Below are 57,671 nucleotides of genomic sequence, written 5' to 3' on the forward strand. Positions count from 1 at the left end.
TCTAATCTCTAATCTCTAATCTCTAATCTCTAATCTCTAATCTCTAATCTCTAATCTCTAATCTCTAATCTCTAATCCCTAATCCCTAAAAAAAAATGCACGAACACCTACTTTTGATACTCGGACTCTTACTCGTCGTCATGCTGTTGGTTATGCTGGCGCAGCGCATCAAAATTGCCTATCCCATATTTCTGGTATTGGCGGGATTGGGAATCAGTTTTATTCCAGGAGTTCCTGTTTTAAAATTAGATCCGGAGATTATCTTCCTGATATTTTTACCACCACTTTTATATGAAGCGGCATGGTACACTTCCTGGAATGACTTCTGGAAATGGAAACGGACCATTTCGTTAATGGCTTTCGGACTGGTATTTTTGACCTCCATTGTTGTGGCTTTTGCTGCCCAGTCTATCATTCCGGGATTCACACTGGCTTTAGGGTTTTTGTTGGGTGGAATTGTTTCACCGCCGGATGCCGTTGCAGCGACCACGGTTTTAAAAGGATTAAAAGTTCCGAAAAGAACCATTGCTATGCTGGAAGGAGAAAGTTTAATCAATGATGCATCATCACTGATTGTTTTCAGATTTGCTTTAGCGGCCGTGATGACAGGCATTTTTTCCATGCAGGAAGCTACAGGACAGTTTTTTCTTGTTGCGGGAATGGGAGTTTTGGTAGGCATTGTGGGAGCTCATATTTTCTACGCCATCCATCGGTTTTTACCAACCACTCCGGCGATCGATGCAGCATTGACGGTGATGACGCCTTATATTTTGTTTTTAGGGGCAGAACATTTTCACTTTTCCGGAGTGATGGCAGTAGTGAGCGGCGGATTATTTATGTCTTTCCGTGCCCATGAAATTTTTAAAACGGGAACCACTAGAATCAATATGAAAGGAGTCTGGAATACCATGATTTTCGTGATGAATGCTTTGGTGTTCGTATTAATCGGATTGGAGCTTCCGGATATTATCAATGGTTTGGGTGAAACTTCTTTGATGGAAGGAATAAAATATGGATTAATCATAAGTTTAATCGTGATTGTTGTCCGTTTGCTGTGGATTTATCCTGTGGCCCACATTCCAAGATGGGTTAGTAAAAAAGTACGTCAGGATCCAAGCCCGGGCTGGAAAAACCCTTTGATTATCGGTTGGGCAGGGATGCGCGGCGTAGTTTCTTTGGCTACAGCGCTGTCAATTCCGGTGATGATGAATGATCAGGCTGAGTTTCCGTTAAGAAACTTAATTATTTTCATCACATTCGTGGTCATTTTTGTGACATTGGTTTTTCAGGGTTTAACGCTTCCTTTGATTATTAAATTAACCAAAATTGGAGAAATTGATCCTATTTTACCTTCTCATGAACAGCAGACTGGAATTCAGATCAGACTGGATCATTTGGCTGTCGACAGATTGAATGAGAAATATGAAAAAAGCTTAACCGGCAACAGTTTGGTTGGAAATTTAAAAGAAAATCTGCAAAACGATATCAAGCTTCACGAGAGCCACTTAAGTTCTCTGGAAATGTGCACCAACAGACAGAATGACCTTAAAGAATACCATGAAATCATGCTGGATATTTTTGCCATACAACGGAAAGAATTATTCAGGCTGAAAAGAGAAAAACTGTTCAGTGATGATGAGATCCGGAAAGCAGAATCTCAATTGGATTTAAATGAATTGAAAATAACAGGAAATACACATCTGTAATTTTAAAACTTAGCACTCTTCACTTTTAATACGGGATACAATGAAAACACTACAATTTTTAGTCATTGGCAAAAATCAGGAAATTCTTGAAACACTGAAAAGAATCATCGAAAATAATGAAGGCTGGAACGCTGAGATTCAAAGCGATGAAACTGTTTCCTACGATTATATCAAAGAAAATCAGCTCGATATTGTGCTTTTGAGTTCAGGTTTGGAAGAACAGTTCGAAAAAGACATTAAAATATTTTGCGAAAATTTAGATAAAGAAGTCAAAGTGATCGATCATTACGGTGGCGGAAGCGGACTTTTAAAGAATGAAGTTTACAGTCTTTTCCCTAATTTGCAGGAATAAACTTAATCCATGTTTGAAAATATCATCCGGAACGTTAGCCGATTTATAGATCTTACGGAAGAAGAACAGAAAACTTTTACAGATTTATTAAACTGTCAGACATTTCCTAAAAAGACCGTTTTATTAAAGGAAGGAGAGATTTGCCAGTTTGAAGGATATATCCATAAAGGTTGTGTAAGGCTGTACTGTCTGGATGACAGCGGTACTGAGGTTACCCTTTTATTTGCCATTGAAGACTGGTGGATCAGTGATATTGCTTCATTCCAGGAACAGAAACCTTCAAAAGTATACATTGAAGCACTGGAAGATTCAGAAATCTATGTGCTAACTCCAGCTACTAAAGAAAAATTGCTGCAGGAAATTCCAAAATTTGAAAGGGTTTTCAGAATGCTGGTGCAAAGAAATCTCTCTACACTTCAGAACCGTCTGGTGGATACCATTTCCAAAACAGCCTCAGACCGCTATTTGGAATTTATTAAAGTATATCCTTCCATTCCACAAAGAGTGGCTCAGTATTATATCGCGTCCTATCTCGGAGTTTCAAAGGAATTTGTGAGCACTATCAGAAAGCGTCTTGCTTCCAAAGAAAAATAGATTTCTTTTTCCTTCACTTTCTGTGGATTTGTTGTTTGAAATCATTTTTTTTGTAAATATTTCTTGGACGCAAAGTAAAATTTTAACTATTGATATTAAGCCGTCCAAAGACGGAATCAATTAACATTGACTCAATTAAACGTAAGTTTATCCATGCAGCTTCATCATCGACGCGGTCAGGCTCCTTTGCTTCCCTCAAAATATCCAAAAGAATAAAAATATGCGCAATCATCTGTGTCAATTCGTGAAATCAGTGGTTAGAAATATAATCTCCCGCAGATTATGCTGATTACACAGATTTCTTTTCATATTGCAGTCGTGTTATTTGTGAATTTATTCGTGAAATTTGTGTTTAAAAGCGTTTCATCTTTGAAATCTATACGTGGAAAAATAAATAAGTAATCTTCTCACCAACAGGAAAATAATTTATATAATTAAAATAAATTTTACATGCACACATCAATTTAACGATAAAATCATTAATACATATTCCCAAAAATTTGTTTTGAAAACTACAATAAAACTGACATTGGAAAATGGAGTGTTAAGAAAATAAATTCTGTGAACGTTAAGAAAATTCTACTGTCTGAAGCGCGGGACAAAATCTGATTCTCAATATAGATTACTACCGAGCAAGTTTTAGAATTTTTAGAGAATAGGATTTATTTTTAGCGGAAGTTTCCCAGTCTTGAACTTTTGGCCCTTTTGTTTCAAGACAAAAGGGCTTTATTATTTTAATTAAAAAGCAATTTATTAAACTAGTTAAATGCACAGCTATTTCCTTCTCCCTAAATTTGTTCTATCAAAATCAAACAAATAACGACAAGATATGGACAGAAAAGATTTTTTAAAGAAAGGTTTATTGGGAACCGGGATGTTTGTAGCATCTGCTTCTCTTGCAAATACCATGAAAAATGAGATCGACGAGATCGAGCCCTTAGAACCCATCGGATACAATCACTTACCCAATCCTGAGTCGAAAATTAAAGATAACTCCGTCATTCATAAGGCGGATTCAAGAGGAAAGGCAGATCATGGTTGGCTGCTGAGCCAGCATACATTCAGTTTTGCCAATTATCACAATCCTGAAAGAATGCATTTTGGAGTGCTGAGAGTTTTAAATGATGACAGAGTAGAAGCGGGGAGAGGTTTTGGAACACATCCTCATGATAATATGGAAATCATCAGTATTCCATTGGAAGGCGATCTTGAGCACAAAGACAATATGGGAAATACCACTGTGATCAAAAGTGGAGATATCCAGGTGATGAGTGCAGGAACAGGGGTAATGCACAGCGAGTTTAATAAGAACAGCGATAAGCTTGTCAAATTCCTGCAGATCTGGGTATATCCGAATAGGAGAAATGTAACGCCAAGATACGACCAGATCACCTTAGATAAAACAAAAAGCCACAATGCGTTCCAGCAAATCCTTTCTCCTAATGCTGATGACGAAGGCGTATGGATTCATCAGGATGCCTGGTTTCATTTGGGACGTTTTGAAAAAGGTTTGGAAACCAACTATAAGATCAGAAAAAGCGGAAATGGTATTTATGTTTTTATCCTTAAAGGAAGCGCTGAAGTTGAAGGTCAGAGATTGGAAGAACGGGATGGATTCGGAGTCTGGGATATTAAAAACCTGAATATGAAATCTACAGCAGAAAACACGGAAATCCTTTTAATGGAAGTTCCGATGGCCATGTAATCACGAACAGAAAAGATTTGAAACCATGAAAAATTTTATTCTATCATTCGCAGCAGGTTTATTATCCTTAACCCTGACTGCTCAAAATACAGCCCCTGTCGGAACCTCAAAAAACTGGGGATCTGTAGATGGAATCTCAATGATCGGGTTGGTTCAGGGACCGTCTTCCGCAGACACTCAATTACAGGTCGCCTGTGTTTTTGAATACACGGAAAATGATATCCACAGTGCTCAGGCTTTACCCGCCAATCTGAATGGTTTGGTCCATTTGGATGATGCGTTAAAAGGTGAGTTTACAAAAATCCGACAATCAGGACAGTTTCAAGGACACTCGTTGGAAAGTCTTCTCATCACGCCGCCGGCAGGATCCATGTCTGCAAAAAAGCTATTGCTAATCGGTTTAGGTGACCGCAATAATTTCACTCCCGAACTCATGATTTCCGTAGGTGAAGTAGCCGCCCGTGAAGCAATGAGATTAGGTGTAACCAATTTTGCGTTTGCCAGTGATCTGAAAGATGCTGGAATAGACTCTCCAACCGCTTTGATAGCTGGAAATGTAGTGAAAGGGATTGTGTTGGCCAACCGTTCCGAAACCTATTTAAAAGAGCATCAACTTTCCCATACAAAGAAATTGAAAAAAGTATACCTTCTGGCAGGCCCATCCTTTTTTGAAGTGGCAGGCAGCGGAATTCAAGCTGCAATTGCCGAGGTGAATAGAAAATAATGAACTCGTTTTCATTAATATTGTGATGGCTCTCCTTTTTTAAGGAGAGTTTTTTTTAGTTACCATTACTAGCACAAGCGGGATGCTCGCGCTAGCGTTGTGTTTACATGTATAACGTGGGTATCCTTCTGCTGGCGTCTCAATTGCCGGCGCGAGCGTCCCGCTCGTGCCCACAACTAAAGTCTATCCGCAAAATATCTACTACCATTCATTTAACCTTAATCCTAAACATTTATATTAACACAATCAAACCTATTCCGTGGAAGTAAACGTCCATGCTTACACCTGTAATTTTCAAACATCAACTCCCAACTAAATTAGCTTAATCCAAAAAAAATCCCGACTTTTGTCCCCCTTCAATAATTCCAAAATTCATGAAACTTTGTATTGCCGAAAAGCCCAGTGTTGCCAGAGATATCGCCAAAGTATTAGGTGCTACCACGCCTAAACAGGGCTATATGGAGGGCAATGGATACTGTGTGACATGGACGTTCGGGCACCTTTGTACTTTAAAAGAACCTCATGATTACGGTCCTCAGTACAAATCATGGAATCTGTTTTTACTGCCGATCATTCCAGCCAATTTTGGGATCAAATTAATTCCAAACAAAGGCGTTGAGAACCAGTTCAAAGTCATTGAAAGATTAGTAGAGGAATGTGATGAGGTCATTAACTGTGGTGATGCCGGACAGGAGGGAGAGCTGATCCAGCGATGGGTTTTACAGAAAGCAAAATGTAATAAACCCGTTCAGCGTTTATGGATCTCGTCTCTTACCGAAGAAGCGATCAAAGAAGGTTTTGACAATCTAAAACCGGCTGAAGATTATAAAAATCTGTATCTGGCTGGAAATGCAAGAGCGATCGGCGATTGGCTGCTGGGAATCAATGCGACAAGATTATTCACTAAAAAGTTTGGAGGAAACAAAGCAGTTCTTTCCATCGGAAGAGTACAGACGCCTACTTTAGCTATGCTGGTTCAGCGACAGAAAGAAATTGACGCCTTTAATACGGAAGAATATTGGGAACTTAAAACCAAATACCGTGACGTCATTTTCAATGCTGCGATTGATCGTTTAAAAACTTTAGACCGCGCTGAAAAAGGACTTGAGTATCTTAAGCTCAATCCTTTTGAAATTGTTTCTTTTGAGATTAAAGAAGGAAAAGAAAAAAATCTGAGACTTTTCGATTTGACGGGACTTCAGGTGGAAGCCAACAAAAAATATGGCTACTCCGCAGAAAATACCTTACATTATATCCAAAGTCTGTATGAAAAAAAGCACGTGACTTATCCGCGTGTGGATACTACCTATCTATCCGAAAGTCTGTACCCGAAAATAGAAGGAATTCTTCGGAAAATGCACTTTTATCAGGACTTGGTTTCTCCATTATTGGAAGCGCCTATTCCTAAATCAAAAGTTATTTTTGATGATGCAAAAGTGACCGATCACCATGCGATTATCCCTACAGAAGTTCCGCCTTCTCAGAATCTGAGCAGGGAAGAGAAGCTGATCTATGATCTTGTGGCAAAACGTTTTATTTCTGCTTTTTATCCCGAATGTAAAATTTCAAATACATTGGTGGAGGGAAAAGTAGGAACGATTCCTTTTAAAACAAGTGGAAGACAGGTTCTGGAACCGGGATGGAGAGCTGTGTATGCAAAAGAACCCAAAGAAGAATCTACCGATAAGGAAAAAGAGAAGGAAGAAGAACAGACCATTCCTGAATTTACCGCGGGAGAAACCGGACCGCATGATCCAATGATTCATCAGGGAAAAACGACTCCACCCAAACCATATACCGAAGCAACTTTGCTGAGAGCCATGGAAACTGCCGGAAAACAGGTAGAAGACGATGAGCTTCGCGAACTGCTTAAAAATAACGGGATCGGAAGACCTTCCACCCGTGCGAATATCATCGAGACTCTTTTCAAAAGAAAGTATATCGAGAAGAAAAGAAAAAATCTTATCGCAACCCAAACCGGAATTCAGTTAATCGATACTATTGAAGATGAACTTCTGAAAAGCCCGGAACTGACCGGAGAATGGGAACAGAAACTCCGTAAAATTGAAAGAGGCGAGTACGAAGCCAATCAGTTTAAAGAAGAACTGATCCAGATGGTTTCTGAACTTACCCGAAAAGTAGTTGACGGAAAAGGAAAAGTGATCATGCTACAGGAAGAAGAAAAAGAAGACGTCAAAGAAAAGAAAAAACGCGAGCCTGCCGTAAAAAAAGAACTTCAGTCCTGGGAAGAAACAAAATGTCCGAAATGTAAAGAACACAATCTTATTAAGGGGAAAACTGCGGTGGGTTGTTCAGATTTTAAGAACTGTGGTTTCAAAATTACGTTTGATATTTTCGGTAAGAAGCTTTCTGATAAACAGCTTTTAGACTTAGTTTTAAAAGGGAAAACTTCAAAACTGAAAGGATTCACAACTCATTCAGAAGCTTTGTCGGAAGGAGTTCTGACACTTGAAGAGGGTTTTCAGGTACAGCTTTCTTAAAATTTAACGGAATAATTTATCATACCACCCACTGAGGTCTTTCTTAATGGCATCGTGGTGTTTACATATGATCTGCGCCAGTTGCAGCTCTGATCTTTCAGATTTATAAGGATTTAAAGTGAGATAGCCGAAAAAATTTCCGTCCTGATCTAGAATTACGGGAGGATAAGAAGCATAATCGCTCCACGGTGAATACGTACTGTATGCACTTCCATAGTTTCCGGAGCCATTCCAAATAGATTTTGAACTAAGCAGATTTCCATATTCACCATACGAATTCCATATAGAATTTTTATCAAAAGTATCACAGTTTATACAGCCCAGATATTGATCCTGGTTGGAGCCTCCGTACAGATGCAGTGTCTGTGCTTGAAAAATACAGCAGAATATGAGACAGAGAAATGTGAAAGTCTTTTTCAGAGGCATACGGATGGTTGTTTACTGCAAAGCTAATATTTTTTGCAAACTACTCCGACAAAAATTCTTTAATCAGATAACACCGATTTTTTACCATAATCAATAAAAATCTTAGATTTTTTCAAACTTAAGTGCGTTTTATAACGGTAATGCAATTCACTCATAAAAACTTAAGTTTTTAAACCATTAAGATCAATGAAGATGATAAGGATAGTTAAGAAAAATCAAATGATTTTAAGCCGTATCTCTTACATAGCGCAGCTCTCCTTAATATTCTTAACAACTTAAAAAAACTTAATGGTTCAATCTCTTTATTTCCCACGGATTTCACAGATGGCACAGATTTTTATGAATATTATTCTGAATAAAAATCTTTGATTTTTTTTAACTTAAGTGTAGTCTTTGGCAGTATGAATTTAAACTTCAAATAAACTTAAGTGTTAGAAAACTTTTGCAACTTTTGTGGTTAAATAACTTACCGTATTATTTAAAATTTCAGCATCAATAAGTAAACTTGTTCCAAATTTTCTGGTATTTCTGAAAAACATTTGTGTACTTTGTATTTACATTCAGATTAAAATACATATTCATGACTCCGGAAAAAAAGAAACTCATGACGGACAGCTTTGGCCGTTCAGAAACATTAAAATTTTACAATGCCGAACTCTTGGAAGTAGACACCGATTTTGTTTCCATTAAAATTCCAAAAATGGAAATGATGACCCGGAAAGCCGGCATGTTCAATGGCGCTATGATTGCTTCTCTGGTGGATGTTTCGTCAGGATATGCTTCGGTAAGTCATTACAAAGACGATTGTTATGTCGTGACTGTTGAACTGAAGGTTAATTATCTTCGTCCCGCACTGGGAGATGCCCTGATATCGAGGTCTTACGTTGTCAAAGGGGGTGCTAAGATCATTGTGGTAAGAACTGAAATTTATGTCATTGATGAAAGTACCGGTTCGGAAAGTCATGTGGCGACTTCACTGGTCACCATGATGAGGATCAAATAAATAGAACTTGAACCATGAAATATTAGGAAAATAGAGGAATTACGGGCTTTTTTCAGACCTAAATGGAACAGGATTTGCAACGTAAACACCATAACATTAAAAAATAATAATATGAACTTAATTATCAGGCTGTTCATTACAGCAATCGTTGCCTACCTTTTAACTAAGGTGCTTCCGGGTGTACATTTCGAAGGATTTTCTTCGGCTATTATTTTTGCCATCGTCTTGGGGGTATTAAATATTTTTGTAAAACCTATTTTAGGACTTTTAGGGCTGCCGCTTACGATCATTACATTGGGATTATTTGCCCTGGTAATCAATGCTGTGATTATTTTAATTGCAGATTATTTTATAGACAGTATGGTAGTAAGTGGTTTCTGGTGGGCACTGATCTTTAGTGTACTGCTTTCCTTTGTGACTTCGCTGGCCAACTCCATGTTTTCAGATGGAGAATAAATAACAAAACATACCGCAAAATAAAAGAGGCTGTCCGTAAGGGCAGCCTCTTGTTTTAACAGTACTTTTTAATCCATTTTATGCACTGTTCGTAGGTCATTTTCTGATTGTCAGTGATCATGTAACGTGCATTGATGGGTTCGTTTTCAGCAATTTTTGCCATAATCTGTTCAAGGGTTTTGCCTGCAAAATTAACCCTTGTGTCAGTATCTTTACCATATTTTAAATGGTTCTCGTGGATGTGCCAAAGGTTAGGTGCACCTGCCTCTACTGAGGTTCCTTTAAAATTTCCTGTTTCTAGTGTACTCATGATGTAAATTTTTAAATGGTTTTAATTAATATATGGGACGGTTGTTTTTTTGATTATAAAGACAAAAACTTTGATGATTTTGTTGAAGTAAAATTCACGTTTTGAGTGATATGAAAGAAGAGGGAAAGTACCCATCTTTAGAAAATAGGTGTTTTCCTGTAAGACAAACCCTGATCTGTGAAATGGAATTTTCTTGTTAATTCTTTCGTTCATTGGTATTTTAAGTACTAACTTTGGGGATCTTTGAATTAAATAAAAGGAATTAATGAAATCGGCGTGATTCCATATTTCCGTTAAAAATGAATATCAACATATGAAGCTTAAGTACAGTCTGCTGGCTCTGGCAGCTCCACTCTTAATGAATGCACAACAGTTAATGACACCTGAAATCCTTTGGACTTTGAAAAAAGTGGGAGTACAGGCAGTTTCACCGGATCAGTCTTCACTTATCTATAAAGTGGGACAGGTAGATCTGAAAACAGAAAAAACAAAAAGTGAGAACTACTTTCTCAATGTTCTTAATAACCAGTCTTCCAAAATAGATTTCGGTAAAAAAGCCCTTATTCAATGGGATAAAAACGGAATTTATGCACAGGAAGGAGATAAAATCTATCTTTCAAAAGACAACGGAAAAACCTGGTCTGAATTTTATACCATCGGGGAAGCTGACAATATCGTGATCTCTCCGGACGGTAAGAAAATTGCCTTCAGTAAGCAGGTTCTGGTAGAAAAATTAATGGGGAAAGACAAATACAGCGATACGCCTAAAACTACTGCTCAGGTGTATACAGATCTGAACCACAGACACTGGGATTATTTCAATGAAGGAAAATACAACCACGTATTTGTAGTCAATACCACAGACAAAGCAGAATCTGCAAAGGATTTATTGGAAGGTAAAACATGGGATTCTCCTCAAAGACCTTTCGGTGGAACAGAAGACTTCATCTGGAGTCCGGATTCTACTCAGCTTTTATACGTTACAAAACCTAAAAGCGGGAAAGAATATTCTACAAGCACCAATACAGATATTTTCGCCTACGATTTTGCTTCAGGAACGACTAAGAATTTAACAGAATCCAATAAAGGATACGATGTTAACCCAAAATTCAGTCCTGACGGAAAATCCCTGATCTGGCAGAGTATGGCCAGAGACGGTTATGAAGCGGATAAAAATGATGTAAAAATCATGGATTGGAAATCCGGGAAAATTATAAACCTTACGGCTGGCTGGGACGAAAGCGTTTCCGGAGATGTATTCTGGAGCGGAGATTCCAAAGCGATCTATTTTACAGCAGCGTTCAGAGGAACAAAACAGCTTTTCTCTTTAGATCCTAAAGCGGCAAAAGTTCAGCAGATCACAAAAGGTGATTTTGACGTTAACGAAATTTTTACTGATAATAAATCTTCACTTTTAGTAGGAAGAACAGACGTCAACCATGCTACGGAATTATTCTCTGTCAATGTGAAAAACGGAGAAATGAAGCAGATAACCGAAGCCAACAAAGAAGCTTATGCTAAACTGGCACAGGGGAAATCTGAACTGAAAATGGTAAAAACAACGGATGGAAAAGAGATGGGCGTATGGTTCCACTATCCACCAAACTTTGATCCCAATAAAAAATATCCTACACTGGTATACTGCCAGGGAGGACCACAATCTGCATTAACTCAGTTTTTCAGCACAAGATGGAACTTCTCTCTGATGGCTGCCAACGGATATATCGTAGTAGCTCCAAACAGAAGAGGAATGCCGGGCTGGGGAACAAAATGGAACGAAGAAATTTCCAAAGACTGGGGCGGACAGCCGATGAGAGATTATCTGGCAGCAACAGACTTCGCGAAAACACTACCATATGTAGACGGTGAAAGAGTAGCGGCAGTAGGAGCAAGCTACGGAGGTTACAGTGTATTTATGTTAGCAGGAATTCACGAAAACAGATTCAAAACATTCATTGCACATGATGGATTATTTGATATGAAATCATGGTATCTTACCACAGAAGAACTTTGGTTTGCCAATTGGGATTTGGGCTCTCCATGGGAAAAACCACTTCCAAAAGCATACACAGAATTCAACCCAAGTAATTTTGTTGAAAAATGGAACAAGCCCATCATGATTTTCCAGGGAGGGATCGATTTCCGTGTACCTTATGAGCAGGGACAAGAAGCTTTCCAGGCAGCCAAATTAAGAGGTCTGAAATCTAAATTAGTTTATTTCCCGAACGAAAACCACTGGGTACTTCATCCTCAAAACGGATTGGTATGGCAGAGAGAATTCTTCGATTGGTTGAAAGAAACTTTGTAAACTAAAAATGGATAATGAATAATGAAAGACGATTTTTATTATTCCTGAAAATAGCAATAGAAACGGGCTTTAGCCCGTTTTTTTATGCGATGAATCGAAGGCTTTCGCCAAATTATTAATGATAAGTTTTAAGTTTTCTAAAGTGGGTTTATGAGATGCGGAAATGGGTGTTGGCGAATTTTCACATTTCACTTGCGTAGCAAAATTGATCATTGACGTTTCTCAATCTCAGCCTTTACCTCTGTCTTAATCTTAAAGTCTCTTGTCTCGTGTCTGAAATCTGAAATCTCGAATCTAAAATCTTTCCCGCTTGCCTCCAAATTTTATATATTTGAGTATGAAAAACAGAATTTCCTCGTTTCCGCCGTTAATTGATGCTCAATCTGAAATTATAATTTTAGGTTCAATTCCCGGCGTCAAATCTTTGGAGAAACAGCAGTATTACGCTCATCCACAAAATAAATTCTGGACGATTATTTTTCATTTGTTCAAGGAAGAATTTACCGATGATTATACTCAGCGTCTAAATATTTTAAAGAAACATCACATAGCAGTCTGGGACGTCATCGATTCCTGCGAAAGAAAAGGAAGCCTGGATTCTGAAATCAAAAATGAAGAAGCTAATCAGATCGCCGAACTTCTGAATGAGCATCCCAACATCAAAGCTGTTTTCTGTAATGGAGGAAAGTCGTACAAAAATCTGCTGAAACTTTTAGGCAAAAATTACAGGTTACCAATTGTTCAGCTTCCTTCTACAAGTCCTCTTCATACCGTATCTTTTGATGTTAAATTAGAAGAATGGAGGGAGATTATGGAGTTCCTGATGTAGGGTTTTTAACCACAAAAACTACAAAAGTTTTCTAACACTTTAGTTTATTCGAAGTTTAAATGCGAACTGTACAGAAGTACACTTAAGATTATAAAAATCATAGATTTTTATACGGGATAACATCCTCAAACATCTGTGAAAATTCGTGTAATCTGTGGTGAAAAAATATCAACCACAAGAGTAACAAAACATGTTGCTATTTTTTTAAAAACTTTAAGTCATTTAAGTTTAAAAAGTTAATGATCTTGAAAATAATAAATTCACATCAGTGGAAAATCAGAAATTTTCAAAAACTTAAGTGTGAGTTTCGGGGCGGGGAGCAAAGCTCCCGCCCCGAAACTTTCCCAGTCATTGCGAGCGTAGCGAAGCAATCTCAAGAAAGAATTTTATTGCTTTTCTCGCATTAAAACTCCCCTTAAATTGAGATTGCTTCGTCGTTACTTTCCTCACAATGACGGTATTGTGTCATTGGTGAAAACATTTGTGTTATTTGTGTTAAAAAAAATCTAATCAACACGCAAATACTTTCTCAAACCCTTCAGCAACTGCAATTGATTCCTTGTCCTGTCCAGATTGTGCTCAGCATACTTCGTCGAGTAATAAGTGCTTCCATTCAGATAATCAGTCAGAAAACGAATGGCCTGAATATAAATCACAGTCTGTGCCGCATAATCAAGATTTTCAAGTTCCTCAAAAGTCAGTTTTTTCTTTAATGATAACAAAAATCCATCTTTTACAGTTCTGTAAATCTGGGGGTTGAAATTATTGTCAGCATTTCCATTGTCCTCATCCAAAGTATTGGTGTAGGATCTTGCCATGTCACCAAAGTCATAGAGAATCGTAGAAATAGTTACGGTATCCAGATCGATCACAGCAAGAGGCCTTGAGGTTTGGTCAAAAAGAATATTTCTGACGTTGGGATCTCCATGAATAATTCTTTTAGGCAGAAGACCTTCCTTTTCCATCTCAATCCATTTTTCTGGAAGGAAAAGAAGATCGTTCATTATTTCAATTTCAGGCTCGGCATTGTCTAGCAGATCTGGATTTGCATGCTGTAAAGAAGCCTGATAATCTAAAATTCTTTTTTCAAAATTAATAAAATCAGGAATCGGGGCCTGAATGTAGGGGAGATATTCCGGATTGACCGTATTCAAAAAAGATCCAACAGCTTTTGCCGATTCATAGGCTGTTTTTATATCAGGGATTTTAAAGAAAGTCTTTGTATCCTCAATAAAGCTGAGCATTCTCCAGGATTCTCCGTTTTCATCTTTAATAATGAAACTTCCCGATAAAGTTTCCTTAGGTTTTACCAGCTCCAGTGGATAGTTTCCATCCTCCAGCAGTCTGTTGATCAGGATATGATTATGGGTAATAATCTCCGGAAACGGAAAAACCTGAGTATTGATCTTTTGAAGGATAAATTTTTCATCATTATCATAATCCTCCACCAGATAGGTCGTATTGATCAGCCCGTTGGTAATAGGAGTGATAGTGCAATTTTCAGTTCCGGTAAATCCGGTAACAATCTGTTTTAATTCCATAGATCCTCGGGATATCTGTTTTTTTTGATCTCTGATGTCAGGAAATCTTTTATATTGCTTTTATCATCTGCATAGGTAACACCCATCCATTGCGAAGGAGAGGCTTTTACCAACACCTTTGCCTTCTTCTCGTCAATCATTCTCTGCACGGCAGAAGGAATATAAAACTCCTGAGATGGCGACGGCTCCAATTGCAAAAATTCATTAAAATATACTTCAAGTGCATCGAAAACATTCGGATGAAAAATAAAGAAATTCATAGATACCAACGCATCGGATGTCAGTTCAATATCATTTCCATTCCCGGTATAAAAAATTGAATCTCCTTTTCTACGGATCAAAGTCTGTTCTTCTACTTTTATCAGATAATTTTCTGCATCTAAGGTACATATTCCCCGGGCAACATTTCCGTTTCCACTCAAAGTAGACCCCACGGGATAGGCAGCCATTCCAAACTGTGACCCTGAAATGTGAAGATCAATTTCTTCAGAAGCCAGCTGATATGCTTCTTTTCCATAGAAATCATCAGCATTGATCATGACAAAAGGTTCATGTACAGCATTTTTAGCACAAAGGACAGCATGACCGGTTCCCCATGGTTTCTCCCGCTCTGAGAAGTCGTAATTCTTTGGCAGAAAACTTTCTTTTTCCTGATATACCCAGTGAAGTTCAAAATTGTTTTCTTTGGAAAGGGTATTTAATCTTTCCATATAGCTTTGAGGGATCAGGCTGTTCACAATAATAACAACCTTATTGAAACCCGCTTCCAGTGCATCATAAATGGAGTATTCCAGAATCGGGGAACCGTTATCCAGAATTCCGTCTATCTGTTTCAGTCCTTTGTAGCGGCTTCCCAGACCTCCTGCTAATATGAGTAATGTTTTTTTAGAATTCATCCGTCATTCCAAATACAGGTTTACGGGTTTTCCATTGTCCGTTCGTGAAATCAGGGATATCTACAGCCTGACCGCCTTTAGCAATAGATTCTTCACTTAATGGAGTGATAGAATACCACAAGGCAAGATCATACACATCCATCGGGAACTCTATATTTCGCTTGATACATTCGATGAAGGTATTCATGACAAAGAAATCCATTCCGCCGTGGCCTGCACCCGCCGCTGTACTTTCAAATTTCTTCCAGATAGGATGGTCATAGTCTTTCATCCACTTTTCCGTATTTTCCCACCGGTGAGTGTGATTCATTGTTTTTTCAAAATAAATATGTCCCTGATTGAAATCTCCCCAGCCGAAATCCTGCCACAGACCTTCCGTTCCCTGTACCCTGAATCCAAGATCATAAGGACGTTGTAAACTTGTATCATGGGTTAAAAGAATCGTTTCACCATTGGCACAGGCAATCTGTGTGGTTACAATATCTCCCTGATTGAACTTTACTTTCGCGTTAGGATGATTTTCTCCGCCTTTAGCATGTTCCACAATATATTTATGCAGTCCCACAGATTTTGAAGAGAATGAGGAAAGCCTCGTCAGACGGTTTCCACGGTTGATATCCATCATCACAGCTACCGGGCCCAATCCATGCGTAGGATAAAGCTCACCGTTGCGTTTTACATAATGCTCCGTTCTCCAATGCGCCTCACTGAATCCTTTTTCTCCAAATTCAGCACCCGAATTATACGGGGTAACCCCATCATTGAAAAGGACACCTCTTAAATCATGCTGATAACCGCCTCTTCCATGAACCAGTTCTCCGAACATTCCTTTACGGACCATATTCAGAACAGCCATGATATCTCTGCGGTAACAGACATTCTCCATCATGAAAATAGGGACTTTGGTTTCCTCATATACTTTCACAAATTCCCAGCAGTCCTGCAGTTTTATAGCTCCCGAAACTTCCATACCTACGATCTTTTTCGCACGCATAGCTTCTGTGCCCTGAGGAAGATGCCATTCCCATGGAGTAGCGATCACCACGGCATCTATCGTTTTTAATTTTAAAAGATTCCGGTAATCATAATCCCCGTTTGAAAATTCCTGAGCGGCAGATTTATTATTGTCTTTCAGTATTTTCTGAGACGCAGCCAGCATTCTTTTATCCGGGTCTGCAAAAGCCACAATCTCCACGTCATTACGCTTTGCCAGTAGTTTTACATGTTCCTGTCCGCGGAGTCCTACACCGATAAAACCGACCCGTACTTTTTTATCTGATTTAAAATCACTGGAATAGGCAAACAGGGAATTGGGTAAAACCAATGCACCAAAGCTTGCCATGGCTGCAGTTTTAATGAAATTTCTGCGTGAAGAGGTGTTGTCCATCGAAATTTTTTCTTAAATATATTAAAAAGTTGCGAGGTGGAGGGTATGAGTGCGGGGTTTGAGAGTAGGAGAGTTTTAGAGTTTGGAGGTACGGGATGCGGGTTTCGGGTTTTGTGGGGAAATAAAAAAACGGCTGCCCCCGATAGGAAGAGCAGCCGTTTTACAATCATCTGTTTCTATGTATTATTTTTCTGTGAAATATACTTCTTCGTAAGGTTGAATAAGCACCCATCCGCTTCCTGAGAACTTCATCTGGAATTCTTCACCGCTTCCTCTTCCGATTAAACTCTTGAATGAAACATTCGTTTTAAGATCCGGGCTTAGGTTTCCTGACCAGGCTACTGTAGCATTAGGATCTGTGAACACCGGATTGTCGGGAGTGACCATCAGCGTTAATGGTTCGCCGTGTGTCGTTATGGCAATGTGCCCCGTTCCGGAAAGTTTTACCTGAAAAAGACCGCCAGCCATCATGCCTGCAACGCTTTTTAGCATGGTAATATCGCTTTTTACACTTTGCTCATGTGCCAATACATCATTTCCGTTGACACATACTGCTTCATTGTTCAGATAAAGGATACGTACTTTCTTACCGGAATCAGCCACATACAGTTTGCCGGTTCCTTCTGCTTTCATCAGCTTTGCTCCTTCACCGCTGATCGCTTTCTTTAAAAGGTTACCAATACCTCCTGCCAGCATTCCCTGTCTCTCGAAGTTGATGCCTCCTACATAGCCTACCATACTTCCTCTTTTCGTCCATACGGCCTGATTATTAAGGTTGATTTCCAAAAGATGTGGAGTTTCAAGCTCAAAATAATCTCTTTGTTGTGGATCTTCTTTAGTTTCGTTGACGAAAGCTTCCAATGAATATTTGCTCATAAGTGTAAAAATTTTTTAAATATTTCCAAAAATAATCTTTTTTTCCTTCATAAATCACCGTAGAATCACGGTTTTAAATTTGATTTTAAATAATACTTGACAAAGGGGTGTTCAATGTCGTATATTTGCACTCCGAAAATTACACTAGTAATTTTTATAATTTTTAAACCGTAATTTAAAAAAATGAAAACATCAGATTTTAATTTTGATCTTCCTGAGGAATTATTGGCAGAACACCCATCTGAACACAGAGACGAAGCTAGATTAATGGTTCTTAACAGAAAAACAGAAACCATTGAACATAAACTGTTTAAAGATGTTGTGGATTATTTCGATGAGAAAGATCTATTCATTTTCAACAATACGAAGGTTTTCCCTGCACGTCTTTACGGAAATAAAGAAAAAACAGGTGCTAAAATTGAAGTTTTCCTTTTAAGAGAACTTGATAAAGAGACCAGAGTATGGGACGTTCTTGTAGATCCTGCAAGAAAAATCAGAATCGGTAACAAATTATTCTTCACTGAAGACGAGTCTTTGGTAGCTGAAGTTATCGATAACACGACTTCAAGAGGAAGAACACTAAGATTTTTATTTGACGGTTCTTATGACGAATTCAGAACAAAACTGAAGGAATTAGGAGAAACTCCACTTCCAAAATATATCAAAAGAGCAGTAGAGCCGGAAGATGCAGAAAGATATCAGACGATCTACGCAAAAATTGAAGGAGCGGTAGCTGCACCTACAGCAGGTCTTCACTTCTCTAGACACTTAATGAAGAAATTAGAGATCAAAGGAATCGATTTTGCTGAAGTTACGCTTCACGTTGGTTTAGGAACTTTCAACCCAATTGAGGTGGAAGATCTTTCCAAGCACAAAATGGAGTCTGAAGAAGTGATCATCGATGAAAAAAATGCTGATATCATCAATAAAGCGGTAGATGCTCACAGAAGAGTTTGCGCCGTAGGTACTACAACGATGAGAGCATTGGAAACTTCTGTTTCTTCAAACAGGAAGATCTCTGCATTCAACGGTTGGACGAACAAGTTCATTTATCCGCCTCACGATTTTGGAGTAGCGAATTCAATGATCACGAACTTCCACACACCGAAATCTACATTACTGATGATGATCGCTGCATTTGCAGGTAGAGAATTTATCATGCATGCTTATGAAGAAGCCGTAAAAGAACAGTACAAATTCTATTCTTACGGTGACGCAATGTTAATCCTATAAAAAAGATAATAGGTAACAGGTTGCAGGTATTAATTATCTGCAACCTGCAACCTAAGATCTGCAACCTACCATCTATAATGAAAGATATCCGAGTTTTATCACTAGACCAGCTTAAAGACTATTTTTTGACTTTAGGGGAAAAACCGTTTCGTGCGAAGCAGGTTTATGACTGGTTATGGAGTAAAAATCTCCATTCGATTGATGAAATGACGAATCTTTCGAAATCTCTCCGCGAAAGAATTGCCGAAGAGTATACCATCAATCCCGTTTCTGTGGATCAGCTTCAGAAAAGTACGGACGGAACCATCAAAAACGGTGTGAAACTTCACGACGGACTGTTGGTAGAATCTGTCCTTATTCCTACAGAAACAAGAACTACAGCCTGCGTATCTTCACAGGTGGGATGTTCATTAAACTGCGAATTTTGTGCAACTGCAAGACTCAAAAGAATGAGAAATCTTGAAGTAGCCGAAATCGTAGACCAGGTAGCCCTGATCGACAGCCAAAGCAAAATGTATTTTAACAGACCGCTTTCCAATATCGTTTTTATGGGAATGGGAGAGCCGATGATGAATTACAAAAATGTAGTGGAAGCCATCAGAAAAATTACCCAGCCGGAAGGTTTGGGAATGTCGCCCAGAAGAATTACCGTTTCTACATCCGGACTTCCGAAGATGATCAAAATGCTGGCTGACGACGAGCTCCGTGTAAAACTGGCACTTTCACTTCACTCTGCGATCGAGTCCAAACGTAACGAGATCATGCCTTTCTCTGATAAATTCCCGTTGACGGATATTATGGAAGCCCTTCAGTACTGGTATCAGAAAACCGGTTCCGTGATTACTTTTGAATATTGTGTATGGAAAGGAATCAATGATGGTGATGAAGATATCAAAGCTTTAATCAGATACTGCAAACAGGTTCCTTCCAAAGTGAATCTGATCCAGTATAATCCTATCGGGGACGGAAAATATGACCAGTGTAATAAGCAGGCGGAAGACAATTATGTACGTCAGCTTGAAAACGCCGGGATTACAGTGATGATCAGAAAAAGCCGCGGTGGAGACATCGATGCAGCTTGTGGGCAGCTTGCGAATAAAGCAACTGATTAAAATTTCCTTAAAAAATTCAAAACTTTTCTTAAAAATTTCCTAAAACCCTACCTTTACATAAAGCAAAAAAGTTTATTATGGACTTCTTTATGAGCGAGGACGGGCTGGAAAACGTTTACGCATGGGCTATTCCGTTTCATGCTGCCGTTATTTTGGCGGAAATGATCTACAGCCATATTTCTGAAGCTAAGTTGTACAATGGAAAAGATGTTGCCACAAGCGTTTATCTTGCTCTGATGAACTTCGGTCTGGATCTGATCATGAAGGCTTTTGCCATGGGAGTGATGTTTTTCTTCTACAACCATCGGCTTTTTACCTGGGATTTCACGGTTTGGTATTGGCTCATCTGCTTTGTCATTACAGACTTTGCCTATTACGTATTACATTATGTAGATCATCATTCCAGGGCGTTCTGGGCGGTTCATATTACCCATCACAATTCGGAATATTTCAACTTAACCACAGGTTTTAGAAGTCCTGTACTTCAACCGCTATACAGATATCTTTATTTTTCTCCGCTTGCTTTTTTAGGCTTCAATCCATGGCATATTATGGTCGTTTACGCGATAGGGCAGGTGTACGGAACATGGGTGCATACTCAGACGGTAAAGACAATGGGCATTCTGGAATACATTCTCGTGACTCCTTCCCATCACAGGGTACATCACGCCTGCAATATCAAGTATCTGGACAGAAATATGGGAATGTGCCTGATTATCTGGGATAAAATATTTGGAACCTTTGAAAAAGAAGATCCGAATGTACCCGTCAAATACGGAATATATCCAAAAATGCCGGACAATAAACCAGATACCGTTCTTCTGTACGAATGGAGAAAAATCTGGAAGGATATCAAGCAGCCTGGACTGAAATTTTCGGACAGGATGAATTATATTTTCAATTCTCCGGGCTGGAGACATGATGGAACCGGAAAAACGGTAAGGCAGTATCAGAAAGATTATGTAAAAAAGCTGGCCAAAAGACAGGAGCAAAAACAAAAAATGAAATCTGCATGACCTAGGTTGATAATTCTGATTTTATTTAACCACAAAAGATGCAAAAGTTTTAACACTTAAGTTTTTATAAGGTAAATATATTACACAAATAAAGCACACTTAAGTTTTTGAAAAAATCAAAGATTTTTATATATAAACATCTGTGAAAATTTGTGCAATCTGTGGTTAAAAATATGGACAGGATGGTTCAAAAAAACAAAACACGTCCAATCTTTTTCAATTCCTTCTAAACCCTTATTTTTGCTCTATGAAAAAACTCATTCTTCTTGCTGCCGTTATTATTTTTCAATCGTCATTCTCACAAAAGACGGAGTCATTGAAAATAAGAAAATTCAGGATCGGTTATTTGGATGATAAGATTCAGGAAACTTCAGGACTGAGTATGTTGAATGGTAATTTGTATACCTTCAATGACAGTGGCAATGCTCCGGAACTTTTTGAACTGGATGAAACTTCCGGAAATATTAAAAATACTTTGACCATCAATGCTAAAAATAAAGACTGGGAAGCTTTAACCAATGATGGAAAGAACTTCTACATCGGAGATTTTGGAAATAATGGAGGAACAAGGAGAGATCTGGAAATCTATAAACTTCCTTTTGGAAATAATGAAGCAAAGAATGATTCTATCTCAAAAATATCTTTTTATTATCCGGAACAGACGGAATTCATTCCACAATACACCAATAATGACTTTGATGCCGAAGCGATGATTTATCTCAATGGAAAAATTCATCTGTTTACCAAAGAATGGAAATCAAAATCAACGTCTCATTATATCATTGATCCAACGGTAGTTGAAAAGCAAAAAGCGGAGAAAATAGAATCTTATAAAACGAATTTTGTAGTTACGGATGCCGCGTATTTTGAAAAGAAGCTGTATGTGGTAGGCTACACCAAGAGAACAGAGGTCTTTCTGAATGTGTTTACAGAAACAGAACCCGGGATCTTTTTTAAAGAAACTCCGAAACATTATTATCTGGGAAGTGCTTTGGCAGTAGGGCAGATCGAGGGAATTGCAGTTAATGAGACTGGCCTCTATATTTCAGGGGAAAAATTCAGATCGGGATTGGGAAGTGCACAGCCGGCGTTGTATTTTATTCCAAAAGAATCACTCAAAGATTAATTTTGTCTTAAAATTGCGTGAAAAAAATTATCTTTGTCATAATTAATAATTACATACCTTTTATTCACAGATTTTGGCTAACATCGTAGAAGAAATCAAACGACCGATCAATGAGGAAATGAAACTTTTCGAGCAGAAGTTTTATGAATCGATGCAGAGTAAAGTGCCTTTGTTGGATAAAGTAACCCGTTTTATTGTTACAACCAAAGGTAAGCAGATGCGTCCGATGTTCGTATTTCTCTGCGCAAAACTGATAGGGGAAGTTAATGAAAAAACGTACCGCGGAGCTTCCATGATTGAGCTGATTCATACCGCAACGCTGGTACACGACGATGTAGTAGATGAAAGTTTCAAACGTCGTAATTTCTTTTCAATTAACGCTTTGTGGAAAAATAAAATTGCTGTATTGGTAGGCGATTATCTTTTGTCAAAATCAGTATTACTTTCTACAGACCATAAAGATTACGATCTTTTGGGTGTGATCTCAAGAACGATCCGTGAAATGTCCGAAGGAGAACTTTTGCAGCTTGAAAAGGCCAGAAAACTGGATATTACGGAAGATGTTTACTACGAAATTATCCGTCAGAAAACAGCGACACTGATTGCGGCTTGCTGCGAGATAGGCGTTCTTTCCAATAATGCTGATGAAGCGCTTGCCAAAAAAATGATGAACTTCGGAACCTATACGGGAATGGCCTTCCAGATCAAGGATGACCTTTTCGACTATTTAAGTTCCAATGTCATCGGAAAACCTGTAGGAATTGATATTAAGGAGCAGAAAATGACCCTTCCTCTGATTCATACTTTAAAAGTAGCCAGTGAAAAAGAGCGTAAATATTACTTCAACACCATCAAACGTTACAATAACGATCCGAAACGCGTTAAGGAACTGATAGATTTTGTTAAAAATTCCGGAGGCATGGATTATGCAATTAAAGTGATGAAAGACTTCCAGCAGAAGGCTAAAGATATTCTCAATGAATTTCCGGACTCCGAAGCCAAAAAATCACTTCAAAGTATGCTTGATTACGTGATTGAACGAAAATTTTAAGATTAAAAACCATAAATAGAAAATCTGAATGCCTGAAGCACTCAGATTTTTTTGTATACGAATGCTTATATTTTTTGTATCGTAACATTGGTGACATTTCCACGTCCTGTAGGCCCTATTTCTTCCGACAGGATGATACTGGTAGCTCCTAAAGCCGCTGCTGTAAAACGAATTTGATATCCACCGGTAGGTACAACAATCATCGTGGTATAGCTCATCAATTCACCGAGCCTGCTACCAGCAGTTAATACAGGAGTAGTATAACCTACATAGTGACTTCCTCTTCCTAAATAATTGGCATCAGGAAACGGACGGATCCCTAAAACCAATTGTTCTCCTTCATCTATGTTGGCAAAACTAGCCTGTAACGTAACCAAATAGTTTCCAGGCTGATTAAATGTCAGAATTCCGTTAGCTGTATTGTAAGTGTACAGTGATGAAGTAGCCAGAGGGTTTGCAAATACAAGGGTCGAGAGTACATTGTTTACAATGGTTTGGTCACTTGCTAATCTGGAATGAAACAGAGTGTATGCCCCGAATCCGATAGTTTTTAATATTCCATCCTGATCTGCAACCACCACTCTGTCCACATTGGTGGTTCCTATTTTGTCATTGATTTCCCTGATGCGGATATTGCCGGAAAAAATGTCAAGCTTATCTGTTGGGTCCAAAGTTCCTAATCCCATATTACCAGAAGAAGTAAGTACAACATCATTGGATTGTTGGGTTAATGTCGGTTTACCGGATTCAACATTATCTTTGGCGCTGTCTACATGGAAACTTGTTTGGGGATTGTTGGTATGGATCCCGATCTGTGATGATAAAGTTGTGGAAATTATAAAAATAAGCACAACAGAAATAACTTTTTTCATAATAATTTTATTTTAATTCAACATTTGGTGATTTTTCAGTGTTAAATCTATAGAATAAAATTTAATTATGAGTAATTAATAATTATTTTACCTTAAACTTGTTTTAATTTGTTATTTTTAGTTAAAATTATAAATATATTTAAGTTTATGTGTTTATTTTTTGAAACAATAATAGTTTAATCCGAAGTTTTTGAAGTGTATCTTATTTAAATGTAGCTTAATGCTTAAAAAATAGGTAGCAAATAAACTAAACCTTCCAAAGCATAGAAAATCATCTTTATTAATTAATATTTTTTTTAAAAGGTCAAGTTTCCAGCTAAAATTGTTACCGGCAATCCAGCTTTTTTCATTTATTTTGGATGCAATAATTTATCCGTTTTCTGTTTCAACGATCATTGCAGTGGGATCAAAAATTTTTATAGCCATTTTAAAATCAGTCGTTTAATATTTTGTTGAAATACCTAAATCGAATTTAAATTATTTTAACAGTTACAATTATAACAGCTAGAACTATACAAAATAAAGCAGTTAAAAATAAATAATCCGCAATAGTCTCATACCTCGTTTCCCGCTTTTCATTTTTAGTACGGATCGCAAGAAAGGAAAAAAAACAGCTGCATGCAAAAAGGAGACATGCCAGGCTGGCAAATTCATCCAGATGGGTATGATTACTGATTTTAGTGATTTTAAGGGAAGTAATGATAATCAGGGAAAAACCTAAAAGGTTGCTCGATGCATTAAGGATATGAGGCGATTTTTTTTCCATCATTTACAATTTTTTACAATATAAAACACTATTTTTTTATTATCAAATTTTTAAAAAAGATTATTGAAAATTAAAATTAATTTAAAAATTGTATATTAGCGGCATACTTGAAGAATAAAAACTTTTATATCTAGCTATGCAGACAACCTATATTGAAACACAGCAAATTTCTTTCCAGGATTTTAAAAATCAGATACTTGAGGATTACAGGTTAGGAAGGATATCGCGCGAGATGTCTTATCTTGGAAGAAGAGAAGTGCTTACAGGAAAAGCTAAATTCGGAATTTTTGGGGACGGTAAAGAACTTCCTCAGCTTGCGATGGCGAAAGTTTTCAGAAATGGAGACTTCCGTTCAGGATATTACAGGGATCAGACTTTTGCATTAGCAGCAGATGCTTTAACGGTTGAAAGCTTTTTCGCGCAGCTTTATGCAGATACAAGCGTGGAAAGAGAACCGGCATCCGCAGGAAGACAGATGAACGGACACTTCGCGACAAGAAGTTTAAATGAAGACGGAAGCTGGAAAAATCTTATGGCACAGAAAAATATTTCTTCAGATATTTCTCCTACCGCTGGACAGATGCCTAGATTATTAGGATTGGCTCAGGCTTCTAAAGTGTATAAAAGTGTAACATTCGACGGTTCTGAAAAGTTCTCTAATGAAGGTAATGAAATTGCTTTCGGAACCATTGGGGATGCGTCCACAGCAGAAGGACATTTCTGGGAAACATTGAATGCTGCCTGTGCGCTTCAGGTTCCTATGATCGTTTCTATCTGGGATGACGGATATGGAATTTCAGTTCCTACCAAAAATCAGAGAGCAAAAGCTGACATTGCAGAAATGTTAAGCGGTTTCCAAAGAAAAGAAGGCGAAAACCAGGGATGTGAGATCATTCAGGTGAAAGCATGGGATTATCCTGCATTATTGGATGCTTATGCAAGAGCAGAGCAGTTTGCAAGAATGGAAAGTGTTCCTGTAGTGGTTCATGTGATTGAAGTGACACAGCCTCAGGGTCACTCTACTTCAGGATCTCACGAACGATATAAAAATGAAGAGCGTCTGTCATGGGAATCTCAGTTTGATGGATTAGTGAAATTCAGAGAATGGGTTTTAAATTATTCAATCGAAATTGAAGGAAAAGAAGAAATTATCGCTTCTGTTGAAGAATTGGATGCCATTGATGAAGAAGCTAAAAAAATAGTAAAAGCAGGGCAGAAAAATGCCTGGGAGAACTACCAGAAGACCATTACGGATTTGATTCAGTCTGTTCTTCCGCTAGTGGAAAACCTTAAAGGTCAGAATGCTGAAATTGAAAGTTATATCGGGCAGTTCAATAAATTGGTTTCTAAAGCCAAAAAAGATGTTTTCCATCTGATAAGAAAAGCTTTATTGGCAACAAGAGGAACGAATTCTGCGGAAAGAACCCAATTGATGCAGAAATACAATGAAGTTTTTGAAATAGAAAAAGACAACTATTCTTCCCACTTATATTCTCAGTCTCAGTGGAAAGCTGAAAACGTAAAAGAGATCGCTCCTGTTTTCTCAGAAAATTCTGAAGAAGTAGACGGAAGAGTAGTGGTAAGAAATAATTTCGATAAAATTTTCGAAAAATATCCTGAAACTTTAGTATTTGGTGAAGACGCCGGAAATATCGGTGACGTAAACCAGGGACTTGAAGGAATGCAGGAAAAATATGGTGAAGTACGTGTAGCAGATACCGGAATCCGTGAAGCTACCATTCTTGGTCAGGGTATTGGTATGGCAATGAGAGGTTTGAGACCTATCGCTGAGATCCAGTACTTAGATTATATTTTATACTGTTTACAGGGAATGAGTGATGACTTAGCAACGGTTCAATACAGAACAAAAGGCGGTCAGAAAGCGCCTGTAATCATCAGAACAAGAGGTCACAGACTGGAAGGTGTATGGCATTCAGGTTCTCCGATGGCGGGAATTCTGAACCTTTCTAAAGGTATTCTGGTATTGGTACCAAGAAACCTGACTAAAGCTGCCGGTTTCTACAACACCATGCTTCAAAGTGACGATCCAGCGGTGATTGTTGAATGTCTGAACGGATACAGATTAAAAGAAAAGCAGCCTGATAACTTAGGTGAATTCACTGTTCCTGTCGGAAAAATTGAAGTAACGAAAGAAGGAAAAGATGTTACTTTAGTGACTTACGGTTCTACATGGAGAATTGTAATGGATGCAGCAGAAGAATTGGAAAAATTAGGTATCTCTGCAGAAGTTATTGACGTTCAGTCTTTAATTCCATTCGATTTAACAAACGAAATTGCGGAAAGCGTGAAGAGAACCAACAGATTGGTCGTAATTGACGAAGATGTGGAAGGAGGTACTTCAGCGTTTATTCTTCAGCAGATCCTTGAGAAGCAGAAGGCATTCAGATACCTGGATTCAGATCCGTTGACGATTGCAGCCAACGATCACAGACCTGCTTATGCAAGTGACGGAGATTATTTCAGCAAGCCATCTTCAGATGATATGGTAGAAAGAATCTACGCCATGTTCAATGAAACAAACCCTCAGAAATATCCTGCGATATTCTAATTGGGATTTTAGATAAAAATGAAACCGCTTTCTTTTTGGGAAGCGGTTTTTTTAATGAAATAAATCTAAATGGATTGTCACAAATTTGTAAATTTAATTTAGAATATTGTATAATTACAATCGATGAATGAAATTGAAATAGAATTTTTAACTAGAAATAAAATTGATTTTGATATTTGTGCTGATTTAAATGGAAGCAAAATGACCAAGTATGCAAAATTATGGATGGAAAATAATAATAAAAAATTTGCCTACAATGCATTCCCTTGCAATAAAAACTCAAGCCACACAATAAAAAATAGTAAAGGGCAGTGTGTTATGTGTAATTCTGCAAGAATTAGTTTTCAAATGAGAGAACATGAGGAAGGTTATATTTATATTGCAGGAACTTTATGGGGGGGGAAAATTAAAATTGGAGCGACAACTAATTATGAGAAAAGAGAAAAATATTTAAATGAAAATAAAGGATATGGCTTTCATGCAGATTGGAAGATTTTAGCAGCCATTAAAGTCGACGAAATGGGTCTTAGGGAAAGACAAATTCAAATTAAACTTGAAAAATATCGTGAATATGGATTGCATTACTACCGAGGAAAAGAACTAAAAAAATCAAATGAAGCGTTCAGGTGTAACTATGAAAAAGCTATAGATATTTTTCATGAATTAAGTAGAGAACATAAATTTCATTTAAAGATATTTGAAACAAATCTTAGTAAATATGATTTTTTAAATCTTGTAAAAGATGAACAAATTTTATAAATTCTATGATAATTAATTAAACTTGAAGGGTTCCTTTTATTTTACTATCAAGAACATTACAATCCTTATCATACTGCACGTCCTTATTATCAAACTTCGCTTCCCACTCTTCCAGCAAATATAAAATCGGTAATAAGGCCAACCCTTTTTCTGTCAACGAATATTCAACCCTTGGAGGAAGTTCTTTAAACTCTTCGCGGATGATCAAGCCATCCGTTTGCATTTCTCTTAACTGGTCAGTAAGAACTTTTCTGGAAATAACATTAATTCGCACGGCAAGTTCTCCAAATCGAAGTTTACGGTCTTTAATCACCAAAACAATGATCGGTTTCCACTTACTTCCCAAGGCAGACATAGCCTTACCTAAAGGACAGCTGTATTGCATTAATTCGTTCTTTTTCATCTGTTACTTTTAAGTTACTAATGTAAGTTACTGCGAAGTTACCACTTTTTTCTGACAAGAGATACAAATATGAACTATTATTAGTTACTTTGTGTAACAATTATAAAATACCCATTTAAAAATGAGCACAGAATCATTATTTAAACCTTTTGTTTACAAAAATCTGGAACTTAAAAATAGAATTGTAATGGCTCCTATGACGAGAGCGCAATCTGATAATGGAGTTCCAACCCAAAATATCGCAGAATATTATGCAAGAAGAGCCGCTTCCGACGTTGGATTGATTCTTTCTGAAGGAACCGTGATCAACAGAACAGCCTCTAAAAACATGCAGAACATCCCGGATTTTTACGGAAATGAAGCATTGGCAGGCTGGAAAAACGTGATCAATGCCGTTCATCAGAATGGTGGAAAAATGGGACCTCAGATCTGGCATGTAGGAGATACCAGATCGTCTGAAGACTACCCGCTGGCCCCCATGGAGAAAGCTTCTACCATGACTTTGGAAGATATTCAGGATACGATCGCCCAGTTCGCAGCTTCTGCAAAATCTGCAAAAGATCTTGGTTTCGACTGCCTTGAAATTCATGGAGCACATGGTTACCTTATCGATCAGTTTTTTTGGGAAGTAACCAATACCAGAACCGATGAATACGGTGGAAAAACCATCAAAGAAAGAAACCGTTTCGCAGTGGATGTGGTTAAAGCCATCAGAGCTGCAGTAGGAGAGGATTTTACGATTATTCTTCGTCTTTCACAGTGGAAGCAGCAGGATTACAGCAGCAGATTGACCGCTAATCCAACTGAAATGGAAGAATGGTTATTGCCGTTAAAAGAAGCCGGAGTGGATATTTTCCATTGTTCACAGCGTCGTTTCTGGGAACCGGAATTTGAAGGTTCTGACTTAAATTTTGCAGGTTGGGCTAAAAAAATTACAGGACAGCCAACAATCACTGTAGGTTCTGTAGGATTGAAAGGAGATGTCATGAGTTCTTTTGCAGGACAGGGAACAGAGAAGACAGACCTTAGTGAACTGATCAGAAGACTGGACAATCAGGAATTTGATCTTGTAGCCGTAGGACGTGCACTTTTACAGGATCCACAATGGGCTCAAAAAATAAAAACCGGAAATACAGAAGAGCTTTTGGACTTTTCAGCGGAAAGCATGGCGAAATTGTATTAAGAGGTGAATGGTCAATTGTGAATTCGCTTCGCTGTCAATTTTTAATTTTATAGAAAAGAATGGGGTCATCATTCACTTGCGTAGCAAAATTGACCATTGACTATTCACGGTCAAAACCTACAAATTTTCTTTATTTTATATTTAATTTTCACCTATTTATTTAAAGAAACCCGCTTTCAGAACTTCTGGAAGCGGGTTTTTAATTGATGTTAATCAGGACATTCCATGGTAACCGGAACACATCTCCAACGCACGGGAGATCCATTCTTAGGTGGTATAAGGCACGCAACAGTTCCTTCCGGACATTCCGGTGCATTTCCGCCATAAATTTCCTTTAAATCTGATTTTTTTAACTGCTTTAGATTTTTCATACGTGATAATTTGTTGATTCTTTTACTTGTGTACTATTTAGGACATCCTATCCCCGGCTCACATGTCCAATGGCTTGGAATACCATTTTTAGGACCATGATAACATGGTGTTGTTTCTGCCGGACAGTCTGGTGCACTTCCACCATTAATTTTCTTTAAATCAGATTTGGCTAATTTCTTTAAATTTTTCATATGTAATAATTTGTTGAAGATTAAAAGTAAAATATTTTCACCAGATAGCGAAATATTTGTAAAAAAAATATGACTGTAAAAAAACAAACCGCGCTCCAAAAATTTTGGAGCGCGGTTTTAACAGATTTAAATATCTAAAATTACCGCAGTGAACGGTAACAGTGATTTTTTATTATAAACCAATATTTTTAGTAGGCTTCAGCTGCTTAAGAATACTTTTTGGAACTGCATTCTTATGGATAAGGATCGCAGTTGATTTGTACTCTACATAAGGTCTTGTTACATAAAGATACCCCTCGAAATCATTGGTTACACCCCATGAGTTTTTAACCATATAATATTCTTTTCCAGTCTGGTCTTTCGCCAATCCTACGATGTGCATACCGTGATCATCGGTTGTAGAAAGATTGTTAAGCGCTTTCTGACGCATATCTTCTGTGATGGTTTTATCTTTCTTAGGCTCAGTAAACAGCGTTTGCTTGTTTTCAGGAGTGATCCCGTTCAGATCCACATCAGGAACATAAGCTACCCCGTTTTTGTATGAGAAATAAGGCTCAGAAACGTCTGTAGCCCATCCTACGGAATATCCTTTGTTTACGGCGTTGTCAATGATTGATGTTAAATCTTTCATCGGAACATTCCAGTCAGAATCATGGCTCCAGTTATCAGGAATCGGAACTACGAATTTCTGATAGTACGGGTAATCTTTGTACGAAGAAATTTCTATATAATCTTCAGGATTGATTCCTACTACTTCTTTAGCGAATGTTTTAGGGGTGTAATTCTTTCCTTCATAGGTAAAATTAGCAGGTACTTTTCCAAGATATTCATCAAGAATTGAATCTACTGAATCCATCCAGTTATCCGAAAGTTTTCCTTTTGAACTTGCCTGAACAAGGCTATCCAGAACTGTTTTTAATTTCCCCTGCATTTCCTTAAAGTTATTAAGGGTCTGTCCGGATTGTAATCCTGTATACACATCCTGAGGTACCGCACCATATTTTTTGTACATATTGATCACATCGTGCAATTCGCCTCCGTCACCCCAGCTGATCGCTCCGCCGTTTAGTACAAATAATTTAGCTTTATCGTGGTAAGAATTTCTTGCCGTAAAAATTTCAGCCAGATCTACAGGTTTTTTACCCATTCTCTGCATTTCAGATTCAAGGAAAGAATTCCCGGAGTAGCTCCAGCAGGTTCCGGATGATCCCTGGTTTTTTACTGAAGTAGCTCCTACGTCTTTTAACGCGGTGAACTGAAAATTAGCATTTTGTGATTGATTGTTCTTTAATTTGTTGATCAAGTCATCTTGGGCAAACATCATACTTCCTGCAGACAAAACAAAAAGTAATGAGGCAATTTTGGTATTTTTCATTACTATAAAAAGATTATTTATATGAATAGTCGTTCCTATTAAAGATTTGTTACAAAGGGAAAAGTTAAATTTGAAAGTGAAAAAAGTTGAAAAAAAAGAAATCAAACGAACCTGTTTGTGTATCAGTTTATTCAGTATTTTGCCCTTTTAACAAAAAAGATTTAAAATGTTTCCAACCTATCTTAAAGTTGATGCATCTATAAGAGTATAAAGCCTGACTATGGAAAGAGAATTACTAATAGAATGCCAACGTAACAGCCGCAGTGCACAGCGGAAGGTTTACGAGAAAATGGCGGGCAAGCTGTACTCAGTCTGCAGACGCTATCTGAAAAATGATGAAGACATTGAAGAAGTATTGGCCGATACGTTCTACAAAATATTCACGAAGATCAGCCAACTCCAGAATGTAGACACTTTCGAAGGATGGGCCAGAAAAATTGCGGTTAATGAATGCCTTCAGAAATTGAGAGCTACCAAAGCACAGTTTGTTTCCATGGATGACAATTTTGCAGAAACATCCGGAACCTTATCCGAAAGTATCTCATTTGAGAAAGATATCCTGAGCCTGCTGAACTTTCTTCCCGAAGGCTGCAGAGCGATATTCAATCTGTTTGCGATTGAAGGATATCCGCATAAAGAAATTGCTTCCATGCTATCTATAAGCGAGGGGACTTCCAAATCCCAGCTCAATTTTGCAAGGAAAAAACTACAGGAACTTTTGGTTAATCAGAACATTTAAATTTTAGGCAATGGAAAACAATCACGACATAGATAAAAAATTCAATGATGCTTCTAAGCTTTCAGAAGAACCGACGGTTTTTCCGGGTTTTGATAAAGTCTGGGCCAAAGTTGAAGAGAAATTAGATAAAAAAGAAGAGAAAAAGAGAATATTACCTGTGTGGTTTCCGTATGGAATCGCGGCAAGTTTAATCATTGGATTGGGGGCATTTTATTTTATCACTAAAGATAGAACGGCTGAAAACCCGAAGCCTGTAATCGTAGAAAACAGGACAGAAAATCGCTCTGAAAAGAATAATATCCAGACAATAGACAGTACAGTAAAAGCCAATATAGAAAAAGAATTAGAACTAAAACCTGTGCAGCCCGTACTTGCTTATGAACCCGTTGCGCCCATAAGTTTAGACAACCCAAGAACCATTTCTTGCGAACTTCCTGAAAGACCAGAGGAAGATAAATATTCCGGACAAGGAAAAAGAGATACTTTAAGAGAAACGAGGATAGAAGAAGTCGTAATGACTGGTTCAATGGGGTTGAAAAAAAAGGTGAGTTCAGTAACTTCATCAAGTACTATGGTCGCTTCCACGGAAATGAGTGCTGGAAGACCTTCTGCATTAGCTTCTTTAAGTGGCAGCGTAGCCGGGGTGTCAGTTTCGTCAGGAAAGGGGAAACACTCGGAAATAATGATTAGAGGGGCTAAAAGTATGAGCGTCAGTAAAGCATTATTTATAGTAGATGGAGTGGTATTTGGCGAAGAATCAGAAGTGCTGAATTCATTAGATCCCAGCAATATTAAAGAAATAAAAGTCTTAAAGGGATTGGAAGCTACAGCTTTGTATGGTAGCAAAGCCACCAATGGAGTAATTTTGGTGACTACCCGGGGCCTGTCAAAATCCGATATTGAAAAACTGAAAGAAGAAGCCTCAAAAAAAACAGAAGAAAGCATAAAAGAAGAAGAGAACGATCTTCCGAAAGCAGGACTTTTAACCGCCGGAGAAGTCAATGATTTCTCAAAATGGGACTACTGGAAAGATATCGCAGTTCCGACTCTTGACGAATATAAGAATATCTGGAATTTCTTCCCTGACAGAAGGGTTTCTGTACAATTGGTCAATAAAAACAGAAAGCCAGTAATCGGCGAAAAAGTAAAACTATTGAACGATAAAAAAGAGATCATCTGGGAAGCGGTTTCCAATAACCTGGGAAATGCAGAATTATGGATCGAGCCCATGAAAGGCAGTCATTCTGTTTCCGGAAAGTATTATTTGGCTGACGGTTCAGGACAGATTATCAGCACAAATATCAGGGATTTTAAAAACGGACAAAACCTGATTATGCTGGATAAAGCCTGCGTCACAAAACGAAACCTTGATCTTGCATTTGTAGTGGATGCTACAGGTTCTATGGGAGATGAAATTTCGTATCTGCAGTCTGAGCTTCTCGATGTTTTAAAAAAGGTGGAAAGCAATCTTAAAAATACTACCGTACGATACGGATCTGTTTTTTACAGAGACCAGGGAGATGAATACGTGACCCGCAAATTTGACTTTTCCGATAAAGCCGAAGAACTTGTGAGTTTTATTAAAAGACAAAATGCCGGAGGAGGAGGAGATACTCCTGAAGCAGTGGTAGAAGCCATGCAGGTTTCCATTAATGAACTGAAATGGAGTACCGAAAATTCAGCCAAAATCATGTTTTTGATTCTTGATGCACCCCCGCATCACTCGGATGAGAATATCAATAAGCTTTATGAGACCATAAAACTTGCGTCGAAAAAAGGAATTACCGTGATTCCTCTGGCGGCCAGCGATACGGATAAGCAGACGGAATATCTGATGAGAACCTTTGCATTGCTGACGAATGGAACCTATACTTTCCTGACCAACGACAGTGGAATAGGAAATGATCATATAAAACCTACCATTGATTCTTATGAAGTAGAAAAGCTGAATGCGCTGTTATTAAGACTGATCCTTCAGCGGGCAACACTTCCGGAATGCAACGACGGAATTTCAAATGATCATCTGAACAAAAAGCTTGAAACAGAAGTTAATAACCAGCTGGAATCCAAAACTGTGATTTTCCCGAATCCTACCAAAGGAATCATCAATATAAAGTCCAGATATGCGATAGACGAACTCTTCGTTTATGATCTGGCGGGAAAGATCATTATGCGGAAAGAGAAGCTGAACGAAGGTAAAAACACAATAGACATTACTGCTTACCCCCAGAGTATTTATTTGCTGAGATTAAGATCCGGAGCGCAGTGGGAAACCTTTAAGGTGATCAAAAATTAACTAGTTGAAAAAGAAATTTCCCCGGAAATTTCTTTTTTTTCACTATTTTTAGAAATATTAATAACGATGAAGAAAATGTATTTGGTGCTGCTGCCTCTTGCAGCCAACTTTTTGTTTTCGCAAAACTCCCAGCTTTACTATTCAGGAATATTTTTAAATAAAAAAAATAAGCCCCAGAATTTTCTTAAGATTTATAATAAGAATAGTGGAATATATGAACTTACCGATGGAAATGGTTTTGCGATTATCGCTGCCAAAGAAAAAGATACCCTGCTCTGGAATGATGGAAAAAGCAGACTTGTAGCTTATGGACTTGATGAGCTTAAAGACATTCTGGAAAGCCGGATTGAGAAAGCAAGTGTTCGGAATGTCAGAAGCAGAGCCTACGACAGTTTAGTGACCAAAGAATTAAAAGATGAGTTCAGCCTGGAGAATTCCAAAGAACATGTAACCGGCATTTCAATATATAATTTTTCTGAGGTAAGAAAGATTAAAAAGATTACTGAGAACACCTACCATTTAAGAGAACAACCGGATAAATTTCTTGGTTTTGGCGGAAGTTTTACAACCTCTTTTGACGTTAAAATCAGGAATTCTGTTCCACGGACTCAAAACCGGTACGTGCAGGGACGCTCCCAAAACGGTCAGCTTGAATGGCAAGGGCCTGAAACGGGTGAGATGTTCAGTTTCGGACCGGATATTTCTTCACTGGGATTTGATCATCATCCTTATGAATACGACTGGAATGGAAGGCTAATCCCTGTTGGCAGCGGAATTTCTCCCGCTAAAGCTTACAACAACGATATTTTCAAAACCGTTTTCAGCTACAATAACCAGTTGAGACTGAATACTTCCCTGACCAAAGGATATTACGACGAAAAACTCAGACTGTCTGTAGATCTGGGGCAGCAGAAAGATCAGATGTATTTTATGGATCAGTACAGTATGCTCAATACATTTAAAACAAAACTAAGCTCGAAAATTCTTAATTTTTCAGTGAACTTGGGGTTAAATTATGATGAAAATAAAGCAGTAAATTTCAACAGAATCGGACTTTTCAACAGAGTGTACCAAAATGCACTGCTTACGCCGATTTCTTTTTCAAATGCACAGAATACGCTTCTTGCAGATGGTTTACAGAGAAGATACGGACAGTCTGCAGACAATCCTTACTTTTTATTAAATCAGGAAAACAAATACAACTACCGTGACAGGAGGAGACAGTTCAGCTTTGGACTGGAAAGAAACTGGTCCAATTTTAAACTGGCGGTCAACCAATCCTACGAAAACGACAGCTTCCTGAATACGGATTACTACAAACCATCGACACATGGCTTTGCAAACGGTCTGTACAGTGAGAGGAACCAGGAAAATAAACTCTACAGTTCCAATCTTTCAGGATCTTATTCTTTCGGTGGAAGCGACAGAAGAAGTGTTCTGAGTCTGAATTTTATTCTGAATGACAGAAAATCTGACGTTTACAATAGCCTGACAAAAACAGCCTATTCCTACCAAAGGACATCCCAGGATTATATCTTAAACTATAAATATGATTATTCCAGCTACCGCAGTGACCTCGGCGCAGGGTTTAATGTGGGTAATGCCTTCTATATCTCAAATACATCCGCAAAAAACACCTACTGGCTTCCAAAGGTCAATGCTTATCTGACCTTCCAGAATGTTTTTGACTGGCACAACGTAGATTTTAAAATTCTGGGCGCCTACACAGAAATGAGCTCGGAGCCGGAGATAACGAAATCCTATTCTTCTTATGCCACGACTTTGCTGAATGCGCAGAATGCCAATCAGTACTTTCCGGTTTTAGAAGCGCAAACGTTCCGGAATCTTTCAAATATCAACAGTAAGGAAGGAAAAGCAGGCTTCAGAGTGAAAGTTGGCTACCATATAAGTTTGGAGGCCGAATATTTTAATCGAAAAGTGACAGATGATGCTTTCCCGGTTTTTGAAAATAACCTCTTGCAGCTGAAAAACCTGGCAGACCATACGTACAGTGGCTATGAAGCGAATTTTGCATATGACAATATCTATCTGGGCACAGATTTCACGACTAGTCATAAAGCTTCTTTCTTTAAATACAAAGATGTGGTAAACCGGGTCAATGCAGGATACAACCATATAGCCGTTGCAGGCTTCAGCGATGTGTATAAGACTTTATCTGAGGGACAGATTTTTGGTGCCGTGATGGGAAGTTATTTTGAAAGAAATGCATCCGGAGAATTGATTATCGATGAATTTGGATATCCCAAAAAAGCAGCTGGATTAAAAATTATTGCCGATCCTACCCCTGATTTTGTGGTTAAATTCAATCATACAATCAACTATAAAATGTTTTCTCTGGATATCAATTGGGAATGGAAAAAAGGCGGCCAGTTGTGGAATGGAACCCAAGCGGTCCTCGATTACTACGGTCGTTCTCAAAATTCGGGTGATGAGAGAAATATCAAAAATTATGTCTTCCAGGGAGTAGATTCAAATGGAAATTCCAATCAAATTCCTGTTGATTTTTACAATCCAGCACAGAATGTTTCCGAAAACAGATGGACGAGATATGGCTATCTGGGCGTGGCAGAAGACTATGTACAGAAGGCAGATTACATAAGAATCAACAATATTTCATTGACGGGGAAATTCGATGTTGGCAAATTCAGGAGAGGACTGGGAATTACTTTTTATATCAATAATATTCTTCTCTGGCAGGCCAACAAGGGAGTAGATCCCAACCAGAATTTTTATGATCTGGACAGCGGAAGAGGGCTTGATTTCTTCAATCTCCCTTCTTACAAGACTTTTGGATGCATGGTTTCATTTCAATTTTAAGGTATGAATTTCAAGACTACAACCTATATTTTATTCTTTGTTCTACTGTTTTCAACGATGGGTTTGAAAGCGCAGAATCAGTTTAGAGATTTCGAAAAAGAAAAAACGTATGTACAGACCAGCCATGTTTTTTATAAACCGGGCGAGGAAATGTACTTTAAAATTTACGTCGTGAAAGCGGAGAATAATCTCCCGGCGGATCAGAGCAGAGTTGTCAACTTTGAACTTATTGATCCAAGCGGAAGTGTGATTAAAAAAGCTAAATATGAAATTGAAAATGGCTATGCAGAAGGATATTTCTATTTCAGTGACGAGATGAAAGGTGGAATTTACAAGATCAGGGCATTTACCAACTGGATGCAGAACGAAGAAGGGAAAAATACTTTTGAAAAAGAAATCACGTTGCAGAAAGTCGTGTCACCGAGAATTCTGATGAAACTCGAGTTTCCGAAAAAAGGATATGGTCCCGGCGATGAGGTTTTGGCAGATTTTTCAATGCGAAGTCTGAGCAACCAGGTAATTCCCTTTTATGAAGCAGATTATACGGTAATGCATAATGGAGAAATCATTTCAGAAGGAAAACTGCTTACAGATAAAGAAGGTAAAAAGCAGCTTAAATTCAATCTTCCTAAGGTTCTGCAATCATCTGATGCTTTACTGAATATTAAAGTGAATTTTGAAGGTTTTACAGAATCTATTTCCAGAAATATTCCTATTGTTCTGAATTATCTTGATGTGAAATTCATGCCGGAAGGAGGAACGTTGATCAATGGAATTGAACAGAATGTGGCATTTAAAATTTTAGATGAATATGAAAAACCTGTAGATGCTGTTTTGGGAATTTTTAATCAGAACCACCAAAAAGCAGCAGATGCTTCAGCCTACAATTTCGGAATGGGAAGTTTTCGATTTACCCCGAAGAAAGGGGAGACTTATTACGCAAAAGTGATAAAACCTGAAAATATTTCCCAAACTTATCAGCTTCCGGAGGCTAAAGAGGAAGGCGTGGTTTTGAATATCCAAAAAGAAAACCAGAAGATCTATGTTAGGATCATATCTACGGGGCAAAGAACGATAGCTTTGAAAGGAAGCTTCCGTGAAAAAGAGATCTATAATCAGTCTTTTTCAATACAGAAAGGGGTCAATCAGTTTGAAATTTCTGAAAAAGAACTTCCGGCCGGTATCTGCAGATTTACTGTTTTTGAAGGAGAAATTCCTCTTGCAGAACGTCTTGTTTTTGTGAATGAAAACAGGCAGATGAATGTGAAAATTAAGCCCGTAAAACAACAGTATCTTCCAAGAGAAAAAGTAATACTGGACATTGAAACTACAGATGAAAACGGCATTCCCGTTCCGGCTAATCTTGCGATGAGCGTTGTTGATGACAAACTCTGGACGTATGCAGACGACAAACAGAACAATATCCTTTCCTGGCTTCTGATGGATTCGGAATTGAAAGGAAAAGTGGAAAGACCACAGTTCTATTTTGATAAAAAAGAAGAAAAAGCAACCAAAAGCCTTGATCTTCTTATGCTTACCAATGGCTACCGGTATTTTGAGCTGGTTCCGGAAATTATTAAAAATCAAAAATATAAATACCTTCCTGAAAAAAAGAACCCTATTTATGGGATTGTGGAAGATGAAAACAAAAAGCCTGTCAAAGCTGAAGTCTATCTGGTACAGGGAGAAAAAATCCTTAAACAGACCACTTCAGAAGAAGGAACCTTTTATTTTTCAGATCTGAAACGGGATGATTATTATAAGCTGGTTGCCAAATCTTTTCAGCCTAAACAACAGGTAAAGATCAGAATTTTATCCTACAGACTGTCTGTGAATCCGCATGCGAAAAAATCTCTGAATAACGTCAATGTAGAAGAAATTGTAAAAGAAGCCGTAAAAGAAACCGGAAAGATAGAGCTTAGAAAAGATCCGGAAAAAAAGATTGTGGAGCAGGAAAAAACAAAGTTTGTTACAGAAAGCCGTACAAAAAGGTCATCAGGAAGTAAGGGAAATATGAAGAGTGATACTCTGGGGTCGGATAGAATTGAAGAAGTAGTGGTAACCGGATACAGCATCCTCAAAAAAAAGGAACTGACAGCAACAACATCCATCTCAAAGAATGAGGAACTGCAAAATCCAAATGTTACTGCTGTTTTGAACGGGAAAGTCTCTGGCCTTATGATCAACCCCACCAGTGGACAGCCCGGAAATACGGTTCTGATAAGGGGAACAGCTTCGGTATCGAACAAAAATCCATTGTACGTGGTTGATGGGGTACCGGTAGAAAATTTCAAAACATCGATTAATCCAAATGATATCAACAGCATAACCGTTCTGAAAGATGCTGCTGCTACATCCATTTACGGAAGTCTTGGAGTCAATGGGGTTATCATTATTAATTCTGTCAAAAACTCACGCCCGCAACTGAAAGTTGATATAACCCCAAAATCATATTATGCAGTACTGACGGTTCCTCAGGACAGTCTCATATCCTATTCTTACAGCAGAAGTTTTCAGTATCCGGCTTATCAGAGTACCAATACTTCATACCGTTTTGATTACCGGGAAACGATTTACTGGAATCCGGTGTTAGAAACTGATAAAAAAGGAAAAGCAAAGGTTGAATTCTATAATTCCGATGCCAATACCGCTTTCAGAATTATAACTGAAGGGATCTCCGGAAAAGGTTTGATTGGAAGAGACGAAACCGTGTATGCCGCTCAGAGCCTGATTTCCATTGATGCCAAAATTCCGCAATATCTGACAAGAACGGATCAGATGACGATTCCGGTGGTCATTAAAAACAATTCAGCAGAAACCCGGAAAATGGTCATGGATGTGATCGTTCCAAACAGGGTTAAGCTTATCAAATTTGACAGTATCATTACCCTGAAGCCATTAGAATCGGGTCGGCTTTTTGCTACGATGCAGACTGATGATGTGATAAACTCAAATATTCAGTTTTCAATACAGTCAGGAGACATTAGAGAAGCGGCTATTTTTCCGTTTAATGTGGAAGAAAAAGGGTTTCCGCATCATTATTCCATCATCAGCAATACCTCAGAGAATAGAGTAACCACCATTCCGGAATATATCAACGGAAGTTTCTCATCGTCATATTATGTCTATGAAAATACAGCGTTGCAGCTGTTTGATGATATGGAAAGGCTTAAACGTGAACCTCATGGATGTTTTGAACAGCTCTCATCTACGGTATATCCCAATATTTTCATTCTCGATTATTTAAAATCGGTTAAAAAGATTACACCTCAGACGGAAAGTTTTGTCATAAGAAATATGAAAAAAGGTTTTCAGAAGATGCTGAGTTATAAAAACAGAGACGGTGGTTTTGGGTATTTCAATGCTTCGGAATCTGATGCTTCCGTTTCAGCTTTTGCCTTGCTGGAATTCGGGGATCTTAAGAAATATGTGGATATTGATCCTAAGTTGATCCAGAATCTGACCTCTTTCATTTTATCCAGGAAAAATCAGAACGGAACTTTTGAAGTGAGGCAAAGTTATGAAATGAGAAGTCCCTTTTCCGATTATGCATGGTCGAGAAATATGTATGTGATCTATGCTTTGGCTAAGGTCGGATTAAAAGATCAAATAGAAGAACCTTATAAAAATGCATTGAATAAAGCATTAGCCACCAAAGATTCTTACCAGCTGACTCTGATGGCCAATGCATCTGCCTATCTTGGCAAAACTAAGGATTATCAACAGTTGATGACCCTACTGAATCAGCAGTATGAAACTAAAACTGAAAAAACTACGGTCACTTTTACAGGTTCAGGGGGAATATCTGCCAATGCTGAAACCCTGTCGCTTTACATCATGGCCCTTCAGAAAGATGAAAAACTGAATCAGCTGAAAATCGCAGAAGCGGCAGATAAACTGATCAACTATAACGGGTATTATGGTTTTGGATCTACACAGGCTACGACATTGGCTTTGGAAGCAATGTCCGATTTCTTTGCTAAAAATGAAAAGCTGTATGGAACCGAAAAACCGAAAATTAAAATCAATAAAGTAGAAGTGTCTCCCAACATAAGCCTGAGTTCAGCATACAGAACCGGACAGAACGAAATAGATGTTGAATATGGAGGAAATATCCAAAAAGGGGTGCCATATAAACTGGATTATAAGTATTATACTTTACAGGCTCCGGAAAGTAAGGATATTCCTGTGACATTGGAAACCAGGCTGAAATCTGCTACAGCGAAAGTAGGAGAGACGAACAGAATGACGGTTACAGTAAAAAATAAGATCAATGGACCGCTTCCAATGGTTACTGCTAAAATCGGGATTCCAGCCGGACTGACTCTTCAAAATGCGCTGTTGAAAGATCTGATCGATAAAAAGCAGGTTTCTTATTATGAAATTTTCGACAATTACCTGGTGTTGTACTGGGAACATTTTGATACGGAAGAAACAAAAGTAATCAACCTCGATCTGAAAGTTGAATTTGCCGGAGAATACACCGGAAAAGCCAGCAATGCATATCTTTATTATATGCCGGAAGCGAAGTATTGGAATGAGGGAATCAGGGCTAGGATTGAACCGTGAGACATGAGTAATGGGTTGCGAGGTACGGGATGCGAGGTACGGATGCGGGATGCGAGGTACGGCGGGATGTGAGTTCGATGATTTACATTTTTACAGAATATCATTGAAATCAAAATAGAATGCAGAGGTATTGTTTTTAAACAGTACCTCTTTTGTTTTATTGAGCAACAACCAGTCACGAAGTGACGATTTAACGGAGGATAGGACACCGTCCTATCGAAAATAGCCATTCATATAACATTAATTATAAATACATCCGGAGATAGAACACCGTCCTATCTATCAAAATAACCCAATTCCCAACAATCATTCCCAACAATTAAACAGCGTCCTAAAAAAAACAAAAATTAGTTTTCAAAAATTATTGAAAATTCAAAAAATATAATTACATTTGTTATAGAAATTAAAAATAGAGAAAAATGAAACTTTCAGAAGCAAAAGAAAAGTACATCCAAACATGGGGAACCTTCGCCACTAACTGGGGAATCAACCGTACGATGGCACAGGTTCATGCATTGCTTCTGGCCACCGGAAAACCGCTTTCTACCGATGAGGTGATGGAGCAACTGGAAATTTCAAGAGGAAATGCCAATATGAATCTTCGTGCATTGATTGATTGGGGAATTGTAAAAAAAGAATTTGTAAAAGGAGACCGGAAAGAGTATTTCGTGGCGGAAAAAGATGTTTGGTATCTGTTTAAGCAAATCACAAAGGAAAGACGAAAAAGGGAAATAGAACCTGTCATTTCTTTTCTGGAAGAATTAAAAAATATAGAAGACAACGATTCTCAGGAAGCGAAAGAATTTGTAAAGTTGATGGATGATTTCAGCTCTGTAACGGGAAAGATTAATAATATTATGGATCTGGCCATTAAAAGCGATGATCACTGGTTGGTAGGAAAAATTACCAATCTGTTGAAATAGAAGAGGAGTCAATCCTTTTTTATTTGAATTTAATTTTCAAAAATTACTGAAAATATAATATTTATAAGATGTTTAATATAGTCTCATATGTCATTTTTCTTACGGTGAGTTCTTACATCACTTTAGATGTCGGAAGGAGATGCTTTCAGGCCGGAAAGGCTTATCTCGAGTATCTGATTCATGACAGCGAGATGTGTCTTACGATCAACAGAATTCTTCTTGGATGCTACTACCTGCTGAACCTGGGATATATTGCGGTTAATCTGGCATTTTGGGACCGCGTCAGTTCTATGGAAGAAGTCATCACGGTGACTGCCATCCGTATCGGATATATTGCTTTGATCCTTTGTGTACTGCATTATATGAACATTTTTGCGCTTTACTTTTTAAGAAACAAATTAACATTAAAATAATACAGCTATGACCACAACAGTTTTAACCACGACGTACAATTTCTCAGCGTACATGATTTACCTTCCTATTGTAATCGCTCTTACCGTATTGGTATCACAGTTTCTGTTCAAAAACTCCAAGACATTTATGATCGATATTTTTCATCAGAAAAAAGACATTGCGATGGCAACGAATTCCCTCTTTAAAATTGGTTTTTATCTCCTGAATATCGGATTTGCTTTATGTATCATTGAATTTTTTCAGATTGAAACCATAGAAAGACTGGTTGTTGCTTTAAGTAAAAAGATCGGAGGCTTTTCTATCTATCTCGGCCTGATGATGCTTCTCAACCTCCTTCTGTTTCTGAAAGGCCGTAAACATGCTATGAACAAAGAAAAAATCATCGAAAATGAAAACACTCATCTTTAAAATCTGGATGTATATCACCTTCAGATCCAACAATAAAAGAACCCGTGGCGATTTCTTAACCTTTTAAAATAAATGATCATGAGAACATTTGTAATAATCGACTTTTATGTTCAGCTGGTAATGCTTATGATTGGAATTCTCCTGGCAAGTTTTGGTGGCTCTAATATCCTTTTATTCTACTATGTGACAGGTGGCGCACAATTGATAAGTTTCCTGATCAGATTGTTTCTACCCATAAAAAAATCAGTCTTCTATATAATCTATGGAATCTTGATTATGCCGGTTTGGATTTCCATACTTTTGGCTTATACAGATTATAATATTTCTCAATTTTTCGATCAGGTTTTATTTGCTTCTTTATTTTACAGTCCGGTTATGGCCGTGATCTACATTTATGATTATTACAACGTCTACAAATCTTACCCATAAACCGTCATGAAAACCTTAAAAAACCACACCCTGATCTACGACAATGAATGTCTAAAAAAAAAGCAAAATATGAACCATTTTGAACTCATCAAAAAAGTAGAATGGAAAGATCTCAGAACCCTTTCTGTCAAAGAAATGCTGATCGAAAACAATATCAGTCTGCCATGGTTTTTTATTTCTATCCTGTTGGCTTATCATGAATATTACTGGCTGGCACTTCCTTTCTCAGGATTCTATTTTCTGACAGCGCTCAGACAAGTACATAATGGTTTTCACAATTCGCTGGGAACGGGAAAAGTACTCACGTGGCTGTCTATGTATCTCAACAGTATTTTAATGATGGCTTCCATTCATGCTGTGAAATTTAACCATATCAGACATCATAAATTCTGTCTTTCGGAAGAGGATTACGAAGGGAAATCAGCGTCTATGAAATGGTATGAAGCCATTTTGTACGGCCCGAAACATATGTTCCTGATTCACTGGATCACCTTCAAAAAGGCCAATAAAAACTATCAACGGAATATGATGATAGAACTGGTTTCCATTGCAGTTTTTACTTTCTTAATTTTCTTTTTTCAGATTCATTTTCTGATGTATCACGTGTTAGTCATGATTTTCGGAGAATTTCTAATGGCCTTCTTTGCAGTATGGAGCGTGCATCATGATACCCATGAAGATCCCAATATCGCCAGAACACAGCGCGGATCCTGGAAAAATAAGCTTACCTTCAGCATGTTTTATCATATGGAGCACCATCTTTTCCCTGCCGTTCCCACCATCAAGCTACCCGAACTGGCCGAAAGAATAGATAAAGCACTCCCGGACCTGAACAAGAAACAGACTTTTTGAAAGATATGAGACGAGAGATTGAGGCTAAGACTAAGACTAAGACTAAGACTAAGACTAAGACAGAGAATGATAATCAAAAGCTATTGAATCCTCAAACATTCAAACCCAATAACCCATAAACCCGCACACATCCCGAACCCCGAACCTCTAAAACCCTAAAACGCTCCTACTCTCAAACTAGAACTCACACCCAAAAAACGACAAAATGAACTTCCTCCAAGCCGAATGGCGAAAACTAGCCATCATCAATTACGAAATAGACCCTGAGATTTTAATGAAATATCTTCCTGAAGGGACAGAACTGGATTTCTATCACGGAAAGTGTTATGTAAGTTTGGTCGGATTTATGTTTTTAAACACGAAATTACTTGGGCTTTCCATTCCATTTTATAGGAATTTTGAAGAAGTTAATCTAAGATTTTACGTTAAAAAGAAAGAAAAGAATAGGTGGAAAAGAGGTGTTGTTTTCATTAAAGAAATCGTTCCTAAATATGCGCTCAGCTTTGTGGCCAATTCATTTTACAGGGAAAATTATAAAACAATGCCGATGAATAATGAAATCAGGGTGAATGGTGATGAACTGACTGTAAAATACGCATGGAAAGATAAAAGCTGGCATTCCATCCAAATTACCGCTGATAGTATGGCTGTGCCGATGGAAGATGATTCAGAATTTGAATTCATTACCGAACATTATTTCGGATTCACCAAAAGAGAACATAAAACCTCCGAATATGAAGTCTGCCACCCGAAATGGGAGCATTATCCGATTAAAAATTATCAGCTGGACATTGAATTTAATGCACTCTACGGAAAAGACTTTGAGTTCCTTAATGAGCAGAAACCTATCTCTGTGATGCTGGCAGAAGGCTCAGAAATTGAGGTCAAAACAAAGAAATACATTATGTGATTTTTTAACCACAAAAGTGACAAAAGTTTTAACTACGTTGTAAAGCTAAATACCTGATCCATTAAAGTTCATATAAGTTGAAGAATCATAAATACAATCAATATAATCTGTAAAAACAGCACGAGAAAAGCCAGCCACAACGTGGCGATTTAGCCCAAGATAGGATGCAGTCCTATCAGAAGCATATCATAAAAATCAGCTGAATCTGTAAAATCAGCGCGAGAAAAACCAGGATAAGATGCAATCCTATCATATCAAAATTAAGGTTTGCTGTTTAAAGAAAGGATGTTTAAATTAGCAAAAACGAACCTTGTATGCTCATTAAACAGAAAACGAAAAGTCTTTTCCTGTCATCTTTTCTTATATCCTCAGCTTTTTTTCCGCAGGCACATAATGTTTCTGCAGGCTATCAGAAGCCGGACGATCCGCTCGTTGTTCAGAATCTGGAAGAATGGCAGGATCTTAAATTCGGACTGTTTATGCACTGGGGAACCTACAGCCAGTGGGGAATTGTGGAAAGCTGGAGCCTGTGTCCCGAAGATGAATCCTGGACTCAGAGAAAACCGGAACATGGGAAATCTTACAATGAGTATGTGAAGAACTATGAAAATCTTCAGACTACTTTCAATCCTATAGAATTTAATCCTCAGAAATGGGCAGATGCTGCGAAGAAAGCCGGGATGAAATATGTGGTTTTTACGACGAAGCATCATGACGGTTTCACGATGTTCGATACCAAAGAATCCGATTATAAAATTACTTCTGCCAAAACTCCTTTCTCAAAAAATCCGAAAGCGGATGTCACCAAAGAAATCTTTAATACCTTCCGAAAAGACGGATTTAAAATCGGAGCCTATTTTTCAAAACCTGACTGGCATTCCGAAAACTACTGGTGGCCCTACTTTCCGCCAAAAGACAGGAATGTCAACTATGATCCGACGAAATATCCTGAAAGATGGGATAACTTTAAAAAATTCACCTTTAATCAGCTGAATGAGATCACGTCCAATTATGGAAAGATCGATATCCTGTGGTTGGATGGAGGCTGGGTACGTCCTTTTAAAACCATTGATCCATCTGTAGAATGGCAGAGAACCATCAAAGTAGAACAGGATATTGATATGGATAAAATAGGGACTATGGCGAGGAAAAACCAACCGGGAATCATTGTGGTAGACCGTACCGTACCTGGAAAATGGGAGAATTATGTTACTCCTGAGCAGGCTGTTCCGGAACATCCCCTTTCTATTCCCTGGGAGAGTTGCATCACGATGGGAGACTCTTTTTCCTACGTTCCTGATGACCATTATAAATCTTCCCAGAAAATCATAGAAACGCTTATAAAAATTATCTCAAGAGGCGGAAACTACCTGATGAATATCGCTCCCGGACCCAATGGAGATTATGATCCGATTGTGTATGAAAGATTAAAAGAAATTTCCGGCTGGATGGATAAAAATCAGTCTGCAGTTTTCACAACCAGAAGTGCAGAGCCTTATCACGATGGAAATTTTTATTACACCCAATCAAAAGACGGTAAAACACTGAACGTTTTCCATATCGATGATGCCAAAGAGTATAAAACGCCATCGGTACTCAATTTTCCGCTTCCGGAAAACTTTAAACCCAAATCATTGAAAATTCTTGGTCTGAGCTCAAAAATTCAGTGGAAACAAATCGGAAATAGGCTTGAAATAAAACTTCCTGAAGAAAGGACAAAACTCAAGTTGGCCACTGTAATTCAAATGACAAAATAATGAAACTGAATTTGATTAAAATTACGGTCATTGTATTGTCTTTAGGTTCTGTTTACTTGCATGCTCAAAAAGAAAAACCCTTATACAAAGATTCAAAACAACCCACAGAAATCAGAGTTCAGGATCTGTTGAAAAGAATGACGCCGGAAGAAAAATTCTGGCAGTGTTTTATGATTCCCGGAGATCTGGATAACGTTCCGAAAGATCAGTACAGACACGGCATTTTCGGATTTCAGGTAAGTGCCGGAAACCAAGGCGGTAGTGCAGCCGGACAAATGCTGAAATACAATGCCGGTGAAAATGCTGAAAAACTGGCAAAAAAAATCAATACGATCCAAAAATATTTTGTTGAAGAATCCAGACTTGGAATTCCCATTATCCCTTTTGATGAAGCCTTACACGGACTGGTTCGGGAAGGGGCCACTGCTTTTCCGCAGGCCATTGGTTTAGCGGCTTCTTTTAATCCGGATTTGATGAAGGAAGTATCTTCAGCTATAGCGAAAGAAGCGAGACTTAGAGGAATCCGTCAGATTCTGACGCCTGTAGTTAATCTTGCCAGCGATGTCAGATGGGGACGAACGGAAGAAACTTATGGAGAAGATCCTTTTTTAACCTCAGTCATGGGTGTTAGTTTTGTGAGTTCTTTTGAAGATCAGGGAATCATTACCACTCCAAAACACTTTTTAGCCAATGTAGGAGAGGGCGGAAGAGATTCGTACCCGATCCACTGGAGTAAGCGCTATCTTGAAGAAACCCACCTTGTTCCCTTTTATAAAGCCTTTAAAACAGGAAAAAGCAGATCGGTCATGACTTCTTACAACCTGCTGGATGGAAGACCTTCAACGGCCAATCATTGGTTACTCACAGAAAAATTAAAAAAAGAATGGGACTTCAAAGGCTTTGTAATCAGCGATGCTGGAGCGGTAGGAGGAGCGAATGTTTTGCATTTTACGGCAAAGGATTACGATGATGCTTCGGCACAGGCCATCAATGCGGGGCTGGATGTGATATTCCAGACAGAATATCAGCATTACAAACTTTTTATCCCACCATTTTTAGACGGAAGAATTCCACAAGCTAGAATCGATGATGCTGTAGCAAGAGTGCTCAGGGCCAAATTTGAGTTGGGGCTGTTTGAAAATCCGTATGTTTCAGTGAAAGAAATACAGGAACTAAAAAATATCGATCATAAACCATTGGCTGAAAAGGCTGCGGTTGAGTCTTTTGTTCTGTTGCAGAATAATAATGGAACGCTTCCTGTTTCCGGTGCCGTAAAACGGATAGCAGTTATCGGAACAGATGCTGCTGATGCAAGGCTGGGCGGATATTCCGGGCCGGGAAATAATAAAGTGAGTATTCTGCAGGGTATTAAAAATTTCACCAAAGATAAAAATATAGAAATTCTTTACGCAAAAGGGATTACCTGGGATATAAAGGAGTTTAAAACGGTTCCCGCCGACCTTTTATCATTCGGAAACAAAAAAGGATTAAAAGGGAGCTATTTTTCCAACAGTACTTTGAAAGATACTCCGGTTTTTGAAAGACAGGATGAACAGATTAACTTTAAATGGACGCTGTATTCGCCGGATCCTGAAAAACTACAGCCCGACAATTACAGCATTCGGTGGACGGGAAAACTGAAGGCCCCGGAAAATGGAAAGTATCATTTGGGACTGCGCGGAAATGATGGTTTCAGAATGTATGTAAATGGAAAACCTGTGATTGACCAATGGAAAAAACTTGGGTATTCTACCAAAACAACAGTCGTGGATTTTGTGAAAGATCAACAGTATGATATCGTCATCGAGTTTCATGAAAACAGAGGGGAAGCGAATATCGAACTGATCTGGAATTATGGCATTGAAAATGATCAGGAAGACTTTGATGAAGCTTTAAAAATAGCAAAGAATGCAGATCATATCATCATCACGGCAGGAATTCATGAAGGCGAATTTCAGGACCGTTCTTCGATGAGTCTTCCCGGAAATCAGGAAAAAATGATCCATGAAGTGTCAAAATTAAATAAACCTGTCACCGTAGTTCTGGTAGGCGGTTCTGCTATAAAAACAACGGCTTGGAAGGATAAAGTTGGAGCGATTCTGGATGTCTGGTATTCGGGTGAAGAAGGAGGAAATGCGGTAGCAAAAGTATTGTTTGGAGCAGAAAATCCATCTGGAAAACTTCCCATCACATTTCCCATGGAAGAAGGGCAGTTGCCTTTGACATACAATCATCATCCAACAGGAAGAGGAAATGATTACCACGATTTGAGTGGAGAACCGCTGTATCCGTTTGGTTTTGGACTGAGCTACACGACGTTTGAGATTTCTGATCTGCATTTAAACAAAGCAAAATATTCAGACCATGAAACCATCACGGCAAAAGTTTGGGTTAAAAATACAGGATTAAAAGCCGGAAGTGAAGTGATTCAGCTGTATGTGAGAGATCTGTTGGCATCAGTATCCAGACCGATTATTGAATTAAAAGGGTTAAAAAAAATTCATCTGAATCCTGGAGAATCAAAACAGGTGACGATCGAAGTTCCCGTAAAAGACCTTCAGTTTTTGGATGAAAATATGAAGTGGATCGTACAAAAAGGCACCTACCGGATTATGGTTGGAAATTCTTCTAAAAACCTGCCATTGAAAGGAAATATTGAAGTTGAATAGCAGCTTTGATCATACAAGATTTTGGCTTCAGTGACTGCTATGGTATGATATATGTAATATTGATATCAACCTGAATGAATTTAACGGATAAATATTAATCGTTTAAAACCATTCAAAAAAAGTAAATGTCATGAGAAAGTTTTTTATATCAACCGTAGTGTTATTAGGCTTGTCAATGAATGTCAATGCCCAGAAAAGTCCTCCCGCACCTCCGACTAAAACTGAACTGATTAACATTAAATCGCGTGAGCTGGACAAAAGATATAATACAGAAAAGAAACTGATTTTGAATCACCCGCTTGCCACAAAAAAAATGAAAAGGGATCAGTTAAAGGCTTTAAATGAGAAATACCGCAGCCAGAAAAAATTACTTAGAAAAATGTAGCACTGCAAACTCCTTTATCAGTTTCAAATAATACTGGAAAGGCAAAAATATAAAAAGCCGTTTTCACATCTTGTGAAAACGGTTTTTTCATTATATTCTATTATGATCAATCTTTTTAAATAGTTTTGGTCTTAGCCTCAATCTGTATCATCTTAATATAATTTTCTAGCCAGCAGCAGGTTCAGTAGGAAAGTCCCCGTCCAGTTACTGTTATTGGCTCCGTTACTGCCTATAAAGTCTATACGGGAAACAGAGACCGTGAGCCTTGTTTTTCCTGAGACATTGGCAAGACTGACAAAGGAAGCAGTAAAAATATCGGGAAAACTGGAGTTATTCCCTGCCGTTAAAATAGGATACATGTTGTTCACATTGAAAGGAGTCCCCTGGAATTCGTAAACGAGCATCATCCGGCTTGCGTTGGAGTACCCGGCGGTATGGGCAAAAGTAGTAGACGCTTTACTGATGATCCACCATGCATCTGTTCCTGTTCCTGAATCATATGCGGGATTCGCATGACTCACCCAGTCTGCAATCGGTGCAGTACCGTTAGCGTGTGGAGGAATGGTAAGTTGTATCCCATAAATTTCTACATTGCTCGGTTTTGGAAGAACGGTAAAGGAAAGATCCCATGTTCCTCCCGTTGTATTACTGTTGTTCACCACTTCAGCGTAAGCTCCTGTAGGGATTACAAAAGATGCCACAGGCGTATTATCAATTCTCAGGGTATTACCACTTGAGGCCTGAAGTGTAATGCCTGAAGCAGAGATATTCTTAATCTTATAAATTCTTCCTGTGTAACTTGCTGTTCCGGTTCCGATGACAGGAAGGGTAAAGGTAGCGTTGGCCGCTCCATCATAGGTGATGTAGTGATCTGTTGCCGTAATGTTGTAGGTTGTTGTAGTGATTTGCTTATAATCAGCGCCCATAGATCCTGCAACTGCCAGAGTACTGTTGGGAGTGGTGGTTTTGATACCAACTTGAGCATTAACAAAAAGTCCCAATAGGAGGGAAATCGAAATAAAATTCTTTGTTTTCATTTGTTTGGATTTTAAGCAAAATTAGAGAAAAATATTATACTGTATTCATTTATAAATGATTATTTTACTTATTTTAATATTATATCACTATAAAGTGATGTTTTTATATGAATTTAAATTTCAGAATAGTATTTAATATTTGATTAAAAAAATACGTTTATGGAGGATGGGTTCACTGGCAGCCGGCGAAATCAAGTTAGTGTTCAGTGAAATATGAAATGGCAGAACATAAAACATCCAATATTTTTCCTTAAATTCGCATAAAAATTTTTAAAATAATGAACTACGATATCATTGTCATCGGAAGCGGTCCTGGCGGTTATGTTACAGCCATCAGAGCAGCACAATTGGGTTTCAAAACTGCAATTATCGAGAAAGAAAACTTAGGAGGTATCTGTCTTAACTGGGGATGTATTCCTACGAAAGCTTTATTGAAGTCTGCGCAGGTTTTTCATTATATCAATCATGCTGAAGACTATGGTCTGAATAAAGTGGAAGCTAGTTTTGAATTTCCAAACGTGATCCAGAGAAGCCGTGGAGTAGCCAGCAAAATGAGCAAAGGAATTGAATTCCTGATGAAGAAGAACAAGATCGATGTGATTCTTGGTACAGCTACAGTTCAGAAAGGTAAAAAAGTGTCTGTGACAGATAAAGATGGTAAAGTAACCGAATATGCAGGAGAAAATATCATTATCGCAACAGGAGCACGTTCAAGAGAACTTCCAAACCTTCCTCAGGATGGTAAAAAAGTAATCGGATACAGACAGGCATTATCTCTTCCTGAGCAGCCGAAATCTATGATCGTTGTAGGTTCCGGAGCTATCGGGGTAGAATTTGCTGATTTCTATAATACAATGGGAACTAAAGTAACGGTTGTAGAATTTATGCCAAACATCGTTCCTGTAGAAGATGAGGAAATTTCTAAGCACTTAGAAAAATCTCTTAAAAAGACAGGAATCGAGATCATGACCAATGCATCAGTAGAAAGCGTTGACACCAGCGGTGAAGGCGTAAAAGCTACTGTAAAAACAGCGAACGGAACCATTACTCTTGAAGCTGATATCTTACTTTCTGCTGTAGGGATCGCTGCCAATATCGAAAATATCGGATTGGAAGAAGTGGGAATTCAAACAGATAAAGGGAGAGTTTTAGTGAACGAATGGTACGAAACTTCAGTTCCTGGTTACTATGCAATCGGTGATATCATTCCTACTCAGGCTTTAGCACACGTTGCTTCTGCTGAAGGAATCACTTGTGTTGAAAAAATCAAAGGAATGCACGTTGAAAAAATCGACTATGGCAATATCCCTGGATGTACATACTGTCACCCTGAAGTAGCGTCTGTAGGTCTTACAGAAAAGCAGGCTAAAGAAAAAGGATACGAAATCAAAGTAGGTAAATTCCCTCTTTCTGCAAGTGGTAAAGCTACTGCTAACGGAAATACAGACGGTTTTATCAAAGTTATTTTTGATGCTAAATACGGCGAATGGTTAGGATGCCACATGATTGGAGAAGGTGTTACAGATATGGTTGCAGAAGCCGTAGTGGCCAGAAAACTGGAAACTACAGGTCATGAGATCATTAAATCGATCCACCCGCACCCAACAGTTTCTGAAGCGATTATGGAAGCAGCAGCAGCAGCTTACGGTGAAGTGATCCACATCTAATTCAACTATAACTAATAACGTATTCAAAGATGTTTAAAAAACTTGCCGCAGAAGCACTAGGTCTTGGTGATATCGGGAAAATTATCCCTTCTCAGGACTATGACAAAGTAGACTCAGATGATTATATTTTATCGGAAGATAATGAAAGAATTTTCTTCTTAATCAAATCCAAAAGAGATGAATATTGCTTTACCAACAGAGCATTAATTCATATCGACGGAGCCAGTGCTCTGGACAAAAAAAGGATTTTAAGAAGATACGAATATTATCAGTTTCCTTTTTCAAATATAGCGCTGCAGACTGCGGGAACCATTGATCTTGATGTGGAAATTTCATTCCATATCGGAAATGTTCCATTAATGATCAGTGTAAGCAAAGGCCAGATCGATCAGTTAAAAGATCTTTACAAAGCGCTTTTAGCGATCCAACAGGAAGTACACCATAATCAGTCGATTTTAGGGTTCTCTGTAGATAGCCTTCAGAAAGCGATTACAACAGTAGCTGCCGGAAAGCAGGAAAATGTCTCCAAAAGCCAGGAATTGCAGCATGTGAATGAATATGTTTTCAACTGGTCCAGGAGCAGCTATGAGAAATACAACCAAAAAGATTTCTCGGCCATCTTTGAAAAGTATATCAATAATTAAGAAGATCTTATATCTTAATATACCAACCACAGGCATTTTGTCTGTGGTTTTTTTGTAAATTCAGGAAAAATTTAAAAAATGAAGAACAACTATATCATTCTTGCTCTGTCATTGGCCGGACTCCTGTCTGCGCAGACGAAAAATGAGTTTGTAAGTCCCAACGAAAACCTCATTGCCGAGAATATTCTGCCGATTCCTAAAAATCTGAACCAGGCGATTAAAAAATATTCCGAAAGCAGAAATGCCGGGATTGCAAGCATTCATCCCAACGGGAAAGAAATCATTGCTGTGACCCGTTTTGCATCTACCAATCAGCTCCATAAAATCACGGTTCCGATGGGAGACAGAAAACAGATCACGTTCTTTGATGAACCGGTGAATACAGCATCCTACGAGCCTGTAAAAGGGGAATATCTGGTCTATGCGAAAGATACGGGAGGAAATGAATTCGGACAGCTTTTTAAGCTTGATCTTAAAACACTGGAATCCAAATTGCTCACCGACGGCGGAAGATCCCAGAACGGTGGTATGAAGTGGAAAAAAGACGGTTCAGGATTTTATTTTTCATCTACGAAAAGAAACGGTGGCGACAGGGATATTTATTATATGAATCCCTTAAAACCTGAAGATACGCAGCTTATCCTTGAAGTAAAAGGTGGCGGTTGGGGAATTTCCGATCTGTCGGATGATGGTAAAAAGCTTTTGATCGGAGAATATGTTTCTGCCAACGATTCTTACCTGTACATCTATGATCTGGAAACCAAAAAGCTGGAACCTATTACCGACAGGAAAGAAAAAGGAGTGGTGCAGGGCGGCGCATCTTTCAGTAAAAATCCGGATGAAATTTTCTATGTGACAGACCGGAATAATGAATTCAGCAGACTGGCAGTTTTAAATTTAAAAACAAAAAAGACCGAATATCTGACCTCATCTATCCCATGGAATGTTGAAGATTATGATTTGTCTGACGATCAGTCTAAAATTGCTTTTGTCACGAATGAGAGCGGAATCAATAAATTATATATCCTTGATACAGCAACCAAAAAGTATGCACCGGTAAGCCAGATTCCGGTTGGATTGATTGGTGGTGTGAAGTTTTCGAATGACGGAAAATCGCTTTATTTTTCAAGATCTGCGGCCAATTCCGGTTCAGATGTTTATAAAATGGATATGGCCAGCCAGAATATTGAAAGATGGACAGAGAGTGAGCAGGGTGAAATGCAGCCTGCAGATATGTCTGTTCCCAAACTGATTGAATGGAAAGGTTTTGACAATATGAAAATCTCAGGATTCTATTATCCTGCACCATCGAAATTTACAGGAAAAAGACCGGCGATCATTAACATACACGGCGGTCCGGAAGGGCAGTCTATGGCGTCATCTATAGGTTCTTCAAACTATTTTAGCAATGAAATGGGTATTGCCATGATTTATCCTAATGTAAGAGGATCTTCGGGCTTCGGGAAAACCTTCATCGCGGCAGATAACTGGGATCTGAGAATGAATTCCGTGAAAGATATCGGAAGCCTTCTGGACTGGATCGCGAAACAGCCTGAACTGGATAAAGACAGAATCATGATCATGGGCGGAAGCTACGGTGGTTTTATGACACTGGCTACCGCTTACGAATATGCCGATAAAATCAGATGTTCTGTAGACATCGTGGGAATCTCCGATTTTAATACGTTCCTTAAAAATACGGAAGAATACAGAAGAGATCTGAGAAGGGTAGAGTACGGTGACGAAAGAATCCCTAAAATGGCTGAATTTTTCACTAAAATTGCCCCTCTGAACAATATTGACAAGATCAAGAAACCTATGTTTATCATTCAGGGAACCAATGACCCGAGAGTTCCGGTGACCGAAGCTGTTCAGATGAGAGACAAGCTGAAAGCTCAGGGCAAAACGGTATGGTATCTCGAGGCTAAAAATGAAGGCCACGGATTCAGAAAAAAAGAAAATGTAGATTTCCAGCGCCTTGCGGTGATCCGATTTATGCAGGAATATCTGTTGAAATAAAAGGGTGGGAAGCCTGAAGCTGGAAGAGGGAAGTTAGTGAACGCCTGAATGTAGTTTTAATTTCCTTGACCTATGTTCTGATTAATAGAGCAAAAACATAAGCCTAAAATCATTCGGGCTTATGTTTTTTTTATGTAAAGACTGATTTAGACCTTTTCTTTTTCAAAGGATAAAATATAAAAGTCAAATACTTCTTTTCCTATCCTGAATTCATGTTCTCCGGCATGTTTAAACCCGTTTCGGTCATAAAACTGAACGGCTCTTTCATTAGATTTTAAAACAGATAGCCACAAATGGGTTTTATCAGATGTCATAAAGGAAGTCATGAGTTCATCCATCAGCTGTTTTCCTATTTTTTGATCTAAAAATTCTCTTAGGACGTAGATTTTCTGAAGCTGTGAGGCATTTTCCGTATCAATACTTTCGGTATTGGAGTGAATCTTTAACTTGGCATAGCCTACAGGAAGTTCGTTCCAGAAAGCGATCCAATACAGGCTGCTTTCTTTCTGCAGACTGGTTCTAATTTTGGACACATCGAATGTACGCTCGTAATACTCAAATAAATCCTTCTGATCTCTGAAGTATTCTGAAAAGGTTTCGGTAAAAGTGATTCTTCCCAATAAAGCAATATGTTGGGCATCATCAGTGTTTGCCCTTCTTATCTGTATCATAATTCCTATGAGTTTAATTCTATAAATTTCGAAAATCAATAGCAGCCACGCAATCTAAAACGTGAGATATTTTAAAATAATTAACGTCAGGATAAGATCAAAGAATAAAGAATAAAGAGCCAGCCAGATATTAGAAGGGAGTAAGAACATTGAGGTGATAAAACTGGAAAAATGTGGATTGGAATTGCTTTTTTCCTTATGGTAAGGCTCAATGTATTGATAAACAGACGGGTATTCCTGAGAGATTTCTGTATATTCAATAGGGGCGGGCTTTAGCCCGCTTACAAGATATACGCATTGCAAAAGGCTTTAGCCAAAATTTAGACACCAGGATTTTCTTTTGATCTTTTTAAAACGACTTCAATACCTTTAAAAGGTATTGTTAAATATTTGCTGTCCATTAGTAAATTACATTCCATCCTTTTCATCTTAATTTCTTATCCTGGACTCAGGTTAAATAATTTATTTTGAAAACCTCAGGATTTGAATAGCGCTCAGGACTGGTTTACCTGTTGGAATAGTTTTAAAATATGAGATTTCTAAAATTTAACCTCGTTTTCTCACCCCGATTCCTTACATTTATTCTATGAATTTTGAGAGAACAGGACTGGTTTTGTCTGGAGGCGGTACCAAAGGAATTGCCCACGCAGGAGTGTTGAAATTCTTGAACGAAAAGAAAATTGATGTAGATGTGCTGTCCTGTTGCAGTGCAGGATCCATTGTAGGATGCCTGTATGCCGTCGGGAAAACGCCGGACGAAATTTTAGAGTTCTTCAATTCAGTTTATTTTTTCAATTGGAAA

49 protein-coding genes (1 of these 49 cut by a window edge) are annotated in these 57,671 nt (G+C 38.2%); 35 read left to right on the forward strand and 14 right to left on the reverse strand.

Annotated elements, in window-relative coordinates:
* Positions 1–95 precede the first annotated feature (95 nt).
* The 6 genes from N0B48_RS08915 to N0B48_RS08940 all read left to right on the forward strand — a co-directional run bounded on the left by N0B48_RS08915 (position 96) and on the right by N0B48_RS08940 (position 7,582).
* A complete protein-coding gene (locus N0B48_RS08915) occupies positions 96–1,706 on the forward strand; it encodes a Na+/H+ antiporter (RefSeq protein WP_259838354.1) in 1,611 nt (536 codons plus the stop codon).
* A 40-nt stretch (positions 1,707–1,746) separates the two neighbouring features.
* A complete protein-coding gene (locus N0B48_RS08920) occupies positions 1,747–2,058 on the forward strand; it encodes a hypothetical protein (RefSeq protein ID WP_259838355.1) in 312 nt (103 codons plus the stop codon).
* 9 nt (positions 2,059–2,067) lie between these two features.
* On the forward strand, positions 2,068–2,652 hold the full coding sequence (locus tag N0B48_RS08925; protein ID WP_259838356.1) for a Crp/Fnr family transcriptional regulator: 585 nt from the start codon (positions 2,068–2,070) through the stop codon (positions 2,650–2,652).
* Between the two features lie 829 nt (positions 2,653–3,481).
* Entirely contained in the window at positions 3,482–4,357 is an 876-nt protein-coding gene (locus N0B48_RS08930; protein WP_259838357.1) for a pirin family protein, read from the forward strand.
* A 25-nt stretch (positions 4,358–4,382) separates the two neighbouring features.
* Positions 4,383–5,081 (forward strand): M17 family peptidase N-terminal domain-containing protein, encoded by a 699-nt coding sequence (locus N0B48_RS08935; protein WP_259838358.1) that lies wholly within the window; start codon positions 4,383–4,385, stop codon positions 5,079–5,081.
* Between the two features lie 374 nt (positions 5,082–5,455).
* Complete coding sequence (locus N0B48_RS08940; RefSeq protein ID WP_259838359.1) at positions 5,456–7,582, forward strand: type IA DNA topoisomerase; 2,127 nt, start codon at positions 5,456–5,458, stop codon at positions 7,580–7,582.
* Positions 7,583–7,585: 3 nt separating this feature from the next.
* Here N0B48_RS08940 and N0B48_RS08945 read toward each other — a convergent pair whose 3' ends face one another.
* Entirely contained in the window at positions 7,586–8,008 is a 423-nt protein-coding gene (locus N0B48_RS08945) for a hypothetical protein (RefSeq protein WP_259838360.1), read from the reverse strand.
* A 580-nt stretch (positions 8,009–8,588) separates the two neighbouring features.
* Here N0B48_RS08945 and N0B48_RS08950 point away from each other — a divergent pair.
* Both N0B48_RS08950 and N0B48_RS08955 read left to right on the forward strand, forming a co-directional pair.
* The gene (locus N0B48_RS08950; RefSeq protein WP_223605664.1) at positions 8,589–9,011 is read left to right on the forward strand and encodes a PaaI family thioesterase; all 423 of its coding nucleotides are present in this window, start codon (positions 8,589–8,591) and stop codon (positions 9,009–9,011) included.
* A 111-nt stretch (positions 9,012–9,122) separates the two neighbouring features.
* Positions 9,123–9,467 (forward strand): phage holin family protein, encoded by a 345-nt coding sequence (locus N0B48_RS08955; protein ID WP_034728000.1) that lies wholly within the window; start codon positions 9,123–9,125, stop codon positions 9,465–9,467.
* Between the two features lie 55 nt (positions 9,468–9,522).
* Here the strand turns inward: N0B48_RS08955 and N0B48_RS08960 are convergent, their stop codons facing one another.
* The gene (locus tag N0B48_RS08960) at positions 9,523–9,777 is read right to left on the reverse strand and encodes a hypothetical protein (RefSeq protein ID WP_259838361.1); all 255 of its coding nucleotides are present in this window, start codon (positions 9,775–9,777) and stop codon (positions 9,523–9,525) included.
* 313 nt (positions 9,778–10,090) lie between these two features.
* Between N0B48_RS08960 and N0B48_RS08965 the strand changes: the two genes are divergently transcribed.
* Both N0B48_RS08965 and N0B48_RS08970 read left to right on the forward strand, forming a co-directional pair.
* A complete protein-coding gene (locus N0B48_RS08965; protein ID WP_259838363.1) occupies positions 10,091–12,085 on the forward strand; it encodes a S9 family peptidase in 1,995 nt (664 codons plus the stop codon).
* A 337-nt stretch (positions 12,086–12,422) separates the two neighbouring features.
* Entirely contained in the window at positions 12,423–12,914 is a 492-nt protein-coding gene (locus N0B48_RS08970) for a DNA-deoxyinosine glycosylase (RefSeq protein ID WP_259838364.1), read from the forward strand.
* 506 nt (positions 12,915–13,420) lie between these two features.
* On the opposite strand, the gene N0B48_RS08975 is transcribed toward N0B48_RS08970, so the two are convergent.
* The 4 genes from N0B48_RS08975 to N0B48_RS08990 form a co-directional block, all read right to left on the reverse strand.
* A complete protein-coding gene (locus N0B48_RS08975) occupies positions 13,421–14,455 on the reverse strand; it encodes a phosphotransferase enzyme family protein (protein ID WP_259838367.1) in 1,035 nt (344 codons plus the stop codon).
* Complete coding sequence (locus N0B48_RS08980; protein WP_259838368.1) at positions 14,446–15,351, reverse strand: sugar phosphate nucleotidyltransferase; 906 nt, start codon at positions 15,349–15,351, stop codon at positions 14,446–14,448. Before N0B48_RS08980 ends, N0B48_RS08975 begins: the two co-directional genes overlap by 10 nt.
* Positions 15,341–16,738, reverse strand: a complete 1,398-nt coding sequence (locus N0B48_RS08985) for a Gfo/Idh/MocA family protein (protein WP_259838370.1) — start codon at positions 16,736–16,738, stop codon at positions 15,341–15,343. The genes N0B48_RS08980 and N0B48_RS08985 overlap by 11 nt, the downstream gene beginning before the upstream one ends.
* Positions 16,739–16,921: 183 nt before the next feature.
* On the reverse strand, positions 16,922–17,614 hold the full coding sequence (locus N0B48_RS08990; protein ID WP_259838372.1) for an AIM24 family protein: 693 nt from the start codon (positions 17,612–17,614) through the stop codon (positions 16,922–16,924).
* 183 nt (positions 17,615–17,797) lie between these two features.
* Here N0B48_RS08990 and queA point away from each other — a divergent pair, with 183 nt between their 5' ends.
* From queA to N0B48_RS09015, 5 genes are all read left to right on the forward strand, one after another.
* Positions 17,798–18,847 carry a tRNA preQ1(34) S-adenosylmethionine ribosyltransferase-isomerase QueA gene (gene queA, locus N0B48_RS08995; protein WP_259838373.1) on the forward strand — a complete coding sequence of 350 codons (1,050 nt, stop codon included), beginning with the start codon at positions 17,798–17,800 and terminating at the stop codon, positions 18,845–18,847.
* Between the two features lie 77 nt (positions 18,848–18,924).
* Positions 18,925–19,959 (forward strand): dual-specificity RNA methyltransferase RlmN, encoded by a 1,035-nt coding sequence (rlmN, locus tag N0B48_RS09000; protein WP_259838374.1) that lies wholly within the window; start codon positions 18,925–18,927, stop codon positions 19,957–19,959.
* Between the two features lie 77 nt (positions 19,960–20,036).
* Complete coding sequence (locus tag N0B48_RS09005) at positions 20,037–20,975, forward strand: sterol desaturase family protein (protein WP_283950699.1); 939 nt, start codon at positions 20,037–20,039, stop codon at positions 20,973–20,975.
* Between the two features lie 247 nt (positions 20,976–21,222).
* Positions 21,223–22,101, forward strand: coding sequence for a hypothetical protein (locus N0B48_RS09010; RefSeq protein WP_259838375.1), 879 nt, complete (start codon positions 21,223–21,225; stop codon positions 22,099–22,101).
* A gap of 73 nt (positions 22,102–22,174) precedes the next feature.
* A complete protein-coding gene (locus tag N0B48_RS09015) occupies positions 22,175–23,152 on the forward strand; it encodes a polyprenyl synthetase family protein (RefSeq protein ID WP_259838376.1) in 978 nt (325 codons plus the stop codon).
* Positions 23,153–23,217: 65 nt separating this feature from the next.
* On the opposite strand, the gene N0B48_RS09020 is transcribed toward N0B48_RS09015, so the two are convergent.
* Together N0B48_RS09020 and N0B48_RS09025 are read right to left on the reverse strand one after the other, a co-directional pair.
* On the reverse strand, positions 23,218–24,024 hold the full coding sequence (locus tag N0B48_RS09020; RefSeq protein ID WP_259838377.1) for a hypothetical protein: 807 nt from the start codon (positions 24,022–24,024) through the stop codon (positions 23,218–23,220).
* 472 nt (positions 24,025–24,496) lie between these two features.
* Positions 24,497–24,793: a hypothetical protein gene (locus N0B48_RS09025; protein WP_259838378.1), complete on the reverse strand. Its 297-nt coding sequence runs from the start codon at positions 24,791–24,793 to the stop codon at positions 24,497–24,499.
* A 133-nt stretch (positions 24,794–24,926) separates the two neighbouring features.
* Here N0B48_RS09025 and N0B48_RS09030 point away from each other — a divergent pair, with 133 nt between their 5' ends.
* Both N0B48_RS09030 and N0B48_RS09035 read left to right on the forward strand, forming a co-directional pair.
* Positions 24,927–27,359: an alpha-ketoacid dehydrogenase subunit alpha/beta gene (locus N0B48_RS09030; RefSeq protein ID WP_259838379.1), complete on the forward strand. Its 2,433-nt coding sequence runs from the start codon at positions 24,927–24,929 to the stop codon at positions 27,357–27,359.
* Positions 27,360–27,482: 123 nt separating this feature from the next.
* Positions 27,483–28,118: a GIY-YIG nuclease family protein gene (locus tag N0B48_RS09035; protein ID WP_259838380.1), complete on the forward strand. Its 636-nt coding sequence runs from the start codon at positions 27,483–27,485 to the stop codon at positions 28,116–28,118.
* A gap of 16 nt (positions 28,119–28,134) precedes the next feature.
* Here the strand turns inward: N0B48_RS09035 and N0B48_RS09040 are convergent, their stop codons facing one another.
* Positions 28,135–28,521: a winged helix-turn-helix transcriptional regulator gene (locus N0B48_RS09040; protein WP_259838381.1), complete on the reverse strand. Its 387-nt coding sequence runs from the start codon at positions 28,519–28,521 to the stop codon at positions 28,135–28,137.
* 121 nt (positions 28,522–28,642) lie between these two features.
* On the opposite strand from N0B48_RS09040, the gene N0B48_RS09045 reads away from it, so the two are divergent.
* A complete protein-coding gene (locus tag N0B48_RS09045) occupies positions 28,643–29,704 on the forward strand; it encodes an NADH:flavin oxidoreductase (protein ID WP_259838383.1) in 1,062 nt (353 codons plus the stop codon).
* A 209-nt stretch (positions 29,705–29,913) separates the two neighbouring features.
* Here the strand turns inward: N0B48_RS09045 and N0B48_RS09050 are convergent, their stop codons facing one another.
* The 3 genes from N0B48_RS09050 to N0B48_RS09060 form a co-directional block, all read right to left on the reverse strand.
* Positions 29,914–30,075 (reverse strand): hypothetical protein, encoded by a 162-nt coding sequence (locus tag N0B48_RS09050; protein ID WP_259838384.1) that lies wholly within the window; start codon positions 30,073–30,075, stop codon positions 29,914–29,916.
* Between the two features lie 33 nt (positions 30,076–30,108).
* Positions 30,109–30,267 (reverse strand): bacteriocin-like protein, encoded by a 159-nt coding sequence (locus N0B48_RS09055; RefSeq protein WP_259838386.1) that lies wholly within the window; start codon positions 30,265–30,267, stop codon positions 30,109–30,111.
* Positions 30,268–30,439: 172 nt separating this feature from the next.
* On the reverse strand, positions 30,440–31,642 hold the full coding sequence (locus N0B48_RS09060; protein ID WP_259838387.1) for a C1 family peptidase: 1,203 nt from the start codon (positions 31,640–31,642) through the stop codon (positions 30,440–30,442).
* A gap of 220 nt (positions 31,643–31,862) precedes the next feature.
* Here N0B48_RS09060 and N0B48_RS09065 point away from each other — a divergent pair, with 220 nt between their 5' ends.
* The 13 genes from N0B48_RS09065 to N0B48_RS09125 all read left to right on the forward strand — a co-directional run bounded on the left by N0B48_RS09065 (position 31,863) and on the right by N0B48_RS09125 (position 50,831).
* Positions 31,863–32,381, forward strand: coding sequence for an RNA polymerase sigma factor (locus N0B48_RS09065; protein ID WP_259838389.1), 519 nt, complete (start codon positions 31,863–31,865; stop codon positions 32,379–32,381).
* A gap of 10 nt (positions 32,382–32,391) precedes the next feature.
* Positions 32,392–34,677, forward strand: coding sequence for a TonB-dependent receptor plug domain-containing protein (locus tag N0B48_RS09070; RefSeq protein ID WP_259838391.1), 2,286 nt, complete (start codon positions 32,392–32,394; stop codon positions 34,675–34,677).
* A gap of 66 nt (positions 34,678–34,743) precedes the next feature.
* A complete protein-coding gene (locus tag N0B48_RS09075) occupies positions 34,744–37,515 on the forward strand; it encodes a hypothetical protein (protein WP_259838392.1) in 2,772 nt (923 codons plus the stop codon).
* Between the two features lie 3 nt (positions 37,516–37,518).
* Positions 37,519–42,084, forward strand: a complete 4,566-nt coding sequence (locus tag N0B48_RS09080) for a TonB-dependent receptor plug domain-containing protein (protein WP_259838395.1) — start codon at positions 37,519–37,521, stop codon at positions 42,082–42,084.
* Between the two features lie 419 nt (positions 42,085–42,503).
* On the forward strand, positions 42,504–43,007 hold the full coding sequence (locus N0B48_RS09085; protein WP_259838397.1) for a GbsR/MarR family transcriptional regulator: 504 nt from the start codon (positions 42,504–42,506) through the stop codon (positions 43,005–43,007).
* 68 nt (positions 43,008–43,075) lie between these two features.
* Complete coding sequence (locus N0B48_RS09090) at positions 43,076–43,420, forward strand: hypothetical protein (protein WP_259838398.1); 345 nt, start codon at positions 43,076–43,078, stop codon at positions 43,418–43,420.
* A 7-nt stretch (positions 43,421–43,427) separates the two neighbouring features.
* Entirely contained in the window at positions 43,428–43,829 is a 402-nt protein-coding gene (locus N0B48_RS09095; protein WP_259838400.1) for a hypothetical protein, read from the forward strand.
* Positions 43,830–43,907: 78 nt separating this feature from the next.
* Positions 43,908–44,258, forward strand: a complete 351-nt coding sequence (locus N0B48_RS09100) for a hypothetical protein (protein WP_259838402.1) — start codon at positions 43,908–43,910, stop codon at positions 44,256–44,258.
* 6 nt (positions 44,259–44,264) lie between these two features.
* Entirely contained in the window at positions 44,265–45,110 is an 846-nt protein-coding gene (locus N0B48_RS09105; RefSeq protein WP_259838404.1) for a fatty acid desaturase family protein, read from the forward strand.
* A gap of 205 nt (positions 45,111–45,315) precedes the next feature.
* Entirely contained in the window at positions 45,316–46,020 is a 705-nt protein-coding gene (locus N0B48_RS09110) for a YqjF family protein (protein WP_259838406.1), read from the forward strand.
* 314 nt (positions 46,021–46,334) lie between these two features.
* The gene (locus tag N0B48_RS09115; RefSeq protein ID WP_259838408.1) at positions 46,335–47,777 is read left to right on the forward strand and encodes an alpha-L-fucosidase; all 1,443 of its coding nucleotides are present in this window, start codon (positions 46,335–46,337) and stop codon (positions 47,775–47,777) included.
* Positions 47,777–50,446, forward strand: a complete 2,670-nt coding sequence (locus N0B48_RS09120; RefSeq protein WP_259838410.1) for a beta-glucosidase — start codon at positions 47,777–47,779, stop codon at positions 50,444–50,446. The genes N0B48_RS09115 and N0B48_RS09120 overlap by 1 nt, the downstream gene beginning before the upstream one ends.
* 130 nt (positions 50,447–50,576) lie before the next feature.
* Positions 50,577–50,831, forward strand: coding sequence for a hypothetical protein (locus N0B48_RS09125; RefSeq protein ID WP_259838412.1), 255 nt, complete (start codon positions 50,577–50,579; stop codon positions 50,829–50,831).
* Positions 50,832–50,983: 152 nt separating this feature from the next.
* On the opposite strand, the gene N0B48_RS09130 is transcribed toward N0B48_RS09125, so the two are convergent.
* Positions 50,984–51,868 (reverse strand): hypothetical protein, encoded by an 885-nt coding sequence (locus N0B48_RS09130; protein ID WP_259838414.1) that lies wholly within the window; start codon positions 51,866–51,868, stop codon positions 50,984–50,986.
* 278 nt (positions 51,869–52,146) lie between these two features.
* Between N0B48_RS09130 and lpdA the strand changes: the two genes are divergently transcribed.
* The 3 genes from lpdA to N0B48_RS09145 all read left to right on the forward strand — a co-directional run bounded on the left by lpdA (position 52,147) and on the right by N0B48_RS09145 (position 56,198).
* Positions 52,147–53,535 carry a dihydrolipoyl dehydrogenase gene (lpdA, locus tag N0B48_RS09135; RefSeq protein ID WP_034750188.1) on the forward strand — a complete coding sequence of 463 codons (1,389 nt, stop codon included), beginning with the start codon at positions 52,147–52,149 and terminating at the stop codon, positions 53,533–53,535.
* A 29-nt stretch (positions 53,536–53,564) separates the two neighbouring features.
* A complete protein-coding gene (locus tag N0B48_RS09140) occupies positions 53,565–54,179 on the forward strand; it encodes a PH domain-containing protein (protein WP_034732120.1) in 615 nt (204 codons plus the stop codon).
* Positions 54,180–54,257: 78 nt separating this feature from the next.
* Complete coding sequence (locus tag N0B48_RS09145; RefSeq protein WP_259838419.1) at positions 54,258–56,198, forward strand: S9 family peptidase; 1,941 nt, start codon at positions 54,258–54,260, stop codon at positions 56,196–56,198.
* A 146-nt stretch (positions 56,199–56,344) separates the two neighbouring features.
* On the opposite strand, the gene N0B48_RS09150 is transcribed toward N0B48_RS09145, so the two are convergent.
* Complete coding sequence (locus N0B48_RS09150) at positions 56,345–56,869, reverse strand: GNAT family N-acetyltransferase (RefSeq protein WP_259838422.1); 525 nt, start codon at positions 56,867–56,869, stop codon at positions 56,345–56,347.
* Positions 56,870–57,455: 586 nt separating this feature from the next.
* Here N0B48_RS09150 and N0B48_RS09155 point away from each other — a divergent pair.
* Positions 57,456–57,671, forward strand: the 5' end (the start) of a protein-coding gene (locus N0B48_RS09155) for a patatin-like phospholipase family protein (RefSeq protein WP_259838424.1). It continues 585 nt past the right edge of the window; the window shows 216 of its 801 coding nt (coding positions 1–216); its start codon is at positions 57,456–57,458; its stop codon lies off the right edge, out of view.

Origin of the sequence: Chryseobacterium herbae (assembly GCF_025154075.1) — a bacterium.
Classification (GTDB): domain Bacteria; phylum Bacteroidota; class Bacteroidia; order Flavobacteriales; family Weeksellaceae; genus Chryseobacterium; species Chryseobacterium herbae.

Excerpts from the sequence above, each read along its gene's own strand:
- N0B48_RS09120 (WP_259838410.1), top strand. The coding sequence starts at position 47,777 with ATGAAACTGAATTTGATTAAAATTACGGTCATTGTATTGTCTTTAGGT.
- N0B48_RS09075 (WP_259838392.1), top strand. The coding sequence starts at position 34,744 with ATGAAGAAAATGTATTTGGTGCTGCTGCCTCTTGCAGCCAACTTTTTG.
- N0B48_RS09085 (WP_259838397.1), top strand. The coding sequence starts at position 42,504 with ATGAAACTTTCAGAAGCAAAAGAAAAGTACATCCAAACATGGGGAACC.
- N0B48_RS09060 (WP_259838387.1), bottom strand. The coding sequence starts at position 31,642 with ATGAAAAATACCAAAATTGCCTCATTACTTTTTGTTTTGTCTGCAGGA.
- N0B48_RS09025 (WP_259838378.1), bottom strand. The coding sequence starts at position 24,793 with ATGATGGAAAAAAAATCGCCTCATATCCTTAATGCATCGAGCAACCTT.
- N0B48_RS08990 (WP_259838372.1), bottom strand. The coding sequence starts at position 17,614 with ATGAGCAAATATTCATTGGAAGCTTTCGTCAACGAAACTAAAGAAGAT.
- N0B48_RS09055 (WP_259838386.1), bottom strand. The coding sequence starts at position 30,267 with ATGAAAAATTTAAAGAAATTAGCCAAATCTGATTTAAAGAAAATTAAT.
- N0B48_RS09130 (WP_259838414.1), bottom strand. The coding sequence starts at position 51,868 with ATGAAAACAAAGAATTTTATTTCGATTTCCCTCCTATTGGGACTTTTT.
- queA (WP_259838373.1), top strand. The coding sequence starts at position 17,798 with ATGAAAACATCAGATTTTAATTTTGATCTTCCTGAGGAATTATTGGCA.
- N0B48_RS09095 (WP_259838400.1), top strand. The coding sequence starts at position 43,428 with ATGACCACAACAGTTTTAACCACGACGTACAATTTCTCAGCGTACATG.
- N0B48_RS08915 (WP_259838354.1), top strand. The coding sequence starts at position 96 with ATGCACGAACACCTACTTTTGATACTCGGACTCTTACTCGTCGTCATG.
- N0B48_RS09010 (WP_259838375.1), top strand. The coding sequence starts at position 21,223 with ATGAAAAAACTCATTCTTCTTGCTGCCGTTATTATTTTTCAATCGTCA.
- N0B48_RS09125 (WP_259838412.1), top strand. The coding sequence starts at position 50,577 with ATGAGAAAGTTTTTTATATCAACCGTAGTGTTATTAGGCTTGTCAATG.
- N0B48_RS09100 (WP_259838402.1), top strand. The coding sequence starts at position 43,908 with ATGAGAACATTTGTAATAATCGACTTTTATGTTCAGCTGGTAATGCTT.
- N0B48_RS09105 (WP_259838404.1), top strand. The coding sequence starts at position 44,265 with ATGAAAACCTTAAAAAACCACACCCTGATCTACGACAATGAATGTCTA.
- N0B48_RS09005 (WP_283950699.1), top strand. The coding sequence starts at position 20,037 with ATGGACTTCTTTATGAGCGAGGACGGGCTGGAAAACGTTTACGCATGG.
- N0B48_RS08970 (WP_259838364.1), top strand. The coding sequence starts at position 12,423 with ATGAAAAACAGAATTTCCTCGTTTCCGCCGTTAATTGATGCTCAATCT.
- lpdA (WP_034750188.1), top strand. The coding sequence starts at position 52,147 with ATGAACTACGATATCATTGTCATCGGAAGCGGTCCTGGCGGTTATGTT.
- N0B48_RS09030 (WP_259838379.1), top strand. The coding sequence starts at position 24,927 with ATGCAGACAACCTATATTGAAACACAGCAAATTTCTTTCCAGGATTTT.
- N0B48_RS09020 (WP_259838377.1), bottom strand. The coding sequence starts at position 24,024 with ATGAAAAAAGTTATTTCTGTTGTGCTTATTTTTATAATTTCCACAACT.
- N0B48_RS08950 (WP_223605664.1), top strand. The coding sequence starts at position 8,589 with ATGACTCCGGAAAAAAAGAAACTCATGACGGACAGCTTTGGCCGTTCA.
- N0B48_RS09150 (WP_259838422.1), bottom strand. The coding sequence starts at position 56,869 with ATGATACAGATAAGAAGGGCAAACACTGATGATGCCCAACATATTGCT.
- N0B48_RS08980 (WP_259838368.1), bottom strand. The coding sequence starts at position 15,351 with ATGAATTCTAAAAAAACATTACTCATATTAGCAGGAGGTCTGGGAAGC.
- N0B48_RS08955 (WP_034728000.1), top strand. The coding sequence starts at position 9,123 with ATGAACTTAATTATCAGGCTGTTCATTACAGCAATCGTTGCCTACCTT.
- N0B48_RS08930 (WP_259838357.1), top strand. The coding sequence starts at position 3,482 with ATGGACAGAAAAGATTTTTTAAAGAAAGGTTTATTGGGAACCGGGATG.
- N0B48_RS09050 (WP_259838384.1), bottom strand. The coding sequence starts at position 30,075 with ATGAAAAATCTAAAGCAGTTAAAAAAATCAGATTTAAAGGAAATTTAT.
- N0B48_RS09045 (WP_259838383.1), top strand. The coding sequence starts at position 28,643 with ATGAGCACAGAATCATTATTTAAACCTTTTGTTTACAAAAATCTGGAA.
- N0B48_RS09110 (WP_259838406.1), top strand. The coding sequence starts at position 45,316 with ATGAACTTCCTCCAAGCCGAATGGCGAAAACTAGCCATCATCAATTAC.
- N0B48_RS08925 (WP_259838356.1), top strand. The coding sequence starts at position 2,068 with ATGTTTGAAAATATCATCCGGAACGTTAGCCGATTTATAGATCTTACG.
- N0B48_RS08975 (WP_259838367.1), bottom strand. The coding sequence starts at position 14,455 with ATGGAATTAAAACAGATTGTTACCGGATTTACCGGAACTGAAAATTGC.
- N0B48_RS08920 (WP_259838355.1), top strand. The coding sequence starts at position 1,747 with ATGAAAACACTACAATTTTTAGTCATTGGCAAAAATCAGGAAATTCTT.
- N0B48_RS09145 (WP_259838419.1), top strand. The coding sequence starts at position 54,258 with ATGAAGAACAACTATATCATTCTTGCTCTGTCATTGGCCGGACTCCTG.
- N0B48_RS08965 (WP_259838363.1), top strand. The coding sequence starts at position 10,091 with ATGAAGCTTAAGTACAGTCTGCTGGCTCTGGCAGCTCCACTCTTAATG.
- N0B48_RS09140 (WP_034732120.1), top strand. The coding sequence starts at position 53,565 with ATGTTTAAAAAACTTGCCGCAGAAGCACTAGGTCTTGGTGATATCGGG.
- N0B48_RS09115 (WP_259838408.1), top strand. The coding sequence starts at position 46,335 with ATGCTCATTAAACAGAAAACGAAAAGTCTTTTCCTGTCATCTTTTCTT.
- N0B48_RS09080 (WP_259838395.1), top strand. The coding sequence starts at position 37,519 with ATGAATTTCAAGACTACAACCTATATTTTATTCTTTGTTCTACTGTTT.
- N0B48_RS08940 (WP_259838359.1), top strand. The coding sequence starts at position 5,456 with ATGAAACTTTGTATTGCCGAAAAGCCCAGTGTTGCCAGAGATATCGCC.
- N0B48_RS09070 (WP_259838391.1), top strand. The coding sequence starts at position 32,392 with ATGGAAAACAATCACGACATAGATAAAAAATTCAATGATGCTTCTAAG.
- N0B48_RS08985 (WP_259838370.1), bottom strand. The coding sequence starts at position 16,738 with ATGGACAACACCTCTTCACGCAGAAATTTCATTAAAACTGCAGCCATG.
- N0B48_RS09040 (WP_259838381.1), bottom strand. The coding sequence starts at position 28,521 with ATGAAAAAGAACGAATTAATGCAATACAGCTGTCCTTTAGGTAAGGCT.
- N0B48_RS08960 (WP_259838361.1), bottom strand. The coding sequence starts at position 9,777 with ATGAGTACACTAGAAACAGGAAATTTTAAAGGAACCTCAGTAGAGGCA.
- rlmN (WP_259838374.1), top strand. The coding sequence starts at position 18,925 with ATGAAAGATATCCGAGTTTTATCACTAGACCAGCTTAAAGACTATTTT.
- N0B48_RS09090 (WP_259838398.1), top strand. The coding sequence starts at position 43,076 with ATGTTTAATATAGTCTCATATGTCATTTTTCTTACGGTGAGTTCTTAC.
- N0B48_RS08945 (WP_259838360.1), bottom strand. The coding sequence starts at position 8,008 with ATGCCTCTGAAAAAGACTTTCACATTTCTCTGTCTCATATTCTGCTGT.
- N0B48_RS09035 (WP_259838380.1), top strand. The coding sequence starts at position 27,483 with ATGAATGAAATTGAAATAGAATTTTTAACTAGAAATAAAATTGATTTT.
- N0B48_RS09065 (WP_259838389.1), top strand. The coding sequence starts at position 31,863 with ATGGAAAGAGAATTACTAATAGAATGCCAACGTAACAGCCGCAGTGCA.
- N0B48_RS08935 (WP_259838358.1), top strand. The coding sequence starts at position 4,383 with ATGAAAAATTTTATTCTATCATTCGCAGCAGGTTTATTATCCTTAACC.